The 41,678-nt window shown below is 67.8% G+C and carries 36 protein-coding genes; 24 read left to right on the forward strand and 12 right to left on the reverse strand.

The genetic code is table 11. The features are described from left to right. The 23 genes from rplV to rplQ form a co-directional block, all read left to right on the forward strand. Positions 1-195: 50S ribosomal protein L22 (gene rplV, locus ABIS05_RS01820; protein ID WP_348010308.1), on the forward strand; the 195-nt coding region annotated here is incomplete at its 5' end. 16 nt (positions 196-211) lie between these two features. Next, positions 212-1,075 (forward strand): 30S ribosomal protein S3, encoded by an 864-nt coding sequence (gene rpsC / locus ABIS05_RS01825; protein WP_348010309.1) that lies wholly within the window; start codon positions 212-214, stop codon positions 1,073-1,075. Between the two features lie 2 nt (positions 1,076-1,077). Beyond that, entirely contained in the window at positions 1,078-1,494 is a 417-nt protein-coding gene (gene rplP / locus ABIS05_RS01830; protein ID WP_348010310.1) for a 50S ribosomal protein L16, read from the forward strand. A gap of 10 nt (positions 1,495-1,504) precedes the next feature. Continuing rightward, positions 1,505-1,705, forward strand: coding sequence for a 50S ribosomal protein L29 (gene rpmC, locus ABIS05_RS01835; RefSeq protein ID WP_348010311.1), 201 nt, complete (start codon positions 1,505-1,507; stop codon positions 1,703-1,705). Continuing rightward, on the forward strand, positions 1,702-1,989 hold the full coding sequence (rpsQ, locus tag ABIS05_RS01840; protein WP_348010312.1) for a 30S ribosomal protein S17: 288 nt from the start codon (positions 1,702-1,704) through the stop codon (positions 1,987-1,989). The genes rpmC and rpsQ overlap by 4 nt, the downstream gene beginning before the upstream one ends. A 93-nt stretch (positions 1,990-2,082) precedes the next feature. Next, a complete protein-coding gene (locus ABIS05_RS01845; protein ID WP_348010313.1) occupies positions 2,083-2,592 on the forward strand; it encodes a peroxiredoxin in 510 nt (169 codons plus the stop codon). Positions 2,593-2,838: 246 nt separating this feature from the next. Further along, positions 2,839-3,207 carry a 50S ribosomal protein L14 gene (rplN, locus tag ABIS05_RS01850; RefSeq protein ID WP_056194233.1) on the forward strand — a complete coding sequence of 123 codons (369 nt, stop codon included), beginning with the start codon at positions 2,839-2,841 and terminating at the stop codon, positions 3,205-3,207. 23 nt (positions 3,208-3,230) lie between these two features. Continuing rightward, a complete protein-coding gene (gene rplX / locus ABIS05_RS01855; protein ID WP_348010314.1) occupies positions 3,231-3,545 on the forward strand; it encodes a 50S ribosomal protein L24 in 315 nt (104 codons plus the stop codon). Positions 3,546-3,555: 10 nt separating this feature from the next. After that, complete coding sequence (gene rplE, locus ABIS05_RS01860; RefSeq protein ID WP_348010315.1) at positions 3,556-4,095, forward strand: 50S ribosomal protein L5; 540 nt, start codon at positions 3,556-3,558, stop codon at positions 4,093-4,095. 8 nt (positions 4,096-4,103) lie between these two features. Then, positions 4,104-4,409: a 30S ribosomal protein S14 gene (gene rpsN, locus ABIS05_RS01865; RefSeq protein WP_348010316.1), complete on the forward strand. Its 306-nt coding sequence runs from the start codon at positions 4,104-4,106 to the stop codon at positions 4,407-4,409. A gap of 24 nt (positions 4,410-4,433) precedes the next feature. Continuing rightward, entirely contained in the window at positions 4,434-4,829 is a 396-nt protein-coding gene (gene rpsH, locus ABIS05_RS01870; RefSeq protein WP_348010317.1) for a 30S ribosomal protein S8, read from the forward strand. 20 nt (positions 4,830-4,849) lie between these two features. Next, positions 4,850-5,383: a 50S ribosomal protein L6 gene (gene rplF, locus ABIS05_RS01875; RefSeq protein ID WP_348010318.1), complete on the forward strand. Its 534-nt coding sequence runs from the start codon at positions 4,850-4,852 to the stop codon at positions 5,381-5,383. 11 nt (positions 5,384-5,394) lie between these two features. After that, entirely contained in the window at positions 5,395-5,754 is a 360-nt protein-coding gene (rplR, locus tag ABIS05_RS01880) for a 50S ribosomal protein L18 (RefSeq protein ID WP_348010319.1), read from the forward strand. A gap of 18 nt (positions 5,755-5,772) precedes the next feature. Beyond that, complete coding sequence (gene rpsE / locus ABIS05_RS01885) at positions 5,773-6,294, forward strand: 30S ribosomal protein S5 (protein WP_348010320.1); 522 nt, start codon at positions 5,773-5,775, stop codon at positions 6,292-6,294. A gap of 20 nt (positions 6,295-6,314) precedes the next feature. Next, positions 6,315-6,497 (forward strand): 50S ribosomal protein L30, encoded by a 183-nt coding sequence (gene rpmD / locus ABIS05_RS01890; protein ID WP_056194210.1) that lies wholly within the window; start codon positions 6,315-6,317, stop codon positions 6,495-6,497. Between the two features lie 25 nt (positions 6,498-6,522). Then, positions 6,523-6,954, forward strand: a complete 432-nt coding sequence (gene rplO, locus ABIS05_RS01895; protein ID WP_348010321.1) for a 50S ribosomal protein L15 — start codon at positions 6,523-6,525, stop codon at positions 6,952-6,954. A 19-nt stretch (positions 6,955-6,973) separates the two neighbouring features. Next, the gene (secY, locus tag ABIS05_RS01900; protein ID WP_348010322.1) at positions 6,974-8,284 is read left to right on the forward strand and encodes a preprotein translocase subunit SecY; all 1,311 of its coding nucleotides are present in this window, start codon (positions 6,974-6,976) and stop codon (positions 8,282-8,284) included. Between the two features lie 114 nt (positions 8,285-8,398). Further along, a complete protein-coding gene (rpmJ, locus tag ABIS05_RS01905; RefSeq protein WP_056194202.1) occupies positions 8,399-8,512 on the forward strand; it encodes a 50S ribosomal protein L36 in 114 nt (37 codons plus the stop codon). 34 nt (positions 8,513-8,546) lie between these two features. Beyond that, positions 8,547-8,912: a 30S ribosomal protein S13 gene (gene rpsM, locus ABIS05_RS01910; RefSeq protein ID WP_348010323.1), complete on the forward strand. Its 366-nt coding sequence runs from the start codon at positions 8,547-8,549 to the stop codon at positions 8,910-8,912. 26 nt (positions 8,913-8,938) lie between these two features. Continuing rightward, on the forward strand, positions 8,939-9,343 hold the full coding sequence (gene rpsK / locus ABIS05_RS01915; RefSeq protein ID WP_348010324.1) for a 30S ribosomal protein S11: 405 nt from the start codon (positions 8,939-8,941) through the stop codon (positions 9,341-9,343). Positions 9,344-9,595: 252 nt separating this feature from the next. Continuing rightward, the gene (rpsD, locus tag ABIS05_RS01920) at positions 9,596-10,219 is read left to right on the forward strand and encodes a 30S ribosomal protein S4 (RefSeq protein ID WP_348010325.1); all 624 of its coding nucleotides are present in this window, start codon (positions 9,596-9,598) and stop codon (positions 10,217-10,219) included. A gap of 142 nt (positions 10,220-10,361) precedes the next feature. Beyond that, positions 10,362-11,351 carry a DNA-directed RNA polymerase subunit alpha gene (locus ABIS05_RS01925; protein WP_348010326.1) on the forward strand — a complete coding sequence of 330 codons (990 nt, stop codon included), beginning with the start codon at positions 10,362-10,364 and terminating at the stop codon, positions 11,349-11,351. 150 nt (positions 11,352-11,501) lie between these two features. After that, positions 11,502-11,891, forward strand: coding sequence for a 50S ribosomal protein L17 (gene rplQ / locus ABIS05_RS01930; protein ID WP_348010327.1), 390 nt, complete (start codon positions 11,502-11,504; stop codon positions 11,889-11,891). Between the two features lie 72 nt (positions 11,892-11,963). On the opposite strand, the gene ABIS05_RS01935 is transcribed toward rplQ, so the two are convergent. The 5 genes from ABIS05_RS01935 to tssK all read right to left on the reverse strand — a co-directional run bounded on the left by ABIS05_RS01935 (position 11,964) and on the right by tssK (position 20,945). After that, on the reverse strand, positions 11,964-13,895 hold the full coding sequence (locus ABIS05_RS01935; protein ID WP_348010328.1) for a serine/threonine-protein kinase: 1,932 nt from the start codon (positions 13,893-13,895) through the stop codon (positions 11,964-11,966). Next, positions 13,892-14,593: a type VI secretion system-associated protein TagF gene (gene tagF / locus ABIS05_RS01940; protein ID WP_348010329.1), complete on the reverse strand. Its 702-nt coding sequence runs from the start codon at positions 14,591-14,593 to the stop codon at positions 13,892-13,894. The genes ABIS05_RS01935 and tagF overlap by 4 nt, the downstream gene beginning before the upstream one ends. Beyond that, positions 14,590-18,129, reverse strand: a complete 3,540-nt coding sequence (gene tssM, locus ABIS05_RS01945; protein ID WP_348010330.1) for a type VI secretion system membrane subunit TssM — start codon at positions 18,127-18,129, stop codon at positions 14,590-14,592. The genes tagF and tssM overlap by 4 nt, the downstream gene beginning before the upstream one ends. Before the next feature lie 4 nt (positions 18,130-18,133). Continuing rightward, positions 18,134-19,438, reverse strand: a complete 1,305-nt coding sequence (gene tssL / locus ABIS05_RS01950; RefSeq protein ID WP_348010331.1) for a type VI secretion system protein TssL, long form — start codon at positions 19,436-19,438, stop codon at positions 18,134-18,136. Positions 19,439-19,610: 172 nt separating this feature from the next. Then, the gene (tssK, locus tag ABIS05_RS01955; RefSeq protein ID WP_348010332.1) at positions 19,611-20,945 is read right to left on the reverse strand and encodes a type VI secretion system baseplate subunit TssK; all 1,335 of its coding nucleotides are present in this window, start codon (positions 20,943-20,945) and stop codon (positions 19,611-19,613) included. Between the two features lie 264 nt (positions 20,946-21,209). On the opposite strand from tssK, the gene ABIS05_RS01960 reads away from it, so the two are divergent. Then, a complete protein-coding gene (locus ABIS05_RS01960) occupies positions 21,210-21,752 on the forward strand; it encodes an OmpA family protein (RefSeq protein ID WP_348010333.1) in 543 nt (180 codons plus the stop codon). A 101-nt stretch (positions 21,753-21,853) separates the two neighbouring features. Here ABIS05_RS01960 and ABIS05_RS01965 read toward each other — a convergent pair whose 3' ends face one another. The 7 genes from ABIS05_RS01965 to ABIS05_RS01995 form a co-directional block, all read right to left on the reverse strand. After that, on the reverse strand, positions 21,854-22,240 hold the full coding sequence (locus tag ABIS05_RS01965; RefSeq protein ID WP_348010334.1) for a DUF4280 domain-containing protein: 387 nt from the start codon (positions 22,238-22,240) through the stop codon (positions 21,854-21,856). A 12-nt stretch (positions 22,241-22,252) separates the two neighbouring features. Continuing rightward, positions 22,253-23,011, reverse strand: coding sequence for a protein phosphatase 2C domain-containing protein (locus tag ABIS05_RS01970; protein ID WP_348063205.1), 759 nt, complete (start codon positions 23,009-23,011; stop codon positions 22,253-22,255). Between the two features lie 9 nt (positions 23,012-23,020). Next, the gene (tagH, locus tag ABIS05_RS01975; RefSeq protein WP_348010336.1) at positions 23,021-24,610 is read right to left on the reverse strand and encodes a type VI secretion system-associated FHA domain protein TagH; all 1,590 of its coding nucleotides are present in this window, start codon (positions 24,608-24,610) and stop codon (positions 23,021-23,023) included. Positions 24,611-24,686: 76 nt separating this feature from the next. Further along, positions 24,687-25,466, reverse strand: a complete 780-nt coding sequence (locus ABIS05_RS01980) for a hypothetical protein (protein ID WP_348010337.1) — start codon at positions 25,464-25,466, stop codon at positions 24,687-24,689. Continuing rightward, positions 25,466-27,133 carry a hypothetical protein gene (locus ABIS05_RS01985; protein WP_348010338.1) on the reverse strand — a complete coding sequence of 556 codons (1,668 nt, stop codon included), beginning with the start codon at positions 27,131-27,133 and terminating at the stop codon, positions 25,466-25,468. The genes ABIS05_RS01980 and ABIS05_RS01985 overlap by 1 nt, the downstream gene beginning before the upstream one ends. 66 nt (positions 27,134-27,199) lie before the next feature. Beyond that, the gene (locus tag ABIS05_RS01990) at positions 27,200-28,579 is read right to left on the reverse strand and encodes a caspase family protein (protein WP_348010339.1); all 1,380 of its coding nucleotides are present in this window, start codon (positions 28,577-28,579) and stop codon (positions 27,200-27,202) included. A gap of 23 nt (positions 28,580-28,602) precedes the next feature. Next, positions 28,603-41,637, reverse strand: a complete 13,035-nt coding sequence (locus ABIS05_RS01995) for an autotransporter-associated beta strand repeat-containing protein (RefSeq protein ID WP_348010340.1) — start codon at positions 41,635-41,637, stop codon at positions 28,603-28,605. Positions 41,638-41,678: the final 41 nt, after the last annotated feature.

The following is a 41,678-nucleotide window of genomic DNA, read 5'->3' on the forward strand; positions in this document are numbered from 1 at the left end:
ATCATCAAGAAGGCGCTGGAAAGCGCCATCGCCAACGCCGAGCACAACGACGGCGCTGATATTGATGAGCTCAAGGTCACCACGATCTATGTGGAGCAAGGTGCCACGCTGAAGCGTTTCTCTGCCCGTGCCAAAGGCCGCGGCAACCGCATCAGCAAGCCCACGTGCCACATCTTCGTGTCGGTCGGCAACTGAAGGCTGAAAGAAGACTATGGGACAAAAAATCCATCCGGTTGGCTTCCGCCTTCCTGTCACCCGTAACTGGGCTTCGCGCTGGTACGCGAACAACCAGAACTTCGCCACGATGCTGGCCGAAGATCTGCGCGTTCGTGAGTACCTGAAGGCCAAGCTCAAGAATGCCGCCGTCTCGCGCATCCTGATCGAGCGCCCCGCCAAGAACGCCCGCATCACGATTTACTCGGCTCGTCCGGGCGTCGTGATCGGCAAGAAGGGTGAGGACATCGAAGCGCTGAAGGCTGAACTGACCAAGCGTCTGGGCGTGCCCGTCGCCGTCAACATCGAAGAAGTGCGCAAGCCTGAAGTCGATGCTCAGCTGATCGCTGATTCGATCACCCAGCAGCTCGAGAAGCGCATCATGTTCCGCCGCGCCATGAAGCGTGCGATGCAGAACGCGATGCGTCTGGGCGCCCAGGGCATCAAGATCATGTCGGCCGGTCGTCTGAACGGCATCGAAATCGCTCGCACCGAGTGGTATCGCGAAGGTCGTGTGCCCCTGCACACCCTGAAGGCCGACATCGACTACGGCTTCTCTGAAGCCAAGACCACCTACGGCGTCATCGGCGTCAAGGTCTGGGTCTACCGCGGTGACCGTCTCGCCAATGGCGATGCGCCGGTCATCAACACCCCCGCAGGCGCCGAAGACGATCGCCGCCCGCGCCGTAACGCCCGTCCGGGCGCTCCTGGTGGCCGTGGCCGCCCGGGTAGCGACCGTGGCCCGCGTGACGGAGCAGATCAGCCCGCTGCCGCCGCCCCCACGGGTGACGCAGCCAAGCCCGCCGCCAAGCGCGTGGTCCGCAAGGTCCCCGCAGCCGGTGGTGAGGCCAAAGGAGAATAAATATGCTGCAACCCTCTCGTCGTAAGTACCGCAAAGAGCAGAAGGGCCGCAACACGGGTGTTGCGACTCGTGGCGCTGCGGTGTCTTTCGGTGATTTCGGCCTGAAGGCCACCGAGCGTGGCCGCTTGACGGCGCGCCAGATCGAAGCGGCTCGCCGTGCGATCTCGCGCCACATCAAGCGTGGCGGTCGGATCTTCATCCGCATCTTCCCGGACAAGCCCATCTCGCAGAAGCCTGCCGAAGTCCGCATGGGCAACGGCAAGGGCAACCCGGAGTACTACGTCGCTGAAATTCAGCCCGGCAAGGTGCTCTACGAGATCAACGGCGTGCCGGAACTGCTGGCTCGCGAAGCGTTCACGCTGGCTGCAGCCAAGCTGCCGCTGCGTTGCACCTTCGTGGCCCGCCAGGTCGGTACCTGAGGAAGACACCATGAAAGCAACTGAACTCCGCGCCAAGGACGTCGCTGCCCTCGAAAAGGAAGTGACCGATCTGCTGAAGGCCCACTTCGGCCTGCGCATGCGAAAGGCCACCCAGCAGCTGACCAACCACAGCGAACTGGGCAACACCCGCCGCGACATCGCGCGTGCCAAGACCATCCTGGCGCAGAAGAAGAAGGAGGCCACGAAATGACTGAGGCCCAAGTCCAAGTTACTGAAGTGACGAAGAACACCCGCACCCTCGTCGGTCGCGTGGTCAGCGACAAGCGCTCCAAGACGGTCACCGTCCTGGTCGAGCGTCGCGCCAAGCACGAGCTCTACGGCAAGATCGTGGCCCGTTCCCGCAAGTACCACGCCCATGACGAAAAGGGCGAGTACAAGAACGGCGACGTGGTCGAGATCAGCGAAGGCCGTCCGATCTCCAAGACCAAGAGCTGGGTCGTGACCCGCCTGGTCGCGAAGGCCGAGATCGTCTAAAGACGCCGGTCGCATGACCGCTGCACAACCGGCGCGCTGGGTAACTGGCGCGCCGGTTTTTCATTTTCAGAACACTCAATCAGGAGCGACACCATGATCAAGGTTGGCGACAAACTGCCCGCAGGCAGCCTGCAGGAATTCATCGAAGTCGAGGGCGAAGGCTGCACGCTCGGCCCCAACAGCTTCGACATCGAGAAGGCCACGGCCGGCAAGACCGTCGCCATCTTCGCGCTGCCCGGCGCCTACACGCCGACTTGCTCGGCCAAGCATGTGCCTGGCTACGTCGAGTCCGCCGAGGCGCTGAAGGCCGCTGGCGTGGACGAGATCTGGTGCGTGTCGGTCAACGACGCCTTCGTGATGGGCGCCTGGGGGCGCGACCAGAAGACCGGTGGCAAGGTGCGCATGATGGCCGATGGCAGCGCTCTGTTCGCCCAGGCTGCCGGCCTGACGCTGGACCTAACCGCCAAGGGCATGGGCGTGCGCTCGCAGCGATATTCGATGCTCGTCAAGGATGGTGTCGTCAAGACGCTCAATGTCGAGGGGCCAGGCAAGTTCGAAGTCAGCGACGCGGCGACGATGCTGACCCAGGCCGAGGCAGCCTGAAGCTGAGTCACAGAAAATCTTGCGTGAAGGCATTGACGGGCGCGAGTTCCTCGATGCATAATGCAAAGCTTCGCCGAACGCCAGTGCTACCCGCTACGCAGGTGCCCTAAGCTGGCTTCGGATCCGCCCTCAACCGTTGGGCAGCAAGTGGCGTGAGCCGCCAAGCTGACTGACTTACGGGCCCAAGACTGACCGACGCGCAACCCCCGAAAGGGCGCTGCAACTCGGGGCAAGTTGGGGACAGACATGATCCAAATGCAATCGCGGCTTGATGTCGCGGACAACACTGGTGCGAAGTCCGTTCAGTGCATCAAGGTGCTGGGCGGCTCCAAGCGCCGTTACGCGCACATTGGCGACATCATCAAGGTCAGCATCAAAGAAGCTGCTCCGCGTGGTCGCGTGAAAAAGGGCGAGGTCTATAGCGCCGTGGTGGTTCGTACCGCCAAGGGCGTTCGCCGCCAGGACGGCTCGCTCGTCAAGTTCGACGGCAATGCCGCCGTGCTGCTCAATGCCAAGCTGGAGCCGATCGGCACCCGCATCTTCGGCCCGGTGACGCGTGAACTGCGTACTGAGCGCTTCATGAAGATCGTGTCGCTGGCGCCCGAGGTGCTTTGAGCCCCCACTGTCTGAGGTAAGCCATGAACAAGATTCGTACAGGCGACCAGGTCATTGTGTTGACCGGTCGCGACAAGGGTAAGCGCGGCACGGTGTCCGCACGCACCGACGTCGACCACGTTCTGATTGACGGTATCAACGTCGTCAAGAAGCACGTCAAGCCCAATCCCATGAAGGGCACCACCGGCGGCGTTGTCGACAAGACCATGCCCATCCATCAATCCAACGTGGCGATCTTCAACGCTGCTTCCGGCAAGGCTGATCGTGTGGGCGTCAAGCTCGTCGACGGCAAGCGGGTGCGCGTGTTCAAGTCGACCGGCGCAGAGATCAAGGTTTAAGAGGTCCGACATGGCTCGTCTTCAAACGCATTACCGCGAAACCATCGTGCCCGGCCTGGTCGAAAAGTTCGGCTACAAGTCGGTCATGGAGGTGCCACGCATCACCAAGATCACGCTCAACATGGGTGTGAGCGAGGCCGTCGCCGACAAGAAGGTCATGGACCACGCTGTGGGCGACCTGACCAAGATCGCCGGCCAGAAGCCTGTTGTCACGAAGTCGAAGAAGGCAATTGCCGGCTTCAAAATCCGTGACGCGGTTCCCATCGGCGCGATGGTGACTCTGCGCGGCGTCCAGATGTATGAGTTCCTGGATCGTTTCGTGACGATCGCATTGCCGCGTGTTCGTGACTTCCGGGGTATCTCGGGCCGCTCGTTCGACGGCCGTGGTAACTACAACATCGGCGTCAAAGAACAGATCATCTTCCCCGAGATCGAATACGACAAGGTGGATGCTCTGCGTGGTCTGAACATCAGCATCACGACTTCCGCCAAGACGGACGACGAAGCCAAGGCTCTCCTGGCTGCGTTCAAGTTCCCGTTCAAGAACTGAGGTGATCTGTGGCTAAAACTTCCATCAAGCAACGTGAACTGAAGCGCGAAGCACTCGTCGCCAAGTTCGCGAAGAAGTACGCAGAGCTGAAGGCCATCATCGACGACAGCAAGAAGTCGGATGAAGAGCGTTATGCCGCTCGCCTGGAACTGCAAAAGTTCCCCCGCAACGCTTACCCCACTCGCCTGCGCAACCGCTGCGAGCTGACGGGTCGCCCGCGCGGCACCTTCCGCAAGTTCGGCCTGGGCCGTAACAAGATCCGTGAGCTGGCGTTCAAGGGCGACATCCCTGGTGTCGTCAAGGCCAGCTGGTAATCGGCTCGATTAGGAGAAATCGCAATGAGCATGAGTGATCCTATCGCCGATATGCTGACCCGGATTCGCAACGCACAAATCGTTGAGAAGCCCAGTGTCGTCATGCCGTCGTCGAAGCTGAAGGTCGCTATCGCCAAGGTCCTGAAGGACGAAGGCTATATCGATGAATTCGCCGTCCGCGGCGAGGCAACTCGCCCCGAGTTGGAAATTTCGCTGAAGTACTACGCTGGCCGTCCGGTCATCGAACGTATCGAGCGCGTGAGCCGTCCCGGCCTGCGCATCTACAAGGGCCGCCACGACATTCCCCAGGTCATGAATGGCCTGGGTGTCGCGATCGTCACCACCCCGCAAGGTGTGATGACGGACCGCAAGGCCCGCGCTGCCGGTATCGGTGGCGAAGTGCTCTGCTACGTCGCCTAAGCGAGAAAGAGAGACAAGCAATGTCCCGCGTAGGAAAAATGCCGGTCACCGTCCCGCAAGGCGTCGATGTGACCGTGTCCGCTGAGTCGATCAGCGTCAAGGGTTCGCTCGGCACGCTGGTGCGCCAAGCCAACAAGCTCGTCACCGTCAAGAATGAGGCTGGCAAGCTGAGCTTCGTTCCCGCCAACGAATCGACGGAAGCCGATGCGATGAGCGGCACGTTCCGAGCGTTGGTGGCCAACATGGTCAACGGCGTCAGCAAGGGCTTCGAGAAGAAGCTGAACCTGGTCGGCGTGGGTTTCCGCGCTCAGGCCCAGGGTCAGAAGCTCAACCTGCAGATCGGTTTCTCTCACCCCGTGGTGAAGGACATGCCGGCTGGTATCAAGGTCGAGTGCCCGACGCAGACCGAAATCATCATCAAGGGCGCTGACCGCCAGGTGGTCGGCCAGATCGCCGCCGAGGTGCGTGCCTTCCGTCCGCCCGAGCCCTACAAGGGCAAGGGCATCCGTTACTCGGACGAGAAGGTCTCCCTCAAAGAGACCAAGAAGAAGTAAGGAGCAGCGCCATGATGACCAAAAAAGAACAACGCCTGCGTCGTTCGCGCCAGACCCGCGTTCGCATTGCGATCCAGCGCGTGGCCCGTTTGACGGTGTTCCGCTCCAACCTGCATATCTACGCCCAAGTCGTTTCGGACGACGGCGGCCAGGTGTTGGCTGCAGCTTCGACGGCCGAGAAGTCGGTCCGCGAACAGCTGGGCAGCAACGGCGGGAACGTCGCCGCTGCCACTCTTGTGGGCAAGCTGATCGCCGAGAAGGCCAAGGCTGCCGGCGTCGAGAAGGTCGCGTTCGACCGCTCGGGTTTCGCCTACCACGGCCGTGTCAAGGCCCTGGCCGAAGCAGCCCGCGAAGCCGGTCTGCAGTTCTGACGCATCAAGGAATACGAAATGGCAAAATTTCAACCCCGCGGCGCGCAGGCTGAAGCCAACGACGACGGCCTGAAGGAAAAGATGATCGCGGTCAACCGCGTCACCAAGGTCGTCAAGGGTGGTCGTACGCTGTCCTTCGCTGCTTTGACCGTGGTCGGCGACGGTGATGGCCGCATCGGCATGGGCAAGGGCAAGGCCAAGGAAGTGCCGGTTGCGGTGCAGAAGGCCATGGAGTCGGCTCGCCGCAACATGGTCAAGGTCAGCCTGAAGAACGGCACCATCCACCACAACGTGGTGGGTGAGCACGGCGCGGCTCACGTCATCATGGCGCCGGCACCTGCCGGTACCGGCGTGATCGCTGGCGGCCCGATGCGTGCTGTCTTCGAAGTGATGGGCGTGACCGACATCGTGACCAAGAGCCACGGTTCGACCAACCCGTACAACATGGTCCGCGCGACGCTGGACGCTCTGAAGCGTTCCACCACGCCGGCCTCGGTCGCGGCCAAGCGCGGCAAGACGGTTGAAGAAATCTTCAACTGATCGCCACAGCGGAGCACAAGATGTCTGACAAAAAAACCGTGACGGTCAAGCTGGTGCGTAGCCCCATCGGCTGCCGCGCCTCGCACCGTGCCACCGTGGTCGGCCTGGGTCTGCGTCGGCTGAACAGCCAAAGCACCCTTGAAGACACGCCCGCAGTGCGCGGCATGATCAACAAGATCGCCTATCTGGTGCAGGTGCTTTAAGCACGGCACACAAGAGGACAAGACGATGGAACTCAACACGATCAAGCCCGCAGAGGGCTCCAAGCATGCCAAGCGCCGTGTCGGCCGTGGCATTGGCTCGGGCATCGGCAAGACCGCAGGTCGCGGCCACAAAGGCCAGAAGTCCCGCGCTGGTGGCTACCACAAGGTCGGCTTCGAAGGCGGCCAGATGCCGCTGCAGCGTCGCCTGCCCAAGCGTGGCTTCAAGTCGCTCACGCTGAAGTACAGCGTCGAGATCAACCTGTCCGACCTACAAGGTCTGGCTGGCGAAGAGATCGACGTGTCGACGCTGAAGGCTGTCGGCCTGGTGCCTCACCTGGCCAAGTCGGTCAAGGTCATTCTGTCCGGCGCCATTGAGCGCAAGGTCACGCTGAAGGGCGTGAACGTCACGAAGGGCGCCAAGGCGGCCATCGAGGCGGCGGGCGGTTCGGTCGCCTAGTCAAGGGAACTGATCCAGCGTGGCAACCAACGCGAATCAGCTGGCCAAGAGCGGCAAGTTCGGCGACCTGCGTCGTCGGCTTGTCTTCCTGCTGCTGGCCATGGTCGTCTACCGCATCGGGGCGCATATCCCCGTGCCCGGTATCGATCCTGTCCAGCTGCAGCAGTTCTTCAAAGGCCAGGCCGGTGGCATCCTGAGCTTGTTCAACATGTTCTCGGGCGGGGCGCTTTCGCGCTTCACCGTGTTCGCGTTGGGCATCACGCCGTACATCTCGGCTTCCATCGTGCTGCAGTTGATGACCTATGTGGTCCCGACGCTGGAGCAGCTGAAGAAGGAAGGCGAGGCGGGCCGTCGCAAGATCACTCAGTACACACGCTATGCCACGCTTGGTCTTGCGCTGTTCCAGAGTCTCTCCATTGCCCTGGCACTTGAAGGTTCCGCTGGCTTGGTGTTGAGCCCCGGTTTCGGTTTCCGCCTGACGGCGGTGTCCAGCTTGGTGGCCGGCACGATGTTCCTGATGTGGCTGGGTGAGCAGATCACGGAGCGCGGGCTTGGTAACGGCATCTCGATCCTGATCTTTGCCGGTATCGCGGCGGGCTTGCCTGGCGCCGTTGGTGGGCTGTTCGAGCTGGTGCGTACGGGTGCAATGGGCTACGGTTCGGCGTTTATCGTGATTGGCTTGATCGTCGCGGTGACGTACGCCGTCGTCTATGTCGAGCGCGGTCAGCGCAAGATCCTGGTGAATTATGCCAAGCGCCAGGTCGGCAACAAGGTCTATGGCGGCCAGTCGTCGCACCTGCCGCTGAAGCTCAATATGTCGGGCGTGATCCCGCAGATCTTCGCTTCGTCCATCATCCTGCTGCCGACCACGGTGGTGAGTTGGTTTGCGACGGGTGACGGCCTTCGCTGGCTGAAGGATTTGGCAGGCATGGTGGCGCCGGGCCAGCCGATCTATGTGCTGTTGTATGCCACGGCCATCATCTTCTTCTGCTTCTTCTATACGGCGCTGGTCTTCAACAGCCGTGAGACGGCGGACAACCTGAAGAAGAGTGGCGCGTTCATTCCGGGCATTCGTCCGGGTGAGCAGACCGCCAGGCACATCGACAAGATCCTGTCGCGACTGACACTGGCTGGTGCGATCTACATCACGCTGGTCTGTCTGTTGCCTGAGTTCCTGACGCTGAAGTACAACGTTCCGTTCTACTTCGGGGGCACTTCCCTGTTGATCATCGTGGTCGTCACGATGGACTTTTGGGCACAAGTGCAAAGCTACATCATGAGTCAGCAGTACGAGTCACTGCTGAAGAAGGCCAGCTTCAAGCCCAATTGAGGGCCAAGCTGTGCACGGTTAAGTCGTGCTCGCATCGTGTTCCGGGCGAAGTGAGCTGTTTGAACCCCCGGGAAAGCGTGTGAGCGCAAAAGAAGTTAGGCCAAGGAGCACACCATGAAAGTTTCGGCATCCGTAAAGCAGATGTGCCGCAATTGCAAGATCATCCGCCGCAAGGGTGTGGTGCGTGTGATCTGCACCGACCCGCGCCACAAGCAGCGCCAAGGCTGAGCCTCGGCTCGCACGACAGGACTAGAGGACAACCATGGCACGTATTGCTGGTATCAACATTCCGCCGCAAAAGCACACTGAGATCGGCCTGACCTCGATCTACGGCATTGGCCGTACGACCGCTCAGCAGATCTGCAACAACTGCGGCATTCCGTTCGACAAGAAGGTCAAGGACCTGAACGACGGCGATCTCGAAAAGATCCGCGACGAGGTCAACAAGTTGACCATCGAAGGCGATCTGCGCCGCGAGCAGTCCATCAACATCAAGCGCCTGATGGATCTCGGTTGCTACCGCGGTTTCCGTCACCGCCGTGGCCTGCCGATGCGCGGTCAACGCACCCGTACGAATGCCCGCACCCGCAAGGGTCCGCGCAAGTCGGCTGCGACCGGCAAGAAGTAAGCTGCCCGAACTGAAAGAAGGTCAATATGGCAAAGGCTCCTAATAACGCGGCGGCACAGCGGGTTCGCAAGAAGGTCCGCAAGAACGTTGCTGACGGCATTGCGCACGTCCACGCGTCGTTCAACAACACGATCATCACCATCACCGACCGTCAAGGCGGCGCCCTCTCCTGGGCTTCGTCGGGTGGTCAAGGCTTCAAGGGCTCGCGCAAGTCGACCCCCTTTGCAGCTCAGGTGGCGGCTGAAGTGGCTGGCCGCGCTGCTCAAGAGCAGGGCATCAAGAACCTCGACGTCAAGATCAAGGGCCCCGGCCCCGGTCGCGAGTCATCGGTGCGCGCCCTGGCTGCCCTCGGCATCCGCATCAACTCGATCTCTGACGTGACGCCAGTGCCGCACAACGGCTGCCGTCCGCAGAAGCGTCGTCGCATCTAATTCCTGCAACTGAACTCGTTCACCCTCAGGTGACAGAGATATTGCAGAAGCGGATGACAGTGCGATAATCGCGCGTTTTCCCGGAGCCGGCGGGCACTTTAGTGCTGCGCCGGCTTCAGTCTTGAGTTGACCTCATTGCGGGGTTGCTCATAAGCCCACCGTCCAAGCCCATAAAAACACCGGCTGGACTCGCGCAGGAACCCGTCATAGAAGCGACGGCACCCTGCGTCAGATTGAACAAGGACACGCAAAGTGGCACGTTACCTCGGCCCCAAGGGCAAACTTTCCCGCCGTGAAGGCACCGACCTCTACCTGAAGAGCGCCCGCCGCGCCATCAGCGACAAGGTCAAGTTCGACAGCAAGCCCGGCCAGCATGGCCGCACTTCTGGCCAGCGCACGTCCGACTTCGGTCTGCAACTGCGTGAAAAGCAGAAGGTCAAGCGCATGTACGGCGTGCTGGAGCGTCAGTTCCGCCGCTACTTCGCCGAGGCCGAGCGCCGCAAGGGCTCGACCGGCGTGAACCTGCTGCAACTGCTGGAATCGCGCCTGGACAACGTCGTTTACCGCATGGGCTTCGGCTCTACCCGCGCAGAAGCCCGTCAGCTGGTTTCGCACAAGGGTGTCACGGTGAATGGCGAAGTGGTCAACATCGCTTCCTACATGGTCAAGGCGGGTGACGCTGTCGCCGTGCGTGACAAGGCCAAGAAGCAGCTGCGTGTGACTGAGTCGTTCAAGCTCGCTGATTCCATCGGCCTGCCGGCTTGGGTCACGGTCGACGGCACGAAGCTGGAAGGCGTCTTCAAGAAGGCTCCTGACCGCGACGAGTTCGGCGCCGAGATCAACGAATCGCTGATCGTCGAGTTGTACTCGCGTTAATGTTTTCCCCCGCCGGCCGCGCCTCGAAAAAGGGCGCGGCCGGCGTTTCCTCGTCCGGGCGCCTCTGCCCTTCGAAGGCTCTGCCCGGCTGGTCCTCAGCCTTATCGGTGTAACGAACCGAGGGTATTGAAAGAAAGACCTCATGCAAACCAATTTGCTCAAACCCAAATCCATCAACGTGGAGCCCCTGGGCGGTCATCGCGCCAAGGTCACGCTGGAGCCGTTCGAACGCGGCTACGGTCACACCCTGGGCAACGCCCTGCGCCGTGTGCTGCTCTCGTCGATGGTGGGTTATGCGCCGACTGAAGTGACGATTGCCGGCGTGCTCCACGAGTACTCGGCTATCGACGGCGTGCAAGAGGACGTGGTTCACATCATGTTGAACCTCAAGGGCGTCGTCTTCCGCTTGCACAACCGTGAAGAAGTGACCCTCGTCCTGCGCAAGGAAGGCGAAGGCCCCGTCACCGCAGCTGACATCCAGACGCCGCACGACGTCGAGATCATCAATCCCGAGCACGTCATTGCCCACCTGTCGCAAGGCGGCAAGCTGGACATGCAGATCAAGGTCGAGAAGGGCCGTGGCTACGTGCCTGGCACGATGCGCCGCTTCGGCGACGAGCCGACCAAGAGCATCGGCCGCATCGTCCTCGACGCATCGTTCGCGCCCGTCAAGCGTGTCAGCTACGCCGTCGAAAACGCTCGCGTCGAGCAGCGTACCGACCTGGACAAGCTGGTCATGGAAATCGAAACCAACGGCGCCATCTCGCCCGAGGAAGCGATCCGTGCTTCGGCCAAGATCCTGGTTGAGCAGCTTGCCGTGTTCGCGCAACTGCAAGGCACCGACCTGGTCGACGCCTTCGATGCGCCGGCCCAGCGCTCCAGCAGCTTCGATCCGATCCTGCTGCGTCCGGTCGACGAGCTCGAACTGACGGTGCGTTCGGCCAACTGCCTCAAGGCCGAAAACATCTACTACATCGGCGACCTGATCCAGCGCACCGAGACCGAGCTGCTGAAGACCCCGAATCTGGGTCGCAAGTCGCTCAACGAAATCAAGGAAGTGCTGGCTTCGCGCGGCCTGACTCTGGGCGCCCGCCTGGAAAACTGGCCGCCGCAAGGCCTGGACAAGCGTTAATCCGCTTCGCTCCAACACAAAAATGAGACGGCCTGAAAGCCGTCATCGGATGACAAACGCGATGAAGTTCAAACTTTGCGCGTTTGATCGTGCACCCGGCAGTACCTGACACGGCTGCTGGTATCAACAAAGTGAAAAAGGAATAGCACCATGCGTCACCGTAACGGCCTCCGTAAACTCAACCGCACCAGCTCCCATCGCCTGGCGATGCTGCGCAATATGTGCGTCTCGCTGCTGCAGCACGAAGCCATCAAGACCACGGTCCCCAAGGCCAAGGAACTGCGCCGCGTTGTTGAGCCCCTCATCACGCTCGCCAAGGTTCCCACGCTGGCCAACCGCCGCCTGGCGTTTGACCGCCTGCGCGACCGCGACATCGTCAGCAAGCTCTTCAACGAACTGGGCCCGCGCTTCGCCGCTCGTCCGGGCGGCTACACCCGCATCCTGAAGATGGGCTTCCGCGTTGGCGATAACGCGCCGATGGCCTTCGTTGAACTGGTGGATCGCGCCGAAGGCGAGACCGCTGGCGAAACCGTCGAATAAGTTCAGCCCACGCTGATCTGGCAAGCCCGCTTCGAGCGGGCTTTTTCACGCCCGTGTTTTCCGACAAGGCCTTCAGGGCACGATGTCGAAGACCAGCTTGGCGGCGCCGTAGTCCTGGCCGCAGTCGCCGCTGGCTGGGCAGACGGGCTTGCCCAGATAGGCGGGCTGGCGACCGGCCTGGTCACCCAGCATGCCGGCGGCCTTGGCGCCAACGGCCAGTTCGGTCAGGCCGCTGTCCACGCCAATCGTGAGCGCAGACAGACTCCGTGGCGTGGCGGACACGATCACCAGCAGCTGCTCGGCGCCTGCCGGTGCGCTGACGTCCATCGGCATGGCCGGGCCGGGCAGCGTCACGGTCTCGCCGGCCTTGATGCGGTGCTGTTTCAGCACGGCGTTTGGCATCAGCTGGATCAGCGAGCCGTCTGGGCCCAGCGCCAGCACATGGTAGTAGCCGTCGCGCTCGGAGCGGATGGTGAACGAGAGCTGGTCATGGCCGATGCGCAGCCGCGTCTTCTTGGCAGCGACGTCGACCTTGAAGCCCGCGCTTTGGCCGGCCAGGATGCGCTCGAAGTCGGCGCCAGGGTCGATGCTGGTCACTGCGGCTGCAGGTGTCGGCGCAGGTGGCGTTGGCGCGGGCGTGGCGAGCGTATTTTCAGCGCCGCTGGGCATCGGCGCTGACGGCTGGGCAAGCACCGGTGGAGTCAGCTCGGGTGCGCTGCGCTTGGCCGGTGTCGACGTCAATGACAGATAGGCCACCACGCCCAGCGTCACCAGCCCCAGCGCCCCTGCGCCGACGAAGAGCGGCGTGCGGGACGACGTGCGTGCCGGTGCCGCCACGGCGGTGGGTGCAGGCGCGGGTATCGGTCCGGCGACGGGCTGGGCGATTCGCGGCGCAGCAGCGGGCGATGCGGCGGTCTGCGGCGGTGGCATCGGAGCACCGGCGCGGACGGGCCGGATGATGGTCCTGTCGTCGTCTAGGCCGAAGTCATCGGGCAGCAAAGCGGCGGTGGGCGGCAGCGGTTGATCCAGTTCGGCAATCAGCTGCGCGACGCTCTGCGGCCGGTCTTCGGGTTTGACGGACAGCGCGCGGTCGATGGCGTGCAGGAAGCTCTCGCTGTACTGGCCCGCGGCCAGCTGGCGCAGCGGCACATAGGTGTCGCCCATCATGCGGCCCACGGAGGGCGGCGGCGTGCGGCGTGTGATGGCGAAGTAGACGACGGCGGCGAGCGCGTAGATGTCGGTCCACGGCCCCTGCTTCATGTGCGGCACTTCGGCGTACTGCTCCAGCGGCGCGTAGCCGGGCTTGAGGATGACCGTGAGCGCCTGCGTCATGTCGCTGATGACGCGGCGCGCGGCGCCGAAGTCGAGCAGCAGCGGCCGCGTGTGCGAGCCGAGCAGGATGATGTTGTCGGGCGCGATGTCGCGGTGGTAGCAGTGCTCGGTGTGAATGACCTTCAGCGCCTCGGCCAGGGGCAGCAGCAGGCCGCGCAGCCAGGCCTCGTCGGGCGGCGCGGGCAGGGCCTTCAGCGTGTCCTTGAGGGTGAGACCCTCGTAGAAGGGCATGACCATGTAGGCGGTGCCGTTGGCCTCCCAGAAGCGGTAGACCTTGACGAGTGCCGGGTGGTCGAACTGGGCCAGCAGGCGGGCTTCGTTGATGAAGCTCTTCAGCCCAGCCTCGAAGGTGTCCCGGTAGCGCTCCGCCTTGACGCTGACGTTGGTGCCCGTGCCGCGCGAGGCCAGCTGCGAGGGCATGTATTCCTTCAGCGCGACCTTGCGATGCAGGGAATGGTCCATCGAGAGATAGACGATGCCGAAGCCGCCTTCGCCCAGCATGCGGGTCAGCTCGAACTCGGCCAGCCGGGTGCCGATGGGTAGGGAGTTGCCGTCGCCGAGGGCTGCGGCGCTGCTTGCAACCGGTGCCGGTGGGGTCGCCCGCTGCGTCTTGTCGAAGGGGGCGGGGCTGGGCTGGATCTGCGTCGGCAGATCGTCGTCGGAGGCGGTCATGAGCGGGCGGGCGCGGCGCCGAACAGCAGCCGCATGTCGTCAGTTTGGGGCAGGCCGCGGGTGGTCAGAAGGCGGCGCTCGCCGGATTCACCGTCGGCCCACCAGAAGGCATGGCCGGCGGCGGCGTTGCGCCAGGCTTGGGCCTGTCCGTCGGCGATCAGCGCGACGATGGCTTCGGCGCCGGCCGCCGCATGGGTGGACACCGCCGTGGCCGTGGGCAGCAGTTGGGTCAGGGGGCTTGGCACGTCCCAGCCGGGGCGCGGGCATTGCGACAGCTCCGCTTCCAGCCGGTCGATGGACCAGTCGTCCTGCAGCGCGTCGGCGGCGAGGTCATCGAGGTCGTGCAGCCAGCTCAGCAGCGCGCGTAGTTCGGTGTCCGTGCGCGGCGTCTCGACCAGAGGGGCAATCAAGGTAAGCGGAAAGTAGCGGCCGATGCGATCCACCGAGGGCATCAGCACGCCGGCATAGGCTTGATGTCCGAACGGCGCAGGCAGCAGGCCGGGCATCAGCACGAAGCGCCAGGCCGGGCAGGCCAGGTAGTGGTGCAGCCAGGTGTCGGGCGCCTGCTGCTGCAGCCTGGCGAGGCCGGCGGCCAGCCAGCCATCCCAGACATTCACGAAGTCGGGCTCCAACCGGCGCGAGGCAAAGTCGCCCAGGCTGGGCAGCTTGCCGTGCCAGCCGGCGATGACCTTGCTCACATCGCCCCCGGGCAGCGGAACTGCGAGATCTCCCGCAGCCGGAAGGGGTTGAAGACGCTGGCCGCCGTCACGTCCAGGCGGGCGCGGCGGCCCTCCAGGTTGAGCAGCACGCTGAACTTCTCGGGCTGGGCGCCGGGCTGCACCTCAAAGCGCTCAAACAGCCGGAACAAGGCCCAGGGACCTTCGAACACCAACGGCGCGGCGAGAGCCGGCGTCGTGTTCAGCTTGATCTGCGAGGCCACGCGCGTGCTCGGCCAAGTGACCGTGGTAGCAGCGCCGCCCGGCGTGAAGACCGTGTGCTGGCCGTCGATGTCCAGGCTCAGGTCCTTCAGGCCGTCGGCCAGTTCGCCGGGGCGGATGTCGACGCGAAAGCCTGCTGCCTTGCCGCCGCTGCGGAAGAACACCTCGCGGATGCGCGCCGCGCGCTGGAACTCGACCAGCGCCGCAGACGCGGGTGGCCGGCTGCCATCGGGCAGCGGCTTGTAGCTCCAGGTCGCCGTGCCGGTGTCGACGAGGGGCTGCAGGCGGCGCTGGAAGAAGTCGTCCAGCATGCCGCCGTTGCCGAACAGCTGGCCGAAGTCCTCGGGCAGCACGTCGGCGCGCGAGTTGGGCGCGAACGGATAGCGGTTGGCGATGGCGCGCTGGCAGAACTCGGTGATAGGCCGCAGCTCGGCCGTCAGCAGATCGCGCTCGGCATTGCGGCCCTGGCGCTCGCCGGCATCGGCCAGCGTTTCGAGCACGCCGCGGATCAAGTCGGGCTGCTGGCCGGCAGCCGCCTTCAGCTTGGCGCCACCACCTCCGCCAGCGGGAGGCGGCGCCTTGCTCTTTTGCGCCGCGTCGATGGCCACGAGCTGCAGGTTCAACTCCTCGAAGAGCTTGCGCGTGTCGTCGATGGGTGCGGGTGAGCCCGTGACGAGGCGCCGGTAGTTGGCAAAGTGGTCGTCGACCATCTGCTCCACCGCCACGCCGCCCGCTGCCGCCGGGGCGGCGCCGCCGTCGGACAGCCGGGCCGCATCGGCCTTGGCCTGATTCACCTTGTCGTTCAATGCCGCAGCAGCACCGGCAAGGCCCGTGGCGGCCGCCGCTGGGGCCGGCACCAGCGTGGTTTCCTCGGCCACGCGCCGGGTCAGCTTGGTCAGCGGCGAGTCCGGCGAGGCGAGCAGGCGCGAGGCCTCGATGCTGCCGGCCAGGCCGCCCAGCGGCACCAGCTTCACGTCGGCCAGGTATTTGTCCCAGACCTTGATGTACTCCTCCAGGAAGAGCCGGCGCACGCGGTTGTTGAGCTGGTCGCCCAGCAGCGCATCCTTCTGGCGTGCGGCGTCCGCCGGCACGCCCAGCACCCAGCTCTCCTCGCTGGCCAGCTTGGCGCCTACCAGAGCGAGCGAGGACTGGAAGCTGCGCCGGTAGCCGTCACGTGTGTACAGGCCCGGGATGCCGCGCGTCAGCGGCTCGCCACTGGCGCGGGTGAAGACCTTGGCGGCGTCCGGCCCGGCGGCCGAAGCCACCGAGAACTCCGGCGCATCGCCGCCCCGGCTCTGGCGCTTGAGGCGGCTGAAGACGCGGTACTCCAGCGGGTAGGCGACGAGCATCTCGCGCACGCTGCCGACCAGCGTCTGGTCCATGGGCGCGATGGCCGGCGGGGCGCCCAGCGCGAGCAGCGCGTCGAGGTGGGCATCCAGCGCCTGGCGCTGCTCGGCGGTCAGGCTGCGGGCGTACTGCTGGTCCCAGTCGCTGCCGATCCAGGCGCGCAGGCCATCGGCGTCGAAGTGGTTCGGCGAGTACAGCATCAGGTAGGACTTGAGCGCCTCGTAGGCGTTCTCGAGGTTGTCCTTGCTGGCAGCGCGCAGGCGCTCGAGCAGGCGGGCGGCGATGCGCGGGGCCAACGCGTGCGGCAGGGCGCGTTCGTAGCCCAGGCGGGCGCCGGCATCGAGCTTGTTGCCCTGATAAAGCCCGAAGGTGGCCAGCGCGGGCGGCTGGGTCACCGGGAAACCCTCGGGCGCGGCGGCGGCACGGGCTTCGGTCAGCGCGGTCAGCGCGACCGTCACATCGCCCTGCGGCGCCGGCGGCACCGCAGCGAGTGCCTGCTGCACCTTGGGCAGGCCGACGGCGACGTCGTCGGCGTAGTTCTGGTTGCGCGTGTAGCTGACGGCCCAGCCGACCAGCAGCACCGCCGACAGCGCGGCAATCACCGCCGCGCCCGACCAGTACAGCACCTGGCGACGACGCTCGGCGCCCGCGTTCCAGACACCCAGGCCACGCTCGACGAAGACGAGGTCGTGTAGCAACTGCAGCAGGAAGTAGCTGCGCCCCTGGCCGGCCAGGCTGGCGGACGTACGGCGCGTCAGGCCGAAGCTGCGGCCGAGTGCGCCCATGACACGGTCGATGGGTGTGCCCTCTTGCGTGCCGCTCGTGAAGTAGACGCCGCGCACCGGCGGCGTGGCCTGCAGGCTGCCGCCGGAGGCGAACACGGTCGCCAGGAACTCGCGCAGCGGCCCGCGCAGCGCAGCGAACTCCTGGTGGAAGCCGAAGGCCGCTGCACGCCGCTGCGGGTCGCGCGTGGCCAGCATGCGCTCGGGCATGCGCTCGCCCAGGCGTTGCTCCAGGCCGGCATAGCCGGTGTCGAAGGCGCTCGTCACGTCGGCCGTGGCGCCGTCCTGCCAAGGCAGCGTGAAGCCCCAGACCTGGTCGCGCTCTTCCTTGGGCAGGTCGGCGAAGTTCTCGTTGAAGCCGGCGATCAGGTCGACCTTGGTGACCAACACATAGACCGGCGCGCGCACGCCCAGCTTGGTCTGCAGCTCGTGCAGGCGCTCGCGCAACTTGGCCGCGTGCTGGGCGCGTTCGGGCGCGCCTTGCTGCAGCAGGTCCTGCACGTTGACGGTCAGCAGCACGCCGTTGATGGGCTGGCGCGGACGGGTCTTCTTCAGCAGACCCAGGAAGCTGTCCCAGGCCTGGGCGTCGACCTTCTCGTCGGACTCCTGGAGCGTGTAACGCCCGGCGGTGTCGATGAGCACGGCCTCACTCGTGAACCACCAGTCGCAGTTGCGCGTGCCGCCCACGCCGCGCAGCTCGGCGCCTTGCTTGCCGTCGCCGAGCAGGAACTGCAGGCCGGCGTTCATCAGCGCCGTCGTCTTGCCCGAACCCGGCGCGCCGATGAACATGTACCAGGGCAGCTCGTAGAGGTAGGCGCCCGGCTGTAGCAGCGAGTGGCCCGACGCGCCCTTCAAGCGCGTCATCGCTTCGGCAAAACGCTCGGCCAGCACCTGCGCCTCGCGGTCGCCAGCGGCCGCACCGCCGCTCATGCCCTGGATCAGCGCGGCATTGGTGCGCTTGCGCCGCCAGGCCTTCCAGACGAGTCGACCGATCCAGCCCAGCCAGAGCAGGGCCAGCACCAGCACGCGCACCCAGGTCGGGTCCAGCGGGCGGCTGTCGCCGATGCCGATCAGCGGGCCGACCCACCACACCAGGGCCGACAGCACCAGCACGGCCAACGTGCCCAGCACCACAGGGCCGAGCAGCTTGGAGACGATTCGATTCATGGCTTTAGTTGTCTTGGACGGCCAGCGTGATTTCGACGCGGCGGTTGCGTGCGCGACCGGCCGGCGTGGCGTTGTCGGCGACGGGGCGGCTGTCTGCCACGCCCTCGGCGCGCAGGCGCTGCCCGGTCAGCGTGGGCAGCAGCAACTGGCGCACCGCCTCGGCGCGCTCGCGTGACAGGTCGAAGTTGGACGGGAAGCGCAGCGAGCGGATCGGCTGGTTGTCGGTGTGGCCGGTGACCGTGACCGCCCCCGGCAATTGCGCCAGCGCCGCCGCGATCTCGGCCAGCAGCGGCTTCACCGCACTGGCGACTTCGGCGCTGCCGGGCTCGAAGAAGCCGTCGCCGGCGATGGTCACGATGGACTTGTCCGCCAGGTCCTGTACCTGCACGGCGCCGCGTGCGATTGCCGCCTGCAGAAGCGCGGCCAGGCGCGGTGTGGCCGCAGGTGGCGGAGGCGGGGGCGTCAGCTGCGTGGCTGCGCGCACGTCCATGGCCTGCAGCGCGTCGAAGGTGGCGTCCGTGCGGGCATGCAGCGACAGCCGCAGCGCGATGAACACCAGCAGCAGCAGGCCGCCAGCCAGCGCGGCCAGCACCCACAGTGGCAGGCCGTCGGCCAGCTTGGCCTGCCGCAGCGCGACACCGCGCCACTGCGGCGACAGCTCGCGCAGCGGCGGCCCGGCCTGTTCGCGCAGCAGGCTGGCCAGGCGCTCGGCCACGCTGTCGAGCTGCGCGCGGCCGTTGTCGAGCACGCGGTAGCGGCCTTCGAAGCCCAGGGCCAGCACCACCTGCAGCAGCTCCAGCAACGGGCGCTGGGCTGCAACGTTCTCGGCCAGCTTGCCGAGCAGCTGGAAGACCTTCTCGCCGCCCCAGCTCTCGTTATGGAAATGCACCAGCAGGCTCTGGCTGGACCAGGCGCCCGAGCCGCCCCAGGGCGTGCTGGAGGCGCATTCGTCGATGTAGCTGCACAGGATGTAGCGCGACGCCATCACATGCTCTTGCGGCAGCCCGCGCGCCTGCGCCTGGCGCTCGAAGCGCTTGACCGATTCGATCAGCGCCGCGCGCAGCCCCGAGGGGTTGGGGTGCTGCGGCATTGCGCGCAGCTGGCTCGCGGTCGACAGCAGTGGGCCGGCCAGCTGCAGCAGCGGGTTCAGGCCTTGCGGCAGCGGCAGGTCATCGGGCAGCGCCGCAGCGGCCTGGGCCGCAGGCGAGGGGGCTTGGGCTTGCGTCGTCGCGGATGCCGCACGCCCGGCACCGGGCTTGATGATGGTGCGCTCCTGCTCGAACGCCGAGAAGGGGTCGTTCTCGTTCATGTGCCAGGTCTCTCAGTTGTCCAGGCGGGGTATTTCGGGCCGAGCGCTGGGCCGCTCCCGAGCCGGCCCGCTTGGCGATGTGCTTGCGGCTCGATGCCGCGAGCATCGCCGTCCTCGCGGGGGACCGACCGGGCTTGCCCGCGTTCAGCGAGGCAAGACTGGGCGAGGGGCCTCATCTGATCGCCCAGAGCTCGAGTTCGAGCCCGGGAAACTCGCCGGCGATGTGCATCGCCAGGCCGCCGGAGTTTTCGAGCTGCTTCCACATCTCGTTGCCGCGCGTCTCCAGCTCGAAGTAGTTGAAGCCGGCGTGGTAAGGAATCTGGCGCGGCGCCACCGGCATCGGTCGCAGCGTGACGCCCGGCAACTGCAGGTTCACCAGGTCGCGGATCTTCTCGGCCGGGCCGATCTTGACCTGAGTGGGGAAGCGCGCACGGACGGCGTCGCCCGGCATCTGCGCATTGACCGCGAGCACGAAGCTGGCGCTGCGGCGCAGCTCCGCGTCGGCAATGATGGCCACGCGCACGCCGTACTTGCGGTCCTGCAGCTCGATGGGGATGGCCGACTGCTCCATGACCATGGACAGCGACTGGCGAATGTCGGCCAGCAACGGCTCGAAACAGCCCGCCAGGTCGTGGTGGGCGTAGGCCGGAAAGGTCGGCGGGCGCTTGCGGTCGCGAAAGCAGGCCAGCTCGCCGGCCAGCGCCAGGCACATCGCGTACAGCCGCTCCGGGTGCAGCGGGCGCAGTTGGCGCGCGTGGTCGAACAGCGGTTCGTGGCGGTTGACGGTCTGCAGCAGCAGGAAGTCGGCGATCTCGCCCACGCCTGCCCGGCCCGGTTGGGCCAGCCGCGCGGCCAGCGCCTCGCCGCGCTGGTGCAGCATGCCCAGCACCTCGCGCAGCCAGCCCTCCAGCACCACCTGCTCGCTGACCTGCAGCATCGGCGGGATGTAGCGCGTATCCAGCACGACGCGGCCGTCCGCGCGGCGCTCGACGATGCGCGCCACGCCCAGGCCCACGAAGCCATTGCCGGCGCGGCTCTCCAGCACCAGCCGCAGGTTGAGGCGGCCAATCTGGATTGGCGCCTCGCTCAGCTTGCGAGCGTGGCCGTCGGCCACGGACAGCTCCAGCGCGCGGTAGCGCGGCGGCATGCCGGTCTGCTCGCCTTCGACATCGCTTTCCACGACGCCGGGCTCGGACCGCGCGATGGCCAGCAGCACCAACTCGTCGCGGGTGTCGGTAGGGATGTCCAGCGCCGGGGGCGCCGGCTCGTCGTCGGGCATCGCAAATGCCAAGCCGTCGCGCATGACGCCGGTGGCGCCGGTCAGCGCCAATTGACCCTGCAGCAAGGCTGGCTGGTCGATCTGCAGCGTCGCAAAGCCCTCGGGATGCAGGCTGGTGTTGGCCAGCCGGGCGTCCAGCTGCCGGGAGAGGAAGCGTTCCTGCTGCTGGAAATGCTGGGGTTGCAGGAACATCCCCTCCGTCCACATCACTCTGTTATGCCGGGTCATGTTGTTGGAGGCAAAGGCTGGGTCTCTGGGCTGATGGGCGGTTCATTGATGCGGCTCACCATGACGGTAGGCATTGGCGCGAACGATACACGCCGCCTGTGTCGCCGCGACAGAGGGCCGATCCCGGATACGCACATTTGAGGGTGTCACGCGGGCGTTCTGAGGGCTATGATTTGTGCACACGCTTCGCCATTCATTGCGACTGTGGTGTGGCTGGGTTGCCCGATTCTGTGGTGACTGGTCGTGTTTGATCGGGAGTTCGCCATGTTTGTTCGCCGTCCCCTGCCGCTGTTTGTCCTGGCCGCTGGCTTGCTCGCCGGCGGTGCCCTGCAGGCGCAAGAAACCGTTGAAGTTGGCAATGCCCTGCCGAGCGTCGGTGCCGTCAAGGAAGGGTTGTTCCCCGAAGACGCCTGCGAGCAGTTGGTCGCGGCCGGCTTCAAGTGCATGGGCTTCAAGCCCGCTGTACGCTTCTCCCTGCCCGCGCTGGCCTTCAAGGTCGGCTCGGCGGAAATCCCCGACGGCCTGCGCAAGCAGCTCGACGTATTTGCCGAGGCCCTCGCCACCAAGCGCGGCAGTGGCAAGACGGTGCGCATCGAAGGCCACGCCGACGCTTCGGGCGCCAGCGAGGCCAACCAGGCGCTGTCGCAAAAGCGCGCCGAAGAGGTCAAGCACTATCTGGTGGCCAAGGGCGCCGAGGACGGCATGCTGGTGGCAGTCGGTCTTGGCGCAAGCGAGCCCAAGGTGAAGAGCGACCCCTTTGCCGCCGAGAACCGCCGCGTCGAGATCGGCCGCCAGGCCCCTCCCTGAGCCTGAGCTATACGGCCCCTGGCCCCTTGCAGCGCCGCCTTCGGGCGGCGTTGTCGTTTGGCTGCGCCGAACGCCAAGCCTCTCGGGCGAGGCTTTGCGTTTCAGGGAATCTGGTGAGTGGCCTGCCCGGCATTGGAGAACTCGATGACGCCGGCCCACAGGCACATCAATTTGCAGGTGTCGTCCAGCGCCGGAAAGTTGGCTACCAGCACGGTCGGCGCGCCGGGAATCCACGGCGCCGGCGTGTTGGGGATGCACGGCATGGGGGTCAGCACGCCGCTGGCGGCGGCCGTCGCGCCGGCCACCATCGGGTTGGCCAGGCTCTTGCACACGCCGAACGGCAGGATGTTGACCATGGGCGCGTGGTCCATGATGTTGGCCGCAATCTTGTTGCTGGTCATGATGGGTTTGGGCGTGGGCATCAGGCTGCTTGGCGCTGCGCCCATGCTGCACTTCATGACGGCGCCCATGCAACATTGGTTCGGCATCGCAGTCTCCGTTCAGAGGTTGGGTTGACTCAGCCACAGGGCTATCGCGCTGAAGTTGTCGTGCCCGGGTTTGCCTTGCGTGGCCACCATGACGACGCGGCGCAGTTCATCGAGCCAGGCGCGCGGCGAGGGCGAGTTGGCCAGCGTGGCCTGCAGGTCGCGGTCGTCGAGGTTCTCCCACAGGCCGTCGCTGCAGAGCAGGAAGCAGTCGCCCGCCGCCACTTCGGCCGGGCCGGGCAGGGTGCTGACGTCGAGTTCATCGGGCCGGGCGCCCAAGGCCGAGCGCAGTTCGCTGCGCTTGGGATGGTGGCGCAGCGCGTCGGCCTCCACCAGGCCCACTTCCACGAGGCCCTGCACCAGGCTGTGATCGAGCGTGCGGCCATTGAGCCGGCCGTTGCGGAACCAGTAAAGCCGAGAGTCACCGGCATGCGACCAGTAGGCCCGGTGCTCCATGAAGTCGACCACCAGGCACACGACGGTGCTGTGCATGTCGGCCATGCGGGTGCCAGCCTGGCGGCGGTCGATGATGGTCTGGTTGGTCTGCCGCACGAGCTCGGCGAGCTGGCTGCCGCAGTCGTCCGGGTGCGCCTGGACGGCGGCGAGCAGGTGTTGCACCGCCAGGCGCGAGGCCACATCGCCGCCGCCATGGCCGCCGGCGCCATCGGCCAGCACACAGCAGAGATGGCGCTTGGAATGCCAGTGGCCGCAGGCGTCTTCGTTGGTCTTGCGCCCGCCGGGTTCGGACAGGATGGCGACTTCCATGGCCAGCATCGTGGTGCCTCAGCGACGGGGTGAGGGCGCCGGCCCGGGCTCGGCGTCCAGCGCGATCAGCTGGGCTTCGTAGGCTTTCAGGAAGGCCTTGCCGAACAGCGCATGGAAGTCGTCCTCCGCCTCGCGCGAGAGCTGGGTGTAGAGCTGCTGGAACTGCTCCCAGAGCTGGGCCTTGCGCGAGCCGGGCAGCAGCGAGGCCAGTGCGCCGCGCTTGGTGATGGTGCTGTCCAGCGTTTGCGGGTCGAAGCGGGCGAGCACGCCGTCCAGCGCGGCGCGCATGCCGGCCATGACGCCGATTTCATGGGCGCGCAGGTCGTCGAAGGCGTCGCGCATCGCGCGGGCCGGCGTCATAAAGCCGGGCGCCGTGGGCCCGAGCAGGTGGTTGAGCGCCGTGTCGACGTTGGGCGAGAACTTGAGCGGGTTGTTGCCCTGCGTGACGATCATCGTCACCTCGGCCCGCACCTCCTGCTTGAGCGCGGCGCGCGCGCGCAGCAGCTCGACGGCGCCACGCGTGGACTCGCGCAGTAGCTCGCCGACGAGCTGCATCGTCGCCGGCGTCAGCGTCTGCAGCGGCGTGGTGGGCAGGCCCAGGCCGGTCATCAGCGCGTCGAGCAGGGCGGTGGTGTCGCCGGCGGGGGCGGCGGGCCGCGCCGGCGCTGGCTGTGGCGCGCGGATTGCAGCGGTGGCGGCGGCCGGCTCGCCATCGAGATGACGCACATCCGGCAGCGTGATGACCTTGTTGTCGAGCATGGACTCGTCCCACGACAGCACGGCGCCGGAAGGCGCGGGCGGCGCGGGGACGGACGGCGGGGTCATGGAGGCGGCCTGCCAGGGCAGGTGCAGGTCCGATACGACATCAGCCGGCAGCACCTGCGGTGCGCGCACGGGCTGTTGCATCAGTGCACGCAGTGGGTCGCTGTCTGCGGCCGTGTTGGCCGCAGGCGGCGCGGCGCTCAGGATGCCCAGCGGGTCTGACGGCGCGCTGCCGATGGGGCCGAGCCCGAACAGGTCGTCCAGTGACGGCCCGCTGGACATCGGCGACTGCGCCGGGCCGCCCAGCCCGAACGGGTCGCTCGGCGTGGAGACCATCAGTTCCAGCCCGGGGGCGCTGGTGTGCACCTCGGGGGCGAAGGGGTCCCAGTCGGCAGGAATGGCGCTGGAGGCTGCGGGGGCAGACTTGTGCACCGTCGGCGGGGGCGCCAGGACCGGGGCCGGCGTTGGAGCGCGAGGCGCTGGGGGGCGCGAGGCGGCGCCGAAGAGGTCGCCGAAGGGATCGACCGCGACCGTCTGGTGGCCCTTCTGCACCTGGATGACATAGCCGCCGATGTCGAGCTTGTCGCCCGGCTTGAGCGGGGCCTCGCGGCCGTTGCCGAGCGGCACGCCATTGATGCTGATCGCATTGCTGCCGCGGTCGATGACGACGAAGGCGCCGTTGCGCAGCACGACCTGCGCATGCACGCGCGAGATGGTGCGGTCAGGGTCGGGCAGCACCAGCTGGTTGGTGGCGGCACGGCCGATGGTGCCGCCCAGTTCGTCGAAGCTGGCTTCGCGCGGCTCGGTCGATGCGCCGTTGTAGCTGCTCACGCACAGCACGATCATTCGCGGGTTCCCCTGGTTTCATGGTGCTCACGACGAGCCGAGAAGAGCATACGACAGCCCCTGCTGCCCGGCGCCTTCAGCGCAGCACGTAGAGGCGGCCTTCCACCACGGCAATGCGCATCGGCAGGGCGACGCGGCCGCCATCGGGCCGGGTGAACTGCAACAGTGGCGCGCCGTCTTTGGTGAGGCAGTCGACCAGCCGGCCGTCGGCCGTGGCGCGCAGCATCAGCGTCGCCGCCGTGGGCAGCGGGCCGCGCAGCGCCTTCTGGGCGTGCAGCAGCTGCACGCGGGCACGCCAGCGCGCCAGATCGTCGGCGGGGTTGCGCTGGTAGGCCAGGGCGAGCTCCTCGAAGCGCAGCCGGGCCGCGACGATCCACGGCTCCGGGTCGCCCTGGGCGAGCGCCACCGCCTGCTCCTGCGCGAAGGCCAGCACGGGTGCGGCGAGCGTGGTCAGGTCGGGCAGCGCGGGCGCGTCCTGCCAACGCCAGCGCGGGAACTTCACCGGGATGTCGACCTCCTGCTGAACGACGGTGTTCGCCCGGTACAGCTCGCCATCTGCCACGGCCCAGTCCAGCGTCGCCAGGCAGCGGGATTGCTCGTCGCTGGCGGCCTGGCCGACGCGCGGCAGCAGCAGCTGTGCGCGCGCGAAACGCGGCCCTTCGGCCAGACGCGGCTCGGCGTTCGCGGCGGGCTCGACGACCAACTCAAGCCGGTTGGCGCCAGCCAGCGTGTACTCGTGCACGGCCAGCGCCTGCACGCCGCCGGTCGCGCCGAGTTCGGCCAGCGGGAAGCCGTTGAGCCGCGCTTGTGCGGACACGCCACGGGCTTGCAGACGAAGGACGAGCAGGCGTTCCATCAGCCCAGGCTCCAGTTCAACAGCGGCAGCGAGCCGAGCAGGGCGACATGCTGACTGCTGCGCCCGAGCACAGGGTCTTGCACCGCCATCGGCGCGACCACGGGCTCCAGCGCCAGCTGCAGGAACCACTGCCAGGCGCCGCCGCCCTCGGGCCTAGGCCGCAACCCGAAGGCGCCCACCAGCGCGCCGGTGGCCGGGCCGAACTCGCTCCAAAGCAGGCCGGTCTCGCCGGCAAGCGGGGTGAACTCCAGCACGACCGGGCAGCGGATGGCCTGGTGCACCGGCGCCAGGGCCTCGGGCAGCGGCGGCGCGGCGGTTTCGCGAGTGAACTGCAAGGCCAGTTCCGTCGACAGGGCGATGCGCAAGCTCAGCTGCGTGCGTGCGCCGGCTTGCTCGATCTCGCCGCTCAGCAGCAGGTCCAGCGTCATGGCGAGCTTGAGGTCGCTGGCCACGCGCAGCAGCGGTTCGGCCACCAGCCCTTCCGGGCCCTCGCGCAGGCCCCACGTCATGGCAGCGTGGCCGTTGAACAGCCCGGCCCGCAGGCTCATGCGCGGCGACTGGGCGCTGGCCGACCAGGCGGCGAACAGCTTGTCGGCGCCGGCCAGCAGCGCGGCTTCGATGCCGGGGCCGAGGCCTTCGCTCCACTTCGGCGCGGCGCGCGGGGCGCCGTCACGCGCGAGCCGCAGGCGCAGCCCTTGGGAAGCGGGCGGTAGCGGCGGCGTAGATGTCTGTTGCGGCCAGGCCCGTTCCAGGATGCGGTCGCGCTGCCAGGTCAGCAGCCATTGCTGGGCCGGCCAGGTCATCAATTGCAGATGCTGTGACGCCAGCGGCACGCCACGGTCGCGCAGGCCGCAGCTGTTCAGCTCCAGCAGCGTCAGCTCGGGCGAGGGCTCCTGCAGCAGCAGCGCGCCCCAGCCCGGCGGCGCGGCGGGCGGTGGCAGCGCGTTCAGCGTGATGCTGGTGGTTTGTGCGGCATGGCCCTGGGCCGCCATCAGGCCGTGGCCGCCGAGCCAGCGCATCTGCGGGTGCGGCACGGGCAGGGCGCATTGGCCGTGGGTGGCCTGGCGAACCTGCAGGCGCGTCTGCGGGCCTTCGCTGGCGGCCTGGCTGAGCAGGCACAGGCGGGTCACCGGTGGCAGCGTGGTGGTGTCAACGCGCAGCGACGGCGGTGCGGGCGGGCCGGGCAGGTGCTGCCAGGCGCCGCCTTCCAGGCGGTATTCGCGGCGCCAGTCCATGTCCAGCGCGCGGAACTCGATGGCCTCGATGTCGCAGGCCTTGCGCGGCAGTGGCTTGCCGTCGTCAGGGCGACGCTGGTCGAGCGCATCGACGAGCCGGGCGTCTGCGCTCAGCAAGGCCTGCGCATCGCCGCCGCGGCGGGCCAGCGCTTCGGCACCGGCGTGCACCAGTTGATGCAGCTTGACCCAGTTGCCCAGGCGCTCGTCCACCAGCAGGGCCAGCGCCCATTCGTTCTCGGGCCGCGTCTCGAAGGCCGGGCCGAAGGCGAAGCACAGGTTGAGGTAACGCGCCGCGCTGTTGACGTCGAGCAGGCCAAGTTGTCGCGCCTGCTCGCCGGCCCGCGCCGCGAAGGCCTCGCGGCGGTCGCCCAGCCGCACGAGCATGTCGGGCCAGCCGGCTTCGATGATGGCGATCAGCGTGGGGTCGTTCATCGCGCGCGGCGCAGCTGTGGGGGTTGCCAATGTAGGCGAGGTGCGCCGGCGATCAGCCGCAGCCGGTCACTTGCGGACGTTGTCCAGCGTCGGCGGCGGTGTGTAGCCCAGTTCCCGGGCGCGGAATTCGAACTGCGATGCCAGCAGGGGCTGGGCGGTGCGCCGGTAATACAGGGCCAGTTCGTAGGCCGCGATGCCGTTGCCCAGGCCGGACGCATATTGCAGCCAGCCTTCGTAGCGGCCGGTCGCGGCGGGTGCGCCGCCGTCGCGGTAGCGGCGGGCCACGCGGGCGGCGGCGTCCTTGTCGCCACGGGCCGACTTGTGGATGTCGGCCTGCAGCTCCTCGGGCGCGCCCTCGGCGGCGTTGAAGGCCGTGCGGTACAGGCGCACGTCGTTGCGGCGCAGCACCTGGCTGGCTTCTTTGGCGCCTTCACGGGCGGCCAGCGCGGCCAGCGCGCGGCGGCCCTTGGGGTGGTGCTGCAAATAGCCGTCGGCCAGTTGCGAGACTTCCGCAGGCCAGGCGCTTTTCTCGACGGCGGCCCAGTCTTCCAGGTCGTCGGGCGCGCGCGGCGGCGGTGGCGGCGGGGCCACGTCCTTGGCCCGCGGGCGGGCCAGCGTCACGCTGTGCCGCACGTCCTTGGCGATGAACGAGTCCTGGGCCAGCGCGCGCACGGCCTCGACGGGGTGGTTGCGCATGACGTTGAGCACGTCCAGCCGCACGACGGAGAAGAAGTCCGACCAGGTGGCCTCGTCGTCGGCCGAGTTCAGCAGCTTGACGAGGGAGGCCGTGTAGAAGGTGCTGAACTTGTCGGAGTTGGGCGCGATGGCGGGTTTTCCGGCGCCGGTGGAGAAGGCGACGAGGAAGCCCGGCGGCACTTCGATCTGGTTCAGGCCGTCGCTGGCCTGCACGGCGGCGCGGATGTTGGTGCGGCAGGCGTCGATGACGCAGATGGTCAATGCGTCCGGCCGACTGGGCATGCGGTCGACGACGTCCTTGATGACGTTGACGCTGCTCTTGCCGAGCACGTCGGCCTTGGCCTTGGGGCTGGTGCCGGCGCCGACGAGCAGGCTCTGGGCGTCCAACTGCAGGCCGTGGCCGGTGAAGTAGAAAAAGGCGACGGTGTCGGGCGGGCCGGCCTTGACGGCGGCGGCGAAGGCCTCGATGGCCAGGCGGGTCTTGGCGGCGTCGGCGTCCAGCGCGTCGGTGACGCTGAAGCCGCGTTGCTCCAGCGCGAGGCCCAGGTCGTGCACGTTCTTGTGGGTGGGCGGCAGGTCGTCGGGCTCGGGGTAGTCGCGGTTGCCGACCAGCAGCGCCAGCCGCCCGGGCAGGGCGCCGGTGGCGGCCGGGGTTTGGGCGGCTGTCAGGGTCGGCGCACCCGCCAGCAGGGCCGGCAGCGTTTCAAGCAGGGTGCGGCGGCGCAGGGTGCCGGGGCGGTTCGCGGTCATGGTCGGGTGCTCGGGTTGAGGGCTTATTTCTCGCAGCCGAGTTCCGCCGTCGGCGTGCACTGTTCGGGCAGGCGGATGCCTTCCTTGCCGACGGTGGCGGGGCGGCCGGCGCCGACTTCAGCAATCACGCCGGAGCGCAGCCGGATGGCGACGTTCTCGGTACGCACCGCTTCCTCGAAACGGTCCTTGCGGGCACCTTCCGACACCGCGACGGTGGCGGAGATGGAGCCCTGGGCTTCGGGGGTCGCCGGTGTGGCACCGTTGTACACCACCGGCACTTCGCTGCTGCGGCTAGCGCCGTCGTAGAAGAGCCGGTAGCCGTTGGTACCGGTCGGTGGCCCGCTGGCGTAGACGGCGGTGGCGCCCAGGGCCGTCGGCTTCTTGGGCAGGATGGTGATGAAGCCGGCCGGCCCGAGGGCGACGCTGCTGCCCACGTCGATGGCAATCATGTCGCCGGCGGAGCCGAAGCTGAGCGACTGCGTGAAGGCCGCGTCGCGCAGCTTGAGCGTGAGGCCAGGCATCTGCACGGCAAAGCCCAGCCCCGGGTTGTAGGGCAGGCGGGCGCGGATGACGTTGGTGGCCGAGGCCGAGCTCAGCTTGGCGGCGTCGATGGCGATGAGGTCGCCTTCGACGCCCGCGCCGTTGACGTGCAGTGTGTCGGCGCTGAGGCTGATGCGGCTCTGCTGGGTCGTCACATTGCCCACCGAGTTGGCGTTCCACGCCGCGCCGCTGGTGCCGCTGACGGCCGAGATGCCGCCGCTGAGGTCGTTGGCGGCGCCGTCCAGCAGGGTGATGGAGCCGCCGCCCGTGGCCTGCAGGGCCAGCGAGCCGGTGGTGGCGCGGATGAGGCCGCCGGTCTGCGCAATGGTGGCGTCGGCGATGGCGATCTGCTGGGCGTTGGCGGCCTGCTTGCCGGTCTCGGGCGTGTAGACGGTGGGCGCGGCGGCGGCCACGAGGGTGGTGGTGCCGCCGGTCAGCGTCACATCACCGGTCAGCGTGATGGTGCCGGCCGCGATGCTGGAGTCGGCCGAGAGGTTGAGCGTGCCGAGCTTGAGCGCGGCGGCGTCGCCGGTCTTGAGCTGGACGGACTGCGCCGCCAGCGACAGCGGCTGTGCGCCCAGCGTGTTGCCGGTGTTGTTGGCCTCCAGGTGGGCGGCGCTCAGGCTCTGCGCGCCGGCCCCGGTCAGGCTGAGGACGCCGCTGATCGTCACGTCGCCGCTGCTGGCCAGGTTGCCCTTGAGCTCGACGCTGCCGGCGCTGGCGAGCGACGCTAGCGTCTCGTTGCCGCCGAGCCTGAGCGTAGCGCCGGCATCGACGACGACGCTGCTGCCATTGGCGATGCGCTCGTCGCCCGGCGTGACGAGGCTGCCCTTGCTGACCTTGGTGATGCCGGTGGTCTGCAGCGCGGTGTCCAGCGTCAGCGTGCCGGTGCCGGCCTGCTCGACGCTGCCGCTGCCGGTGATGGCGTGGTTCAGCGCAACGGCGTCGCTGCGCTGGAAACGCAGCACGCCGCTGTCGTCGACGGCGCCGCTGCCCAGCGAGCCGCTCGCGCCGCCCACGCCCACCTGCACCGCGCCTGCCGCGATCTGTGTGGTACCGCTGTAGCTGTTGTTGGCGGAGAGGATCAGTGTGCCGGCACCTTGCTTGAGCAACGCGCCGTTGCCGCTGTAGACGCCGTCGTACTGGCTGTCGGCGCTATCACCGACGGCCAGCGTGCCGCTGCTCGACGTGATGCCCCCCGAGCCACTGAGGCTGCCCAGCGTCTGGTTGCCGGTCAGCGCCAGCGTGGCGCCGGCTGCCAGCGTCGTTGCGGGAGCGGCACCGAGCTGGTTGCTGCCATTGAGTTGCAAGGTGCCGCTGTTGACGTTCAGTGTCTGCACGGCGGCGTTGCCGGCCAGGAGGACGCTGCCACTGCTGTCCAGCGTGCCGCCGCCGAGGTTGGCGTTCACGACCGAGCCGCCGTTGAGGGCGTAGTTGCTGGCTGTGAGCGTGTCGCCGGAAGCGGTCTTGTCCAGCGTGCCTGCAGCGGTGAGGCCGGCGACGGTGTCGTTGCCGTTCAGCTTCAACGTGGCACCGCTGGCGATGCTGACGGCGGCGTTGTCGGCCAGCAGGTCGGCCGCGCCGAGGGCGAGCGTGCCAGAGGCGACGCTCACCGTGGTGGCCGCCGACGTGCCGTTGAGTGCAACGTTGCCGTTGCTGTTGAGCGTGCCGGCGCCGAGGTGGGCGTTGACGACGGCGCCGTCATTGACGTCGTACGTGGCTGCGGTGAGCGTGTCGGTAGCGCCCGTCCTGGCCAGCGTGCCGGCGGCGGTGAGGCTGCCGACCGTGTCGTTGCCGCCGAGCTTGAGCGTGGCGCCGCTGGCGATGGTCACGGCGGCCGCGTCGGCCAGGCGGTCGGCGGCGCCGAGACTCAGCGTGCCGGTGGCGACGTTGACCGTGCTCGCCGCCGCGCTGCCGTTGAGCGCGACATTGCCGTTGCTGGTCAGCGTGCCGGTGTCGAGGTTGGCGTTGACGACCGCGCCGTCGTTGAGGGCGAAGGTAGTGGCCGTGAGCGTGTCGCCCGCGCCGGTCTGGGCCAGGGTGCCGGCGGCGGTCAGGCTGCCGACGGTGTCGTTGCCGTTGAGCTTGAGCGTGGCGCCGCTGGCGATGCCCACTGCAGCCGTGTCGGCCAGCCGGTCAGCCGAGCCGAGGCTCAGCGTGCCGGTCGCAACGTTAACGGTGGCGGCAGCGGCCGTGCCGTTGAGGGCAACGCTGCCGTTGCTGTTGAGCGAGCCGGTGCCCAGGTTGGCGTCGACGATGGCGCCGTTGTTGAGCGCGTAGCTGGTGGCGGTGAGCGTGTCGTTCGCGCCGGTCTTGGCCAAGGTGCCGGCGGCGGTGAAGCTGCCGACGCTGTCGTTGCCGCCCAGCTTCAGCGTGGCACCGCTGGCAATGCCGACAGCGGCGGTGTCGGCCAGGCGGTCGGCGGCACCCAGCGTGAGGGTGCCGGTGGCGACGTTGACGGTGTCGGCGGCGGACGTGCCGTTGAGGGCGACGGCACCGTTGCTGGTGAGCGCGCCGGCGCCGAGGTTGGCGTCGACGACGGCGCCGCCGTTCAGCGCGTAGCTGGCGGCGGCAAGCGTGTCGGCGGCGCCAGTCTTGCCGAGGGTGCCGGCTGCGGTCAGCGTGCCGACCGTGTCGTTGCCATTGAGCTTGAGCGCGGCGTCGCTGGCGATGGCCACAGCAGCCGTGTCGGCCAGGCGCTCGGCGGCGCCGAGGGTGAGCGTGCCGGTGGCGACGTTGACGGTGGCGGACGCAGCCGTGCCGTTGAGGGCGACGGCGCCGTTGCTGGTGAGCGTGCCGGTGCCGAGGTTGGCGTCGACGACGGCGCCGCTGTTCAGTGCGTAGCTGGCGGCGGCGAGCGTGTCGGCGGCGCCGGTCTTGGCGAGGGTGCCGGCGGTGCTCAACGTGCCGACCGTCTCGTTGCCGTTGAGTTGCAGCGCGGCGCCGCTGGCGATGGTCAGCGCGGCGGTGTCGGCCAGGCGCTCGGCCGAGCCCAGCGTCAGCGTGCCGGCAGCGACGTTGACGGTCGCGGCCGCTGCCGTGCCGTTGAGCGCGGCGTTGCCATCGTTGGTGAGGGTGCCGGCGCCGAGGTTGGCGGTGATGGTGGCGCCGTTGTTCAGCGTGTAGGTGGTGGCGGAGAGCGTGTCGTTTGCGCCGGTCTTGGCCAGCGTGCCCGCGGCGGTCAGCGTGCCGACGGTGTCGTTGCCGTTGAGCTGCAGCGTGGCGCCGTTGGCGATGGACAGGGCTGCGGTGTCGGCCAGGCGGTTGATCGAGCCGAGCGTGAGGGTGCCAGCGGCGACGTTGACGGTGGAGGCCGCCGCCGTGCCGTCGAGGGCGGCGTTGCCGTTGCTCGTCAGCGAGCCGGCGCCGAGGTTGGCGGCGATGAGCGCGCCGTTGTCCAGCGTATAGGTCGCGGCGGAGAGCGTGTCGTCGGCACCGGTCTTGGCCAGCGTGCCGGCCGAGGTGAGGGCGCCAACCCTGTCGTTGCCGTTCAGCAGCAGCGTGGCGCCGTTGGCGATGCTCACGGCGGCGGTGTCGGCAAGGCGGTTGGTGCTGGCCAGGCTCAGGGTGCCAGTGGCGACGTTGACCGTGTCGGCCGCTGCCGTGCCGTTGAGGGCGACGCTGCCGTTGCTGGTCAGCGCGCCGCTGCCGAGGTTGGCGTTGACGACCGAGCCGCCGTTGAGCGCGTAGGTGGTGGCCATGAGCGTGTCGTTGGCACCGGTCTTGGCCAGCGTGCCGGCCGAGGTGAGGCTACCGACGGTGTCGTTGCCATTCAGCAGCAGCGTGGCGCCGCTGGCGATGTCGACGGCGGTGGTGTCGGCCAGCAGGTCGGCCGAGCCCAGGCTGAGCGTACCGGTGGCGACATTGACGCTGGTGGGTGCCGCCGCGCCGTTGAGCGCGACGCTGCCGTTGCTGGTGACCGCGCCGCTGCCGAGGTTGGCGTTGATGAGCGCGCCGCTGTTCAGCACATAGTTCGTGGCGGTGAGCGTGTCGGCGGCGCCGGTCTTGTCGACGGTGCCGGCCACCGTGACCGTGGTGAGGGCTTGGTTGCCGTCGAGCTTGAGGAAGGCCCCGCTGTCGACGAGGACGCTGCTGGTCGCGGCCAGGCGGTCGTTGCCATTGGTCAGCAGCAGCGTGCCCTGCTGCACCCGGAACAGGCCGCTGCTGGTGTTGGGGCCGCTGAGCGTGAAGGTGGTGCCTGCGCCTTCCTTGGTCAGCGTGGCCAGGCTGCTGCCGCTGATGATGCCGCTGAAGGTGGTGGGCAGCGTCGAGCCGGTCTGCAGCGCGTGGCTGCCCATGGCCAGCGTGCCCGCTCCGGCGAGGGAGCCGAACCGCTCGTGGCCGCCCAGTGCCAGGCTGGCGCCGCTGTTGATGACGACGTTGGGCAGGCCGGTGAACCGGTCTGCGGAGCCGAGCGTCAGCGAGCCGGTCTCGACGAGGAGATTGGCCGCGCCGGAAAGCCCGTTCAAGGTGCTGTTGTTGCGGCTGGTCAGCGTGCCGCCGCCCAGGTTGCTGTTGTAGACGGCGTTGTCCAGCACGTAGTCGGTGGCGGTCAAAACGCCCGTGCCATTGACCTGGGCGCCCGCGCCGAGGTTGACCGAGGTCGCGGCGTTGTCGGCGTTCAGCGTCAGCGTGCCGCCCGCGCCGACCGTGATGGCCGGGCTGCCGACCAGGCGGTCCGCAGGCGCGCCAAGGATCAGCGTGGCGCCGGCTGCGACGGCCAAGTCGTTGGCGGCCGTCGTGCCATTGAGCTGGCTGGTGCCTGTTGCCGACAGCTTGCCGGGGCCGAGGTTGGCATTGGCCTGCGTGACGCCGCCATTGAGCGCATAGCCGGTGGTGGCGGTGGCGGTCAGCGTGGCGCTGGTCGTGGCCTCCAGCTGCCCCGCCAGGTTGAGCTGGGTGATGAAGTCGTCACCGCCTAGCTTGAGGAAGCCGGGTGCGCTGACATTGACGGTCGCGCCGTCGGCCAGGAGGTTGGGAAAGCCTAGCGTCAGGCGGCCAGTGGTCACGTTGACCGTGGTGGCAGCCGCCGGCGCATTCAGCGCGGTGGCGACGCCGTCGCTCGTCAGCGTGCCGGTGCCGAGGTTGGCGTTGACGACCGCGCCGTTGTGCAGCGCGTAGGTCGTGGCGGTGAGTGTCTGGCCTGCCGCCGCCGCATTCAGCGTGCCGGTCAGGGACAGGCTCTGCGCGGACTCGTTGCCGGCCAACGTCATGCTGGCGCCCGAGGCGATGGTGAGTGCAGCGCCGCCGGTCAGGTGCGCGGCGGCGCCGCTGAGGGTCAGCGCGCCGCCTGTGTTGACGTTGATGGCAGCGGCCGCGCTTTCGCCGGACAGCGTGGTGGCGCCGGTGACGGTGAGGGTGCCGGCACCGAGCTTGCCGCTAATGGTTGCGTTCTGCAGCGCGTAGTTGGCGGCCGTCACGGTGCCGCTGCCCATGATTTCGCCGCCATTGCTGACGGTCACGCTGCCGAAGTTGGCCGGCGCCGTGCTGGGATTGAACTTCGCGGTGGCGCCGTCCACGACCAGTGCTGGATTGCCGACGAAGGTGTTGGAGCCGACCTGGGCCAGTTGGCCGGCCAGCACTTGAATGTTGGGGTTGGAGACGGTGCTGGCGAGTTCAACCGTCGTGGTGCCCGCGCCTGCCTTTACAAATGTGCCGGTACCGCTGACGTTGTTCGTGAAGAGCAGCGCGCTGCTGAGGTTGACGCGCAGCGTCGCGTTGTTGGTGATGGCGCCGATGCCCGCGCCTCCGGTGGCGCCGCCACCGCCGATGTCTAGCACGCCGGCCGAGATGGTGGTGCCGCCGCTGTAGATGTTGTTGTTGCTGGTCAGCGTGAGCGTATTGCTGCCCTGCTTGACCAGCCTGCCGGTGCCGATGATGGCGTTTGTCAGGGTCAGGTCACTGCTGCGGTTGATGGTCAGGGTGCCGCTGTTGGCGACGAAGCCCGTGCTCAACGTGCCGGTGGTGCCGCCGTTGCCGACGGCCAGCGTCGCGCCGGGGGCAATGGTGATGGCGCCGCCGAAGGTGTTGGTGCCGGTCAGCGTGAGCGTGTTGGGGCCCAATTGAGACAGGCTGAGCGCGCCGCCGATGTCGATGCCGAACGTCAAGTCATCACTGCGGTTGAAGGCCAAGGCGCCCAGGCCACCTACGGCACCCGATCCCAGCGTGCCGCTCGTGCCGCCATTGCCCACGGTGATGTTGCCGGCGCTGATGGTGGTGGTGCCCGTGTAGCTGTTGTTGCCGGTGAGCGTGAGGTTGTTGTTGCCTTGCTTGTCTAGCGCGCCGGTACCGCCGATTGCATTGGCGATGGTGATGGCATCGCTGCGGTTGACGACGAGCGTGGCGTTGTTGGTGACCGCGCCGGAGCCAAGCGTGCCGCTGCTGCCGCCGTTGCCGACCTGCAGCGTGCCAGCGCTGATGGTGGTGGTGCCGGTGTAGGCGTTGTTGCCCGTCAGCGTGGCCGTGCCTGCCGCCTGCTTGACGAGGTTGCCGGCGCCGCTGATGGCGGCGGCGACGGTCAGGGCATTGCTGCGGTTGAGGATCAGCGTGCCCGTGTTGGCGACAGCGCCGGCGCCCAACGTACCCGTGGTGCCGCCATTGCCGATCTGCAGCGTGCCGATGATGTCGGTGGTGCCCGTGTAGCTGTTGCTGCCGGTGAGGGTGAGGGTCGTGGGGGTGAACAGCTTCTTCAGCCCCCCGCTGCCGCTGATGTCGTTGGCCAGCGTCAGCGAATCGCTGCGGTTGATCCAAAGCGTGCCGTTGTTGGTGACGGCGCCGCTGCCCAGGCTGCCGGTCGTGCCGCCATTGCCGATGAACAACTCGCCAGCGAGCGTCGTGGTGCCGCCGTAGGTGTTGTTGCCGCTGAGGTAGACCTGGTTGCTGCCGAGCTTGACCAGCGCACCTGTGCCGCCGATGTCGTTCGACAGGATCAGCGAATTGTTTTTGTTGACGACGAGGGTGCCGTCGTTCACCACGGCCCCCGAGCCCAGGGTGCCGAAAGCCGTGCCGTCGCCCACGCTCAAGGTGCTGCCCACCGCGATGCTCGTGGTGCCGGTATAGCTGTGGGTGCCTGTGAGGCTGAGGGTGCCGCTGCCTTGCTGAACGAGGGCGCCGTTGCCGGTGCTGTTGATGGACAGAGTCAGCGGACTGCTGAGGTTGAACACCAGCGTGCCGTCGTTGTTGATCTGGCTGAGGCCCAGGGCGCCGGTGCTGCCGCCGTTGCCGACGTTGAGCGTCGAGCCGCTGGCGACAGTCGTGCTGCCGCTGTAGGTGTTGGCGCCGGTCAGCGTGAGCGCGCCCGAGCCGAGCTGGGCCAGGCTCAAGTCGCTGTCAATGGCGCCGCTGACGGTGAGCGCGTCGCTGCGGTTGAAGGCCAGCGTGCCGGTGCCGCTGACGGCGCCCGCGCCGAGCGACCCGGTTGTGCCGCCGTTGCCGACGCTGAGGGTGCCGCCGTTGACGGCCGTGGTGCCGCTGTAGGTGTTGGTGCCGGTCAGCGAGGTGGTGCCCGCCGCCTGCTTCACAAGGTTGCCGCTGCCAGCGATGACCGCGGCGACGGTCAGCGCATTGCTGCGGTCGAGGACGAGCGTGCCGTCGTTGGTGATGGTGCCCGCGCCCAGCGTGCCGGTGGTGCCGCCGTTGCCGACGTTGAGCGTGCCTCCCGCCGCGATGGCCGTGGTGCCGCCGTAAGTATTGGCACCGGTCAGCGTCAGCGTGTTGCTGCCCTGCTTGTCCAGCGCACCGGTGCCGCCGATGGCATTGGCGAGCGTGATGGCGTTGCTGCGGTTGATTGCGAGCGTGCCGTTGTTCGTGATCGCACCCGCGCCCAGCGTGCCGGTGGTGCCGCCGTTGCCGACATTGAGGGTGCCGCCTGCCGCGATGGTCGTGGTGCCGCCGTAGGTGTTGGTGCCGGTCAGCGTCAGCGTGTTGATGCCCTGCTTGTCCAGCACACCGGTGCCGCCGATGGCGTTGCCAATCGTGATGGCATCACTGCGGTTGATGACCAAGGTGCCGTTGTTGGTGACGGCGCCTGCGCCCAGCGTGCCGGTGGTGCTGCCATTGCCCACGGCCAGCGTGGCGCCGGAGGCGATGGTGGTCGTGCCGCTGTAGGTATTGGCGCCGACCAGCGTGAGGGTGCTGGGGCCGACCTGGGCCAGGTTGAGGCCGCCGCCGAGCGCGGCACCGACGGTGAGGTTGTCGCTGCGGTTGAACGCCAGCGTGCCCGTACCGCTGACGTTGCCCAGGCTCACGGAGCCGGTGGTGCCGCCATTGCCGAGCTGCAGTGTCCCGGCGTTGATGGTCGTGGTGCCGCTGTAGGTGTTGGTGCCGGTCAGCGTGGTGGTGCCCGCCGCCTGCTTGACGAGGTCACCGGTGCCGCCGATGGCAGCCGAGACGCTCAAGGCATTGCTGCGGTCGAGGATGAGCGTGCCGTCGTTGGTGATGGTGCCGGTGCCGAGGGCGCCGGTGGTGCTGCCGTTGCCGACGTTGAGCGTGCCGCCGGCGGCGATGGTGGTCGTGCCGCTGTAGGTGTTGCTGCCGGTCAGCGTGAGGGTGTTGACGCCCTGCTTGTCCAGCGCGCCGGTGCCGCCGATGGCGTTGGCAATCGTGATGGCATCGCTGCGGTTGACGGCCAGCGTGCCATCGTTGGTGACGGCGCCGGCGCCGAGCGTGCCGGTGGTGCCGCCATTGCCCACGGCCAGCGTGGCGCCAGAGGCGATGGTGGTCGTGCCGCTGTAGGTGTTGGCGCCCGTCAGCGTGAGGGTGCTGCTGCCCAGATGCGCAAGGTTGAGGTTGCTGCCCAGGGCGGCGGCGACGGTCAGCGCATTGCTGCGGTTGAAGGCCAGCGTGCCGGTGCCGCTGACGGCGCCCGCGCCGAGCGACCCGGTTGTGCCGCCGTTGCCGACGCTGAGGGTGCCGCCGTTGATGGCCGTGGTGCCGCTGTAGGTGTTGGTGCCGGTCAGCGTGGTGGTGCCCGCCGCCTGCTTCACAAGGTTGCCGCCGCCGGCGATGGCCGCGGCGACGGTCAGCGCATTGCTGCGGTCGAGGACGAGCGTGCCGTCATTGGTGATGGTGCCCGAACCCAGCGTGCCCGTAGTGCCGCCGTTGCCGACGTTGACGCTGCCGCCCGCCGCGATGGCCGTGGTGCCGCCGTAGGTGTTGGTGCCGGTCAAGGTGAGGGCGTTGCTGCCCTGCTTGTCCAGCGCGCCCGCGCCACCGATGGCGTTGGCGAGCGTGATCGCGTCGCTGCGATTGATGGCGAGCGTGCCGTCGTTGGTGACGCCACCGGTGCCGAGCGTGCCGGTCGTGCCGCCATTGCCGATGCTGAGCGTGCCGCCCGCCGCGATGGTCGTGGTGCCGCTGTAGGTGTTGCCGCCGGTCAGCGTCAGCGTGTTGGTGCCTCGCTTGTCCAGCGCGCCAGTGCCGCCGATGGCGTTGGCGATAGTGATGGCATTGTTGCGGGCGATCACCAGCGTGCCGTCGTTGGTGACGGCGCCAGCGCCGAGCGTGCCGGCGGCGGCGGCGTCACCCACGGTCAGTGTGGCGCCGGAGGCGATGGTGGTTGTGCCGCTGTAGGTGTTGGCGACGGCCAGCGTGAGGTTGCTGGGGCCGATCTGGGCAAGGTTGAGGCCACCGCCAAGCGCGGTGCTGATGGTGACGTCGTCGCTTCGGTTGAAAGCGAGCGTGCCGGTGCCGCTGACGTTGCTGAGGTCGATGGCGCCCGTGGTGCCGCCATTGCCGAGCTGCAGCGTGCCGGCGTTGATGACGGTGGTGCCAGCGTAGGTGTTATCGGCGGCCAGCGTGGCGGTGCCCGCTGCCTGCTTCACAAGGTTGCCGCTGCCAGCGATGACGGCGGCGACGGTCAGGGCGTTGCTGCGGTCGAGGATGAGCGTGCCGTCGTTGGTGATGGTGCCGCTGCCGACGCTGCCGGTGGTGCCGCCGTTGCCGACGTTGACGCTGCCGCCCGCCGCGATGGCAGTGGTGCCGCTGTAGGTGTTGCTGCTGGTCAGCGTGAGAGTGTTGCTGCCCTGCTTGTCCAGCGCGCCGGTGCCGCCGATGGCGTTGGCAATGGTGATGGCATCGCTGCGGTTGATGGCGAGCGTGCCATCGTTGGTGACGGCCCCCGCGCCCAGCGTGCCGGCGGTGCCACCGCTGCCCACGGCCAGCGTGGCGCCAGCGGCGATGGTGGTGGTGCCGCTGTAGATATTGGCGGCGGTCAGTGTGAGGGTGCTGGGCCCGATCTGGGCGAGGTTGAGGCTGCTGCCGAGGACCGTGTTGACGGTGACGTTGTCGCTGCGGTTGAAGGCCAGCGTGCCTGAGCCGGTCACGTTGCTCAGGCTGATGTTGCCTGCGGTGCTGCCGTTGCCGATTTGCAGCGTGCCGGCGGTGATGGTGGTGCCGCCGCTGTAGTTGCTGCTGCCAGTTAGCGTGAGGGTGTTGCTGCCCTGCTTCTCGAGCGTGCCGCTGCCGCCGATGGCATTGGTGATCGTGAGGGCGTTGCTGCGGTTGATGACCAGTGCGCCATTGTTGGTGACGGATCCGGCGCCGAGGCTGCCGGTGGTGCCGCCATTGCCGACGTTCAACGTGCCGTTGGTGATCGTGGTGCCACCCGTGTAGCTGTTGGCCCCGATCAGCGTCAGCGTGCCCGAGCCGTTCTTGGCCAGGGCGCTGGCCGATGACTCGCTGATGGCACCGCTCAACGTCAGATTGCCTGCGCCGGAGGCGGTCAGGTTGTCGCCCAGGTTGATCGCACCCGCCACCGTGGAGGTTCCCGTCGTCGAAATCTGGACCGCAGCCGTGGTGGCCACGTCGCCGGTGACGCTGAGGGTGGCGCCGGTCAGGTTGGCGCCAATCGAGTGCACGCCCGAGCCGCCGTTGTTGGTCAGCGTGAGCACGCCCGTGCCAGCGCTGATGTTGGCGGTCGTGATGACGCGCCCGGTCGGCGAGTTCGTTGCGTTGGGATCGGTGCTGCCCGCCGACAAGGTCAAGCCGCCGGTGGTCAGCGCAGCGTTGACCGAGATGTTTCCCCCGGCTTCCAGGGTCAGCTTGTGGCTGGTCTCGTTGATGGCATTGCTGACGGTGATTGTTTGCTTCGCTTGGAGAAGAACGTCATTCGAACCCAGGAGAGCTTCCAGATTGCTAGCTCCCGACGACGCCCTGATCGTGACATCGCCGGCAAAGGAAAAGTTGTTAAAGCCGATAGTGTTTATGCCCGCAATCGCGCCGCCGTTGGCGATGATGATGTTGTCCGGGTCAAGCAGCAGCGTTCCGACGCGCCCTCGTGGTGCGCTGAGATCCGAGCTGCCATCGAAGGTCAGTCCATGGCGCCCCGACACCTCGGCCTGGCCGCCATTGCCGCCCTGCGAGCCCCCGCGCGCACTGAGGCCGCCCAGGAACAAGGTGTTCAGCTCCGACCACAGCACCACCTGCCCGCCATTGCCCGCCGCGCCCGCATCGGCATTCAGCCGCGCGCCGGGGCGCACGATGAGCATCTCGGCGTTGGTGAGCTCGGTGTTCGCACCATGGAAATCGCCGCCCACGCGGATGCGGCCACCGCCCGTGTCGCCGGAGGCGTCCAGCTGCGCGCCGTTGTCCAGCATGATCCGCTGGCCCTGCACCAGCACGTCGCCACCGGCTTGGGCCGTGCCACCGCTGGCGTCGATGCGGCCGTTCACCAAGGTCACGCCCTGCGGGCCGCCGTCCACGACGACGCGCCCGGCGACGCCTTCCAGCGAGCGGGCACGCACGACGCCTTCCATGTTCAGCACTGTGTCGGCAAAGCCGGCGCGGGCCACGGCGCGCAGTTCGGCGCTTTGCGTGGCGTTGATGCTGCCGAGCTGGTTCAGCCGCGTTTCCAGGCCGTCGTCGTTGCGGACGTTGAAGAGCACGAGGCCGTCGCCTTCGACGTCGACCGTGACGTTGCTGGCGGCCGCGAGGCCCACGCGGCGGGCGTCGATGCTGCCGTTGACGGTGAGCTGCGGCGCGATGAGCGCGACGGCGTCTGCGGCGCGGATGCTGCCTTCCGCGCGCAGTTCCCCGGCGCCTTCGGCGGAGGCACCGAAGCGCAGCCGGCCGCTCTGGAGGTCGGCATCGCTGAGGCTCAGCGTCGTCGCGACGAGGCTGCCGACGTCGACCTGCGAGCCGGTCGCGAAGTAGACGCCGCGCGGGTTGCTGAGCACGACGCGGCCGTTGGCGTTGATCTGGCCGAGGATGCGCGTCGGGTCGTAGCCGATGACGCGGTTGATTAGCAGCGCCTGGGCGTTGGGCTGGATGATGTTGACCGTCTCGCCCTTGCCGACCGAGAAGCTGCGCCAGTCAACGGCCGCCGTCTGGCTGCCCTGCTTGATCTCCATCAGGCCGGCCTGTGGAGTCTGGATGGTGGCCTGGCCTTGCTTGACGACGCCGTCCTGCGGCAGGGCGCCCGCCGCGAGGGGCGCGAGCGCCACGGCAATGGCCCAGGTGAGCGGATGGATGCGCAGGTCCCGGTGGTTGAGGCTCAGAGTCGAGCTGCGGTCAGAAGGCATGGGGAACTCCGGGATCTGTGTGTGCGGGGCGGCCGCGGCCG

Origin of the sequence: Roseateles sp., assembly GCF_039929605.1 — a bacterium.
Taxonomy (GTDB): domain Bacteria; phylum Pseudomonadota; class Gammaproteobacteria; order Burkholderiales; family Burkholderiaceae_C; genus Pelomonas.

What these genes read in the sequence shown, in the direction of transcription:
- ABIS05_RS01965 (WP_348010334.1), bottom strand. Translation starts at nt 22,240, where the DNA reads ATGCCGAACCAATGTTGCATGGGCGCCGTCATGAAGTGCAGCATGGGC.
- tssL (WP_348010331.1), bottom strand. Translation starts at nt 19,438, where the DNA reads ATGAACGAGAACGACCCCTTCTCGGCGTTCGAGCAGGAGCGCACCATC.
- ABIS05_RS01845 (WP_348010313.1), top strand. Translation starts at nt 2,083, where the DNA reads ATGATCAAGGTTGGCGACAAACTGCCCGCAGGCAGCCTGCAGGAATTC.
- rpsH (WP_348010317.1), top strand. Translation starts at nt 4,434, where the DNA reads ATGAGCATGAGTGATCCTATCGCCGATATGCTGACCCGGATTCGCAAC.
- rpsC (WP_348010309.1), top strand. Translation starts at nt 212, where the DNA reads ATGGGACAAAAAATCCATCCGGTTGGCTTCCGCCTTCCTGTCACCCGT.
- tssK (WP_348010332.1), bottom strand. Translation starts at nt 20,945, where the DNA reads ATGACCCGGCATAACAGAGTGATGTGGACGGAGGGGATGTTCCTGCAA.
- ABIS05_RS01995 (WP_348010340.1), bottom strand. Translation starts at nt 41,637, where the DNA reads ATGCCTTCTGACCGCAGCTCGACTCTGAGCCTCAACCACCGGGACCTG.
- rplR (WP_348010319.1), top strand. Translation starts at nt 5,395, where the DNA reads ATGATGACCAAAAAAGAACAACGCCTGCGTCGTTCGCGCCAGACCCGC.
- rpsQ (WP_348010312.1), top strand. Translation starts at nt 1,702, where the DNA reads ATGACTGAGGCCCAAGTCCAAGTTACTGAAGTGACGAAGAACACCCGC.
- tssM (WP_348010330.1), bottom strand. Translation starts at nt 18,129, where the DNA reads ATGAATCGAATCGTCTCCAAGCTGCTCGGCCCTGTGGTGCTGGGCACG.
- rpmJ (WP_056194202.1), top strand. Translation starts at nt 8,399, where the DNA reads ATGAAAGTTTCGGCATCCGTAAAGCAGATGTGCCGCAATTGCAAGATC.
- rplN (WP_056194233.1), top strand. Translation starts at nt 2,839, where the DNA reads ATGATCCAAATGCAATCGCGGCTTGATGTCGCGGACAACACTGGTGCG.
- ABIS05_RS01970 (WP_348063205.1), bottom strand. Translation starts at nt 23,011, where the DNA reads ATGCTGGCCATGGAAGTCGCCATCCTGTCCGAACCCGGCGGGCGCAAG.
- ABIS05_RS01960 (WP_348010333.1), top strand. Translation starts at nt 21,210, where the DNA reads ATGTTTGTTCGCCGTCCCCTGCCGCTGTTTGTCCTGGCCGCTGGCTTG.
- rpmC (WP_348010311.1), top strand. Translation starts at nt 1,505, where the DNA reads ATGAAAGCAACTGAACTCCGCGCCAAGGACGTCGCTGCCCTCGAAAAG.
- rplX (WP_348010314.1), top strand. Translation starts at nt 3,231, where the DNA reads ATGAACAAGATTCGTACAGGCGACCAGGTCATTGTGTTGACCGGTCGC.
- rplO (WP_348010321.1), top strand. Translation starts at nt 6,523, where the DNA reads ATGGAACTCAACACGATCAAGCCCGCAGAGGGCTCCAAGCATGCCAAG.
- ABIS05_RS01935 (WP_348010328.1), bottom strand. Translation starts at nt 13,895, where the DNA reads ATGACCGCCTCCGACGACGATCTGCCGACGCAGATCCAGCCCAGCCCC.
- tagH (WP_348010336.1), bottom strand. Translation starts at nt 24,610, where the DNA reads ATGATCGTGCTGTGCGTGAGCAGCTACAACGGCGCATCGACCGAGCCG.
- ABIS05_RS01985 (WP_348010338.1), bottom strand. Translation starts at nt 27,133, where the DNA reads ATGAACGACCCCACGCTGATCGCCATCATCGAAGCCGGCTGGCCCGAC.
- ABIS05_RS01980 (WP_348010337.1), bottom strand. Translation starts at nt 25,466, where the DNA reads ATGGAACGCCTGCTCGTCCTTCGTCTGCAAGCCCGTGGCGTGTCCGCA.
- rpsE (WP_348010320.1), top strand. Translation starts at nt 5,773, where the DNA reads ATGGCAAAATTTCAACCCCGCGGCGCGCAGGCTGAAGCCAACGACGAC.
- rpsM (WP_348010323.1), top strand. Translation starts at nt 8,547, where the DNA reads ATGGCACGTATTGCTGGTATCAACATTCCGCCGCAAAAGCACACTGAG.
- rplP (WP_348010310.1), top strand. Translation starts at nt 1,078, where the DNA reads ATGCTGCAACCCTCTCGTCGTAAGTACCGCAAAGAGCAGAAGGGCCGC.
- ABIS05_RS01990 (WP_348010339.1), bottom strand. Translation starts at nt 28,579, where the DNA reads ATGACCGCGAACCGCCCCGGCACCCTGCGCCGCCGCACCCTGCTTGAA.
- rplF (WP_348010318.1), top strand. Translation starts at nt 4,850, where the DNA reads ATGTCCCGCGTAGGAAAAATGCCGGTCACCGTCCCGCAAGGCGTCGAT.
- ABIS05_RS01925 (WP_348010326.1), top strand. Translation starts at nt 10,362, where the DNA reads ATGCAAACCAATTTGCTCAAACCCAAATCCATCAACGTGGAGCCCCTG.
- rpsK (WP_348010324.1), top strand. Translation starts at nt 8,939, where the DNA reads ATGGCAAAGGCTCCTAATAACGCGGCGGCACAGCGGGTTCGCAAGAAG.
- rpmD (WP_056194210.1), top strand. Translation starts at nt 6,315, where the DNA reads ATGTCTGACAAAAAAACCGTGACGGTCAAGCTGGTGCGTAGCCCCATC.
- rplQ (WP_348010327.1), top strand. Translation starts at nt 11,502, where the DNA reads ATGCGTCACCGTAACGGCCTCCGTAAACTCAACCGCACCAGCTCCCAT.
- rplE (WP_348010315.1), top strand. Translation starts at nt 3,556, where the DNA reads ATGGCTCGTCTTCAAACGCATTACCGCGAAACCATCGTGCCCGGCCTG.